This is a genomic window from Echinicola pacifica DSM 19836 (genome assembly GCF_000373245.1).
Lineage (GTDB): Bacteria > Bacteroidota > Bacteroidia > Cytophagales > Cyclobacteriaceae > Echinicola > Echinicola pacifica.
This window is the reverse complement of sequence record NZ_KB890759.1, coordinates 124555-179100: the sequence shown is the minus strand read 5'-3', so window position 1 is coordinate 179100 and position 54546 is coordinate 124555. Positions and strand designations below refer to the sequence as shown.

The 54546-nt window shown below is 37.9% G+C and carries 48 protein-coding genes and 2 tRNA genes (1 of these 50 only partly in view); 37 read left to right on the top strand and 13 right to left on the bottom strand.

What is annotated here, in order from left to right:
- The first annotated feature begins 478 nt into the window (after nt 1–478).
- The 16 genes from B050_RS0121235 (at nt 479) to B050_RS0121155 (ending at nt 16121) form a co-directional block, all read left to right on the top strand.
- On the top strand, nt 479–1102 hold the full coding sequence (locus tag B050_RS0121235; protein WP_018475980.1) for a DMP19 family protein: 624 nt from the start codon (nt 479–481) through the stop codon (nt 1100–1102).
- Between the two features lie 267 nt (nt 1103–1369).
- A complete protein-coding gene (locus B050_RS0121230) occupies nt 1370–2371 on the top strand; it encodes an alpha/beta hydrolase (protein ID WP_018475979.1) in 1002 nt (333 codons plus the stop codon).
- Between the two features lie 876 nt (nt 2372–3247).
- Nucleotides 3248–3802: a hypothetical protein gene (locus B050_RS0121225; protein ID WP_018475978.1), complete on the top strand. Its 555-nt coding sequence runs from the start codon at nt 3248–3250 to the stop codon at nt 3800–3802.
- Between the two features lie 185 nt (nt 3803–3987).
- The gene (locus B050_RS0121220) at nt 3988–4551 is read left to right on the top strand and encodes a hypothetical protein (protein ID WP_018475977.1); all 564 of its coding nucleotides are present in this window, start codon (nt 3988–3990) and stop codon (nt 4549–4551) included.
- Between the two features lie 105 nt (nt 4552–4656).
- A complete protein-coding gene (locus tag B050_RS22770; protein WP_018475976.1) occupies nt 4657–5205 on the top strand; it encodes an energy transducer TonB in 549 nt (182 codons plus the stop codon).
- A gap of 615 nt (nt 5206–5820) precedes the next feature.
- Nucleotides 5821–6915 carry a DUF695 domain-containing protein gene (locus B050_RS0121205; protein ID WP_018475974.1) on the top strand — a complete coding sequence of 365 codons (1095 nt, stop codon included), beginning with the start codon at nt 5821–5823 and terminating at the stop codon, nt 6913–6915.
- 167 nt (nt 6916–7082) lie between these two features.
- Complete coding sequence (locus tag B050_RS0121200) at nt 7083–7559, top strand: GyrI-like domain-containing protein (protein WP_018475973.1); 477 nt, start codon at nt 7083–7085, stop codon at nt 7557–7559.
- Nucleotides 7560–7643: 84 nt separating this feature from the next.
- Nucleotides 7644–7805: a hypothetical protein gene (locus B050_RS23530; protein WP_018475972.1), complete on the top strand. Its 162-nt coding sequence runs from the start codon at nt 7644–7646 to the stop codon at nt 7803–7805.
- A gap of 654 nt (nt 7806–8459) precedes the next feature.
- Nucleotides 8460–9488 carry a serine hydrolase domain-containing protein gene (locus B050_RS0121190; protein WP_018475970.1) on the top strand — a complete coding sequence of 343 codons (1029 nt, stop codon included), beginning with the start codon at nt 8460–8462 and terminating at the stop codon, nt 9486–9488.
- Between the two features lie 231 nt (nt 9489–9719).
- Nucleotides 9720–10286 (top strand): Crp/Fnr family transcriptional regulator, encoded by a 567-nt coding sequence (locus tag B050_RS0121185; protein ID WP_026236074.1) that lies wholly within the window; start codon nt 9720–9722, stop codon nt 10284–10286.
- Between the two features lie 16 nt (nt 10287–10302).
- The gene (locus tag B050_RS0121180) at nt 10303–11292 is read left to right on the top strand and encodes an SDR family NAD(P)-dependent oxidoreductase (protein WP_018475968.1); all 990 of its coding nucleotides are present in this window, start codon (nt 10303–10305) and stop codon (nt 11290–11292) included.
- A gap of 329 nt (nt 11293–11621) precedes the next feature.
- Entirely contained in the window at nt 11622–12416 is a 795-nt protein-coding gene (locus tag B050_RS0121175; protein WP_018475967.1) for an alpha/beta hydrolase, read from the top strand.
- Nucleotides 12400–12990 carry a hypothetical protein gene (locus B050_RS0121170; protein ID WP_018475966.1) on the top strand — a complete coding sequence of 197 codons (591 nt, stop codon included), beginning with the start codon at nt 12400–12402 and terminating at the stop codon, nt 12988–12990. Before B050_RS0121175 ends, B050_RS0121170 begins: the two co-directional genes overlap by 17 nt.
- 217 nt (nt 12991–13207) lie before the next feature.
- Nucleotides 13208–14293 carry a helix-turn-helix domain-containing protein gene (locus B050_RS0121165; RefSeq protein ID WP_205745013.1) on the top strand — a complete coding sequence of 362 codons (1086 nt, stop codon included), beginning with the start codon at nt 13208–13210 and terminating at the stop codon, nt 14291–14293.
- A 164-nt stretch (nt 14294–14457) separates the two neighbouring features.
- Complete coding sequence (locus B050_RS0121160; RefSeq protein WP_018475964.1) at nt 14458–15441, top strand: alpha/beta fold hydrolase; 984 nt, start codon at nt 14458–14460, stop codon at nt 15439–15441.
- 5 nt (nt 15442–15446) lie between these two features.
- Complete coding sequence (locus tag B050_RS0121155; protein WP_018475963.1) at nt 15447–16121, top strand: hypothetical protein; 675 nt, start codon at nt 15447–15449, stop codon at nt 16119–16121.
- Nucleotides 16122–16279: 158 nt separating this feature from the next.
- Here the strand turns inward: B050_RS0121155 and B050_RS0121150 are convergent, their stop codons facing one another.
- Nucleotides 16280–17119: an alpha/beta hydrolase fold domain-containing protein gene (locus tag B050_RS0121150; RefSeq protein ID WP_018475962.1), complete on the bottom strand. Its 840-nt coding sequence runs from the start codon at nt 17117–17119 to the stop codon at nt 16280–16282.
- Between the two features lie 177 nt (nt 17120–17296).
- On the opposite strand from B050_RS0121150, the gene B050_RS0121145 reads away from it, so the two are divergent.
- The 11 genes from B050_RS0121145 (at nt 17297) to B050_RS0121085 (ending at nt 27063) form a co-directional block, all read left to right on the top strand.
- Nucleotides 17297–17620, top strand: a complete 324-nt coding sequence (locus tag B050_RS0121145) for a winged helix-turn-helix transcriptional regulator (protein ID WP_018475961.1) — start codon at nt 17297–17299, stop codon at nt 17618–17620.
- Nucleotides 17621–17752: 132 nt separating this feature from the next.
- The gene (locus B050_RS0121140; protein ID WP_018475960.1) at nt 17753–18907 is read left to right on the top strand and encodes a hypothetical protein; all 1155 of its coding nucleotides are present in this window, start codon (nt 17753–17755) and stop codon (nt 18905–18907) included.
- Nucleotides 18908–19046: 139 nt separating this feature from the next.
- Nucleotides 19047–19610: a Crp/Fnr family transcriptional regulator gene (locus B050_RS0121135; RefSeq protein WP_018475959.1), complete on the top strand. Its 564-nt coding sequence runs from the start codon at nt 19047–19049 to the stop codon at nt 19608–19610.
- Between the two features lie 60 nt (nt 19611–19670).
- Nucleotides 19671–20249 carry an NAD(P)H-dependent oxidoreductase gene (locus B050_RS0121130; protein WP_018475958.1) on the top strand — a complete coding sequence of 193 codons (579 nt, stop codon included), beginning with the start codon at nt 19671–19673 and terminating at the stop codon, nt 20247–20249.
- A gap of 746 nt (nt 20250–20995) precedes the next feature.
- A complete protein-coding gene (locus B050_RS0121125; RefSeq protein WP_018475957.1) occupies nt 20996–21514 on the top strand; it encodes a hypothetical protein in 519 nt (172 codons plus the stop codon).
- A 386-nt stretch (nt 21515–21900) separates the two neighbouring features.
- A complete protein-coding gene (gene map, locus B050_RS0121115) occupies nt 21901–22665 on the top strand; it encodes a type I methionyl aminopeptidase (protein WP_018475956.1) in 765 nt (254 codons plus the stop codon).
- A 270-nt stretch (nt 22666–22935) separates the two neighbouring features.
- The gene (locus B050_RS0121110) at nt 22936–23889 is read left to right on the top strand and encodes an alpha/beta hydrolase (protein ID WP_018475955.1); all 954 of its coding nucleotides are present in this window, start codon (nt 22936–22938) and stop codon (nt 23887–23889) included.
- A gap of 186 nt (nt 23890–24075) precedes the next feature.
- Complete coding sequence (locus B050_RS0121100) at nt 24076–24882, top strand: hypothetical protein (protein WP_018475953.1); 807 nt, start codon at nt 24076–24078, stop codon at nt 24880–24882.
- 149 nt (nt 24883–25031) lie between these two features.
- Nucleotides 25032–25517, top strand: coding sequence for a GNAT family N-acetyltransferase (locus B050_RS0121095; RefSeq protein ID WP_018475952.1), 486 nt, complete (start codon nt 25032–25034; stop codon nt 25515–25517).
- Between the two features lie 262 nt (nt 25518–25779).
- A complete protein-coding gene (locus B050_RS0121090; protein WP_018475951.1) occupies nt 25780–26349 on the top strand; it encodes a Crp/Fnr family transcriptional regulator in 570 nt (189 codons plus the stop codon).
- 69 nt (nt 26350–26418) lie between these two features.
- Nucleotides 26419–27063 (top strand): FMN-dependent NADH-azoreductase, encoded by a 645-nt coding sequence (locus B050_RS0121085; RefSeq protein WP_018475950.1) that lies wholly within the window; start codon nt 26419–26421, stop codon nt 27061–27063.
- Nucleotides 27064–27220: 157 nt separating this feature from the next.
- Here B050_RS0121085 and B050_RS0121080 read toward each other — a convergent pair whose 3' ends face one another.
- Nucleotides 27221–27559: a zinc ribbon domain-containing protein YjdM gene (locus B050_RS0121080; protein WP_026236072.1), complete on the bottom strand. Its 339-nt coding sequence runs from the start codon at nt 27557–27559 to the stop codon at nt 27221–27223.
- 2 nt (nt 27560–27561) lie between these two features.
- On the bottom strand, nt 27562–28365 hold the full coding sequence (locus tag B050_RS0121075) for a tetratricopeptide repeat protein (RefSeq protein ID WP_229802459.1): 804 nt from the start codon (nt 28363–28365) through the stop codon (nt 27562–27564).
- Between the two features lie 434 nt (nt 28366–28799).
- Here B050_RS0121075 and B050_RS0121065 point away from each other — a divergent pair, with 434 nt between their 5' ends.
- The 7 genes from B050_RS0121065 to B050_RS0121035 all read left to right on the top strand — a co-directional run bounded on the left by B050_RS0121065 (nt 28800) and on the right by B050_RS0121035 (nt 36427).
- The gene (locus B050_RS0121065) at nt 28800–29249 is read left to right on the top strand and encodes a DUF937 domain-containing protein (RefSeq protein ID WP_018475946.1); all 450 of its coding nucleotides are present in this window, start codon (nt 28800–28802) and stop codon (nt 29247–29249) included.
- Between the two features lie 80 nt (nt 29250–29329).
- Nucleotides 29330–29737 carry a DUF4332 domain-containing protein gene (locus tag B050_RS0121060; protein WP_018475945.1) on the top strand — a complete coding sequence of 136 codons (408 nt, stop codon included), beginning with the start codon at nt 29330–29332 and terminating at the stop codon, nt 29735–29737.
- A 285-nt stretch (nt 29738–30022) separates the two neighbouring features.
- On the top strand, nt 30023–31561 hold the full coding sequence (locus B050_RS0121055) for a helicase HerA-like domain-containing protein (RefSeq protein WP_018475944.1): 1539 nt from the start codon (nt 30023–30025) through the stop codon (nt 31559–31561).
- A 292-nt stretch (nt 31562–31853) separates the two neighbouring features.
- Entirely contained in the window at nt 31854–33071 is a 1218-nt protein-coding gene (locus tag B050_RS0121050; RefSeq protein ID WP_018475943.1) for a BaiN/RdsA family NAD(P)/FAD-dependent oxidoreductase, read from the top strand.
- 41 nt (nt 33072–33112) lie between these two features.
- On the top strand, nt 33113–33430 hold the full coding sequence (locus B050_RS0121045; protein WP_229802460.1) for a hypothetical protein: 318 nt from the start codon (nt 33113–33115) through the stop codon (nt 33428–33430).
- 211 nt (nt 33431–33641) lie between these two features.
- The gene (locus B050_RS0121040; protein ID WP_018475941.1) at nt 33642–34616 is read left to right on the top strand and encodes a YheT family hydrolase; all 975 of its coding nucleotides are present in this window, start codon (nt 33642–33644) and stop codon (nt 34614–34616) included.
- Between the two features lie 302 nt (nt 34617–34918).
- Nucleotides 34919–36427, top strand: coding sequence for an FMN-binding glutamate synthase family protein (locus B050_RS0121035; protein WP_018475940.1), 1509 nt, complete (start codon nt 34919–34921; stop codon nt 36425–36427).
- Nucleotides 36428–36458: 31 nt separating this feature from the next.
- Here the strand turns inward: B050_RS0121035 and B050_RS0121030 are convergent, their stop codons facing one another.
- The 5 genes from B050_RS0121030 to lhgO form a co-directional block, all read right to left on the bottom strand.
- On the bottom strand, nt 36459–36905 hold the full coding sequence (locus B050_RS0121030; RefSeq protein ID WP_018475939.1) for a MarR family winged helix-turn-helix transcriptional regulator: 447 nt from the start codon (nt 36903–36905) through the stop codon (nt 36459–36461).
- 40 nt (nt 36906–36945) lie between these two features.
- Nucleotides 36946–37365: a DoxX family protein gene (locus B050_RS0121025; RefSeq protein ID WP_026236071.1), complete on the bottom strand. Its 420-nt coding sequence runs from the start codon at nt 37363–37365 to the stop codon at nt 36946–36948.
- Between the two features lie 285 nt (nt 37366–37650).
- Nucleotides 37651–38070 carry an organic hydroperoxide resistance protein gene (locus B050_RS0121020; RefSeq protein WP_018475936.1) on the bottom strand — a complete coding sequence of 140 codons (420 nt, stop codon included), beginning with the start codon at nt 38068–38070 and terminating at the stop codon, nt 37651–37653.
- Nucleotides 38071–38305: 235 nt separating this feature from the next.
- Nucleotides 38306–38854: a hypothetical protein gene (locus tag B050_RS0121015; RefSeq protein WP_018475935.1), complete on the bottom strand. Its 549-nt coding sequence runs from the start codon at nt 38852–38854 to the stop codon at nt 38306–38308.
- Nucleotides 38855–39644: 790 nt separating this feature from the next.
- Nucleotides 39645–40844: an L-2-hydroxyglutarate oxidase gene (gene lhgO / locus B050_RS0121005; protein WP_018475934.1), complete on the bottom strand. Its 1200-nt coding sequence runs from the start codon at nt 40842–40844 to the stop codon at nt 39645–39647.
- A gap of 369 nt (nt 40845–41213) precedes the next feature.
- Here lhgO and B050_RS0121000 point away from each other — a divergent pair, with 369 nt between their 5' ends.
- Entirely contained in the window at nt 41214–42083 is an 870-nt protein-coding gene (locus B050_RS0121000; RefSeq protein ID WP_018475933.1) for a formate/nitrite transporter family protein, read from the top strand.
- A 41-nt stretch (nt 42084–42124) separates the two neighbouring features.
- On the opposite strand, the gene B050_RS0120995 is transcribed toward B050_RS0121000, so the two are convergent.
- The 5 genes from B050_RS0120995 to B050_RS0120975 all read right to left on the bottom strand — a co-directional run bounded on the left by B050_RS0120995 (nt 42125) and on the right by B050_RS0120975 (nt 47095).
- Complete coding sequence (locus tag B050_RS0120995; RefSeq protein WP_018475932.1) at nt 42125–43306, bottom strand: class I SAM-dependent rRNA methyltransferase; 1182 nt, start codon at nt 43304–43306, stop codon at nt 42125–42127.
- Between the two features lie 82 nt (nt 43307–43388).
- Nucleotides 43389–45008 carry an ABC-F family ATP-binding cassette domain-containing protein gene (locus tag B050_RS0120990; protein WP_018475931.1) on the bottom strand — a complete coding sequence of 540 codons (1620 nt, stop codon included), beginning with the start codon at nt 45006–45008 and terminating at the stop codon, nt 43389–43391.
- A 147-nt stretch (nt 45009–45155) separates the two neighbouring features.
- Entirely contained in the window at nt 45156–46376 is a 1221-nt protein-coding gene (locus B050_RS0120985; protein ID WP_026236070.1) for a multidrug effflux MFS transporter, read from the bottom strand.
- Nucleotides 46377–46843: 467 nt separating this feature from the next.
- A tRNA-Asp gene (locus B050_RS0120980) sits at nt 46844–46917 on the bottom strand.
- Nucleotides 46918–47021: 104 nt separating this feature from the next.
- A tRNA-Asp gene (locus tag B050_RS0120975) sits at nt 47022–47095 on the bottom strand.
- A gap of 384 nt (nt 47096–47479) precedes the next feature.
- Here B050_RS0120975 and B050_RS0120970 point away from each other — a divergent pair.
- Both B050_RS0120970 and B050_RS0120965 read left to right on the top strand, forming a co-directional pair.
- A complete protein-coding gene (locus B050_RS0120970; RefSeq protein WP_018475929.1) occupies nt 47480–49126 on the top strand; it encodes a tetratricopeptide repeat protein in 1647 nt (548 codons plus the stop codon).
- 627 nt (nt 49127–49753) lie between these two features.
- Nucleotides 49754–54546 carry the 5' portion of a M4 family metallopeptidase gene (locus B050_RS0120965; protein ID WP_083923316.1) on the top strand. The gene runs 1315 nt beyond the window's last position, so the window shows 4793 of its 6108 coding nt (coding positions 1–4793); the start codon lies at nt 49754–49756; the stop codon falls past the right edge of the window.

Here is a 54546-nt window from a genome sequence, read left to right as displayed (position 1 = left end):
TTCTTACTGATATCCAGCATACGGGCGATTGTCTTGACTCCCTTTCCCTGCCTGTTAAGTATGATCATTTGTTTTATCTGACTCATAGGTTTAGGTTTTCCAGCCATTGGATTATTGTTAGCGGTTATCGAAAATGTTCGCTAAAAAACCAAAACCATCAATCAGAGAGGTCAATATTCTCCGGAATCTCAACCTTAGGGGGTCAACATGCTCCGGAATATCACCGAAAATCTATCGTAAAGGGGTCANCATACGCCGGAATGTCAGTCGAATCCTGCCTGTAAAGGCACTTTCACTTCTTGAAAACATTCCGGATTGGAGGGGTCAGCATGCTCCGTTATATCCACCCAGATTTGATGAAGAATTTAAATTCTTCATCAAATCTAATTTAAATAATAATTATTTGTCGAATTTTAAAGTGTCCTAGAATAGGGAAGGCTACAAAAAGACAACATAACTGACAAGGATATTAATAGCGATGGGAATAATATCAACTATTCTAAACTTCTTTGGCTCTTCAGGAAAGTCAAAAAATGATCACGGAAAATTAACGCCAGAAATGGAAGAAATACTCGCCAGTTCAGTTGAAGCTTTTAAGAACAGACCTATTTACAAGGAATTGACAGAACAGATTATTGACTCAACTTCGGACGAAAATTTACTACAAGTTATTTTTGACAATCTTTCCGAGAAGCAACCAACTGACTATGAAAAGGAATATGAGACGGTAATGTCTTGGAACAAATCAAGAAAATCAATTTATATGATTTGGGTATTGGAAGCAGAAGTCAATAATGGCGGTTACAATCAATTCTACCTCAATCCAGACGGACAATTTTACAAACATCTTCCCGAAGCATTAAAACTTGTTGGAGCATCCAAATTTGCCAATCTGACGGAAAAAGCAAATAAGACGTTTGAAAGTGAATATGAAAAAATCACCAAGCACCAAGATGGAACACTCGAAGGGTTTAGTAAATCCTATGACGAAAATCCATTAAACGACTTTGACACGGAGTTTTATGAACTTTATAAGACAGAAAACTTGCAACAAATTCAGGTTGACTTTATAAGAAAAAACAAAAAAGAATTCATAGACTGACAATTGAAACGAAAAAGAAAAAGCCCGAACCGCTAACATCGGCTATAGCAAATGTGGGTTGACTGCTTAAAAATGAAGATATTACATCTAAAGGACATTCAGTCTTGAGGACAAAGATTCGGTTTCAAAATCCCGCACTTGCCATAGCCACGGCCGTTGGCAACAATTTGACAGCTCAAGGTTAAAAATCAACAATTCAAAATTTATTTTTTTCTTTAATTCATTTTAAATTTGACTTTTACTGATAAATTAATTATTTAGAAAACTATGAAAAACAAGATTTTAAAATGGGGTATAAAGACCTTTTTGATAACTGTTGGTATTTATGCTTCAATATGTTTTACTCTTATTTACTGGCCTATTAAACTTGAAAAAAATATTGAGAATTATGATTTTAGCTCTGTTAAAAAACATTCAGAAATAAATTCAGGTACTGAACAATGGCTGAAAATGAGAGATGGTCAAGAGATTTTTAGTCGTATTTATAAAAGTAAAAGTAATGATGTTATGATTCTTATTCATGGGTCAGGGTCAGAAAGTAGGTATTTATCAGAAATTGCGAATGAAATTGCAAGTAGAAATATTGCTACAGTAATAACTCCCGATGTAAGGGGACATGGTAGAAATAAAGGTAAACGAGGTGATATTGATTTTATTGGACAGCTTGAAAACGATATCGAAGACTTAATCCACTTTAGCAATAAAAAACTTTATGCTAATAAAATTATTTTAGCTGGTCATTCATCAGGCGGTGGATTCATTTTGAGATATATTGGTAACCCAAATAATCGTAAAGTAGATAAAGCTATATTGATAGCACCTTATTTAGGATATAAAGCTCCAACAGTAAAACCAAATAGCGGTGGATGGGTGATAGTAGCCTTAAAAAGAATCATAGGACTTTCGATGCTCAATAACCTAGGAATAAAAAAATTAAACACGTTACCTGTTTTGTTTTTTAATCGCCCTAAAAATATTAATGACAGCCTACAAGTTCCTTCATACTCTTATAATATGGTTATGAATTTTGATTCTAAAAACTATGAACAAGAAATAAAGAATATAGAAATACCTTGTCTAGTTTTAGTTGGTAAAAAAGACGAAAGCTTTTATCCAGAAAAATTCCCAATAGTTTTTAAACCATCTAAAAAATTTACTGAAGTAGAAATTATGGAAAATGTAAAACATTTAGATATTGTAAAGAATAAGTTAACATTTAAGTTAATTGAAGAATGGAACGAAAAAAATAAAACTGTTGCCAATAACTAAGTATTCGTTTCGCCGATAGGCAAGAAATGAATGCAGTGTTGACGAATCCGGGGATCCTTATGGGGAATCCGATTTTGGGAAGGGTTTATTTTAAGAAGTGTTTGGAAGAATTATGAATATTGGGCTGACTTAGCAGTCTCATTTTGTAGCCTAACCATTTGTTGTTGGTTTTCTTTGGGTGTTTTAAGCAGCGTTTTTCGTTTTTGGGCATAGGATTACAGTCCGCTGTGGCAGCTTTTCTTTCTTCCAGCTACTGCTCAAAACACCGTAATGCCATATCCTTGTAAAGCTTTTGGGTAAAATTGTAGGCTTCCATTTGACTTCTTGAAAAAGAAAAGTATGAGTAATTCTGAATTAGGAAACTTCTTGATTTTCATTCTGTACTTTAACGACCTTGAAACTAGATTAGAGAATGTCTGATGAAAATGTTTATATTGAATTAACTAAATAAGAAGCAATTGTCCTTTTTGAATTTCTCAGTAGATTTAATGAGCGTGATGACTTAAGCAGATTTGAAGACCAATCAGAGCAAAGAGTTCTTTGGGACGTAGAATGTATTTTAGAAAATAAATTAAGTGAACCATTTCAAGTGGACTATCAAGAAATTGTAAAGAAAGCGAGAGAAGCCGTTAGAGATGAAAAAGAATAAAAAACGCACCACAACTCGGCATATGGCTTATGGCGAGTGAACGGCTATCAGCAAGATTTTCGCTTCGTAACAAGCTTTAGTTTCGGTGGACAGGAAAGTGCTTCGAAACCGCCACAAGTCATATGCAAACCGTTACCTGTAATTTGAAAAAAACTCCGAGAATATTAATAACGCTTCTGATTTTAACGAGTTTTTCGTGTAAATATCAAACCAAATCTGAAAATAAAATGACTGAATTCTCTAAAGAAACGACTGAAAAGGCAACATACTATCGCTTTGTTTTAGTTAAAGGAAAAGGTTTAAAAGATATACAACCAAAAATTCAAGAATGGGCGGAAATATTTGGAGCAGGAGAACCTATAAAATTGACAATTAATAAAACGGATTTTGGTTCTTGGACTTTAATAAAATTACCTGAAAATGAATTATTAACTGCTTATAATTATCACAACCTTGTTTATTGGTTTTTAGGAACACCACCAGAAGACCAAAATTATGCTGATTACTCAATCGGAATATCAATTGACAAAAGCGGAGAATCAACATATCTTATTTACAACGATTATGATTTACGAGAAAAAATAGCAACTAATGACGATGTTTTCGGAATATCGGAAAAAAATCAGAAATTCATTTTAAGCATTCCATTTGACGAATTAAAAGCTAGTAATAATAAAGAAATTCCGGATTTTGACAAGTTTTTAAGCGACACTGGAATTAATTTAAATGAAATAAATACCAAAAAACTAAATTGGACTGAATTACAAATCAAAGTGGAATAAAAAATATTGTGGCCAACAAGGTATAAAAATAATAGCCGAGATAGTTGTAAATTAAAGGTTCATAGCCCGCATCCACTTTCATGCAACTTGCCAGGAAAGTGCCACGCAGTCACCTACTTTTCATATACAAGACCGTTGTAAAACAATTGACGAAAAATTAAATTTTAGAACAAAAATTAAACAAAATGAAAAAAACCATTTTAACGATTGTTTTATGTGGATTGACTTTTATTGCTAAATCTCAAAACGCAAGTGTAGAAGAATCTACATACGGAATTCAAACTGGAATATTAGGAGTTTGGTTTCATAACGAAGCAAAATTATCCGAACAAATAGTATTACGAAGTGAATTGGGACTTGATAGCGAAATTTTTGGTGGAAGTTTCTACGATGGAGTTGGTTTTTTAATGACACCTGTTATTACTTTAGAACCAAGATGGTATTATAATTTAAATAAACGAGTTTCTAAATCGAGAAATATTGCTGGAAATAGTGGGAATTTTGTTTCTTTAAAAACAAGTTATTATCCTGACTGGTTTGTAATTTCAAATTATGACAATTTAAGAGTCGTTAATCAAATTTCAATAATTCCAACTTGGGGAATAAAAAGAAATATCGGAAATCATTTTACTTACGAAACTGGAATTGGAATTGGCTACAGATATTATTTTGCGGAAAGTGCTGGTTATTTGGAAAATGAAGGAGAAGCAGCTGTGAATTTACATTTGAGAATTGGCTATCGATTTTAAACTTAATAAAAAAACGTTTTACAACACCGTGTTTAATTAATGGCTAGTTCTCGACTACTTACGATCCTCGCGAATTTTCTATTTGGTATGTATTTACTAAATTAGATGCTTAAACACGCAAAATATCATATACAATCACGTTGGGGTACAATCCAAAAAAAAGAAACCGAAAAATTTAAGTTGAATTCAAATCAAATAGAAATCAAAAAACGAATTATGAAAAGTACGCTGATTTTAATTATTGCCATGCTCATTTCATCATGGTCCTACGCTCAAAACCAAACTTCCAATGACTTGGATGTTGACAAAAACTATGAAGAAGTAGTAGCAGTAAAAAATCAAGGCGGATTTTCTCTAGTGGAGAGTTGGGCAAAGTATCCAAATGGAGAAAAAGGAATAACTGAACTAATTACCGACAACTTGAAATATCCCGAAAAAGCAGTCAAAAAGAAAATTGAAGGGATTGTCACAATTAAGTATGTGGTTCAGGTCGACGGAACGGTTGGTGAAATCGAAGTGACAAAAAGTGTTCACCCGCTGCTTGATAATGAAGCTATAAGGGTAATTCGTTTAATGGAAAAATGGGAACCATCTATACAACGTGGAAAAGCAGTTAAAACAGCTTACAATCAAGACTTTAAATTTGAATTGTAACTGAACCTATTGACTACAACAGAACAGAAAAACACGATGCCCCAACATGGGCTATAGCAAATTCGGGCTGACTGCTTAAACATGAAGATAATACAACTAAATAACATTCGGTATGGCGGACAAAGATTCGGTTTCAAAATCCCGCACTTGCCATAGCCACGGCCGTTACCAGGAATGTTAATAGACCCCTCAAACATAAAGATTGAGGCTAAAATTTTTAAGGAAAAAGTAAATACAAGTACCTGATAACTATAAAAATCTGATTAGTCAGTCAGATTATGAAATATTTGTTAATCAATGCTAAAGGTATTAAAGGACTTTGGTGTCGATGTGATTAGTTACGAAAATGGCTGTATTACCTACAAAGAAAAAAATGAGGACTCACATTATTTTTTGGATAAATTGGTTTGTAAATAGGTAATAGAATCAACTAACCGAAATAAAAGACCATTTTAAAAAATTACAAGAAAGACCATACGCTTACGATTATTTATTCATAGATATTTATTCATAGACTTTGATTACTCAATACAATTCCTAAAAGTATTATTAAAACCGACTGACATTAATCCAAAAATTGATGATTTTGTAACTGAACATAAAAAAATTAATTGAATGGGAATATTTAGAAACTTATTAGGAGCAAAGGATACACCGATAAAATCCAATGAAGACTTTTGGATTTGGTTTCAGAATAATGAAAAGAATTTCTTAAAAGTCATAAAGAATCAAGGAAATATTGAACGTGATTTCTTTAATAAATTGTCATCAAAACTAAATCAACTTAGAGACGGATATTGGTTTTTAGCCGGTATGTGCGACAATAATACTGCGGAATTAATTTTAACTGCCGATGGGGTTTACAAAAACATTGTATTTGTTGAGGATTTGGTTAACTCTGCACCCAAGATTGATAATTGGAAATTTTCAGCATTAAAACCAGCACTCGATATAAAAGATGTTAATATCAGTATGGGCGATTTGAAATTTAGCCAGGAGAATTTATCATTTTATTCTAATGATAATTCTGGACTTCCTGATGAAATAGATATTACCATTACTTATGCAGATTACACAGAAGATTTAAAAGAACCAATAACAAACGGGGTATATATCTTCATGGATAATTATTTAGGAGAGTTAAACTCTGTCACAACTATCGATAATATGAAGGTTATTGGACAAGTTGAGGCAGAAAAAGAGTTGATTCCAATTGAAAAATTAAAGGATTATCTTAACTGGAGACAGAAAGAATTTATAGAAAAATATGAAGGAACAAGGTATAACACCGAAAATGATAGTTATAACTCTCTAGAAGCAACTTTAAATAATGGAAAGCCTTTATTGGCAATTGTAAACTCTACCTTACTTGATTGGGATAGTAAAGCATCACACCCATGGATTTTGACAATTGAGATTAAATATAAAGGCAATGAGAATGGAATGCCTGATAAAGAGACTTATGAATTAATGAATATTTTTGAGGACAATATAATGCTTGAACTTAAAGATTCAGAAGGTTATTTAAGTATTGGTAGACAGACCGCTGATGGTTCCAGAGAAATATATTTTGCCTGTAAAGATTTCAGATTACCATCAAAAGTTTTAACTAAAAATCAATTGGATTACAGAAATAGACTAAATATTGATTATGATATTTACAAAGACAAATATTGGAAATCATTTGATAGATTTAAACCTGATATTTAATAAAGCCCAGCCTCTAACACACAATATAAAACAATTGGTTTTTAGTGATTTGTGAGTGTTTGGCTCTTGCTTCAATATTCTTGTAAGTGGCAAGAATGCAGCCCGAAAACTCAACCGTTTCATATTATAAACAGGTATGGCTAAGCTGAAAAATCAAAAGGAAGAGAATGCAACCAAAAATTGAAATAATAGATGACAAGAAGTTAATCGGTCAACGATTAAACATGAGCTTTGCTGACTATAAGATTGGCGAACTTTGGAGAAGATTTGGCCCGAAGCGGAAAGAAATCACAAATAATCTGAATAACGATTTGATTTCTTTGGTTGTGTACGAACCAACTCATTTTACAGACTTTAAATCAACAAATGAATTTGAACGATGGGCAACTGTTGAGGTGGAGAATTACAATAAGGTGCCGCCCGAAATGGAAACTTTCGATTTACAAGGCGGACTTTATGCAGTCTTTGAATACAAAGGATTGAATACAGACCATTCAATATTTCAGTACATTTTAGGAACTTGGTTGCCTAAGTCGGATTTCGAATTGGACAATAGACCACATTTTGAAATTTTAGGTGAAAGATATAAAAATAATGACCCAGAATCCGAAGAAGAAATCTGGATACCAATAAAGAAAAAATAAATGTCAGCACCTAAAAAAGGCTATACGCAATGCCCTTCGGGACACTGCGCATAGCCAAATAGTTTTCTATAAGCCAAAGCCCAAATGAATTTGACAGAATGCAAAATTTGTAAAACAGAGATTAATGATGATATAGCAGTATGCAACGTCTGTAAATACCCATTAAAAGGAACTGATAAAGAACAAGCATCATTTGTTGCTAAACAAGTAATTCAAAAAAGCGATGTAGAAGAATCTATAGAGTGATTGGAAAAATCAAGAATAATACTTTTCATATTAGGTGTATTTTATATCATTGTTCCGTTTACATCACTTATGAGTACACCATCAGTGGTCACTCTGATATTTAGTATTGTCTTAGGACTAATGTTTGTTGGATTTTGTTTCCTGACTTTTAAAAACCAAAAATTGCCCTTTTTCTTCCACTAAGCTTGACTGTATTATATTATCTAATTCTCCTAGTCATTAATCCGCTTTACTTATGGACAGGAATATTATGGAAGGTGATTGTGTTGATGGGGCTTGGGTATGGTTATTATAGTGTCCGAAAGTCGGATAAGATTCTAAAAGAAAACGAATATTTAGCTTCTGTCTTTGGTTTTGGAGAAATAAAGAACAAATAAGGTATATAGCTAAAACTGTATATAGCAAATAGGGCGTTCGGTGGTTTACGAAAGATCAGTGCTGTATACAAACACCGCCAAATCGTTGATTTGGCTTTTAAAATGAATAAATTAAAAACAAAATACAACGGTTTGGCTCAGTGCAAACCTGAAAGTTCATCGCTTTCAACTGCCCTACTTGCCATATACTAAACGTTGTGGCTAATTTGAGAAATGATACTATAAGAATTGGCTACTTCTAACGCCAATTTCAAAAAGAGAAAACCGAAAAGTAAATATGATAAAAAACAAAAGAGCCAAATGGATTGTAAGAGTATTATTGTTTGTTGGGACCGCAGTTTCATTGTTTTTCGTGCCTTGGGTATTGGTAAAAGCTTGGATTTTACCGCTGCCAGATACCGTTCAGAAGCAAGTAGATGAAGCAATAGGTTATGGTTTTGATGGTATGATTGTTTACGTAGACCAAGCTGGAAAACCACCCGCATTTTACAAAGGCGGTTGGAAAGATAGAGAAATGAAAATACCAGCCGACCCAAAATCATTATTCAAAATTGCTAGTATTAGTAAGTTATATACAGCTGTAGCAGCTACTAAATTGGTCAAAGAGAAGCGATTGTCTTTTGATAAATCATTATCCTATTATCTTCCCGAACTAAAAGGAAGAATAGAAAATGCCGATAAAATCACATTGAAAATGATGATTCAGCACCGTTCCGGTATTCCAAATTTCACAGATAATCCAGCGTTTTGGAAAAACGAGGAAGAAAATGGCAAAAATGCCTTAGATTTTGCTTTAGACTTACCTGCTAGCTTTAAACCAGACAAAGGATATGAATATTCTAACACGAATTATTTGTTGCTTCGAAGAGTTTTGGATAAGGTTTTAGGATACAATCATAATGATTATATCAAAGAAAAAATATTAATTCCTCTAGAATTGAAAAACACCTACTTTTCAATAACAGAAGTGGATTTGGAAGATGTGATGAGCGGATATTATGTAGGAATTGAAGAAGATTTTAAAGCCCGAGAATATGGAATGTTAGCAACCGCAGAGGATGTAGGAACATTCCTAAGAGCCTTGAATGATGGGTCTGTATTTGAAGAGGGTGAACAGGAAATATATCCTTACGAATATAATCACGGAGGTTTAGTGGTTGGTTACCAAAGCTTGGCAGAATACCATAAAGATATAGATGCAATTGTTGTTCAGTTTATCAACACGACGGATTTTGAAGGTTATGAGTGGAATTTGTCGGAAATCATAATAAATCGAATTGTGAAAATTATAAAAAAGAAAAACTAGCCACAAAATGGTATAAACGTAATGCGGAGAAAAGTGCCACATTTAAATGAATGGAATATAAACAAACATAGCAGCAAATGGAAAGTTAAGTGCCATGAATTCCCGCATTTCACTTATATATACCGTTACCTGCAACCAGAAAAACCGTACAAATGACATAATACGAAAATCAATTTAGCTTTTTGCCATTTGACAAATTCCGAATAAAATGCAATGACAACCTTTGTGACTATGGACAAATTAATAAACTATCTGTTGGAATTTGGGCAGCTAAATCAACAGCAAATTGACTTGATACAAAGAAAAGCACAGGTATTGGAGTTAAAAAAAGGCGAATATTTTTCGGAAGCAGGAAAAATACCAAAACAAGTAGCATTTATTAAAGAAGGTATTTTCCGGGTATGTTACTATAACAGCAAAGGTGATGAAATCACTAAATACTTTATTGATGAAAACAATTTTGCAGTAGACATAAAAAGCTTCAATCAAAAAATCCCCTCTTCCGAATATGTTCAGGCTGTAATAGATTGTTCACTACTTGTATTTTCTACAGAATCACTCAACGATTTATCAGCTACTATCATTCAGTGGGACGGCATTATCAATAAAATAACCGAAAAAGCATTGATTGAAAAGGTAAATAAACTAAGTCCAATGTTAGCCGAAGATGCTACAACAAGGTATCTAAAATTTCTTGAAAAATTCCCGAATTTAGCCAACAGAATTCCGCTTTCCTATCTCGCTTCTTATTTAGGAATCACTCAATCATCGTTAAGTAGGATTCGAAAAAGCATCTGAATTCATTATTTGCCAAATGGCAAATATTTTTGCTTTTGAAGTGCTGAGCTTTGCTTCATCATTTAATAAAAAACAAAAAAATATGGATTCAATAATTATTACAGGAGCAACCAGTGGAATTGGCTTTGAGTGTGCTTTAAATATGGCTCAATTTGCCAAAAACGAACAAATTATCATTCCTGCCAGAAATATTGAAGCAGGAAAAGACATAATAGAAAAAATAAAAGACAAGACAGGTCATAAAAACCTAAAATGCTTGGAACTGGATTTGGCTTCTTTAGAATCTATAAGAAAGTTCTCTGAATCATTTGCCAAAGAAAAAAACAATTCCATTTCTATCTTGATAAATAATGCAGGAGTACAGAATATCGGCGAAACACAATATACGGCAGATGGATTTGAGCAAACATTTGGTGTAAATCATCTCGGTTCCTTTGCCTTGACTATGCATTTGCTACCCTTATTGAAAGATGAAGGTCATATAATATTCACATCTAGCGAAACACACGACCCAGCACTTAAAACACCAATAGAACCACCAATTTATACCAGTGTTCAAGAGCTTGCTTTCTCAAAAGAAACTTCCGAAAAACCCAACATAGTTGGACAAAGAAGGTATTCTACTTCAAAATTGTGTAATATAATGACCACTTATGAATTACAAGAGCAATTAAAAAAAACAAACATTAGGGTAAATGCCTATGACCCAGGAATGACACCAGGAACAGGACTTGCCAAAACTTATTCACCTGTTATGCGATTTTTATGGAAAAACGTATTCCCTGTTTTGACCTTATTAAAAAGCAATATACATACGCCAGCGCAAGCAGGAAGAAATTTAGCAAAACTTGCTTATTCTGAAGAGTACAAAGACTTGATGGGAATTTATTTCTCGGATGGGAAAGTTGTTAAAACCTCTGTTGATTCTTATAACAAGATTTTTCAAAAAAGCCTGTGGAATGGTAGCCTCGAACTGACAAAAACCACATTTAACAAAATAACATAAAGAAACTTTTGAAAAAAATGGCAGCAGGTAACAATGTATAAAAATAATAGCGGCTTTGGTGCTTAATCAAAGTCGCTTTTTTATATTTACAATCGGTTCTAGAGCAGAAGGTTAGCATTTTTAAATTCGCTATTATTCTTATACTAAACGTAGGCGTTCAGCTTAAAAAATATAAATGCACCGTATATAATTTAATGCTTGTTCTTGCCTACATCTGAAAATCCTTGCGGATTTTCAGTTTGATGATTACTTGCCAAGTTAGGTGCTTAATCACGCCAATAATCATGTTTAAATACGTTAGAGAAAATTAATAACTTAAATTAAACGAAATGAGAGTATTTTATTTAATAATAATTTATTCTTTTTTACTTTTTAGCTGTGAGAAAGAAGAATTAGATATTTCAGGTAAAACAGAAGAATTTACAATGAAATCATTAATTATAAATGATGATTATCCAATTTTTGTTTTTTTACCCTCGAATTATGATCCCTACAAGCCTAATGAACTAATAATAGGGCTTGATGGTGAGTTTAGGTTTGACGATATAGCAAATATTATTTCTGAAAAATCACAGAATGGAAGTATTCCTCCCTGTATTTTTGTAGCTGTTGGAAATTCAGAAGAAAGAAATCGGGACTATACGCCTACAAAATATGAACATGGAGAAGGAGGGGCAGAAAATTTTTATGATTTTTTAAAAGACGAACTAATACCAGAGCTTGAGTCCAGATACAGTATAGAAACATTAAACACAAAAACCTTAATTGGAAATTCCTTTGGAGGGCTTTTTACCAATTATGTGATGTTTCAAAACAGAATTGACAATCCTTTCAATAAATTCATTTCTGTTGGTTGTTCCTTTTGGTTTGATTCAGGAGTTATTTTTGAATATGAAGAGAATTATTCTCTAAATCATTCTGACTTAGATGTAAAATACTATTCAGGAATGGGAACGTTGGAAGGTGGCATTAACCTGGGCTCATTTGATGAATTGAAGGATAGATTAAAAAACAGGTCATATTCTCATCTTCTAATGGATATGGAATTTATAGAAAAACATGGTCACTCGGGTACCGCTACAATTGGGTTTAAAAATGGATTAAATTATGTTTTTACCAATTAAAACATACGGTATATTTTTAGGATTATGCACATTAGTATTGACTAATGTGTATGCACAAAAAGAAATTCAAAATTCTAATTCAATGGAAATAGGATTTACTGTTGCAGGTATTGAATCTGTTTATTATGGTGGTTATGGTAAATTTACAGTGCCTTTGTCACAAAAAAGACACTATTTCACTTTAGGAGCTTCTCTAACCAGTTATTTTGACTTCAAAGGGGAGTCAACTAGTGAAGCTTATCTTAAAAATGATGTTGATATGCGAATATTACCAAACTTAGTTGCAGGATATTCCTTAAATTTTAAAAAGTTTCAGTTTAATCTTGAAATACCCATTGGCCTGAGCATTGCTATAACAAAGGGAACGATAGTCAATGAAAAAATAGGATTTGAACGTGAATATTCAAACCAGGAAATATTTTTTAATTACGGCATTACATTTTCTCCTAAATATAGAATTAACAATACTAATCAAATTGGTTTATATGTATTTCAGCCCTTAGTTCAAGACAAGGCACAATCGGGTTATCAATTTGGTATTAATTGGACAAAAAATATTTTGAAAAATCAATAATTTATAATCACAAAGAATAACATTTCCTAACAATGGATACAAACAATAGCCGGTTCAGCAGTAAATTCGAAGGTTGTAGTTTGCTTCAATTTTCATGTATCTTGATAGGAATGAGAACGAAATCGACTACTATTCTTATACAAACCCGAAGTGCGTCACCTAAAAAGGGGAGCTTAAAAAAATGATATACATAATCGGAATAATCATTACGTCCTTCTTGGCAATCATTTTATCAACGAAAAAAGAAAAAAGCATCGCGGATAAGATACTTTTCGTATGGCTTTGTGTGATTTTGGTCCAATTAATTTTGTTTTCGATTATCTCTTCCGACGAATATTTAAAGTTTCCATATATATTGGGACTTGAAATACCATTCCCTCTTTTGCATGGCCCTTTGCTTTTTCTTTACATTTTGGCACTCACATCAGTACAGTTTTACAGACCAAAATTATTATTCCATTTTCTACCTTTTGCGATTGGTATTCTCTCGATAATTCCCTTTTTGATGCTTAGTCTAGAAGAAAAAATCCTTGTTTACCAAAATGAGGGTGAGGGTTTTGAAATCTTATCAACTGTCATTTTTGTTGGTATTATCTTATCTGGCATTACTTACTCCGTTTTATCACTGCGTGCTTTAGCCATCTATAAAAAGCGGATTAAAGACAATTTTTCTTCTATTGAAAAAATAAATCTGCAATGGCTCCTCAGGTTAGTCTTCGGCTTATCAATTATATGGGTACTTGTCTTTTTTGCTGATGATAAAATTATTTTTTCATCAGTTGTCCTGTTCGTGGTTTTTATTGGGTATTATGGAATTAAGCAAGTAGGTATTTTCACTAATAAACATGCTTTGGAACTTTCTCTCACTACTGAATCAAAAGAGATTATTGAACAATGCATTGCTGAACCGCAAATTACCAAATATGAAAAGTCAGCACTTACGGACAGTCAACTGAAAGCTATCCATGGTGAACTGGTACATCTGATGAAGCAAAAGAAATTATTCCTTACACCCGAACTGACCTTAACTATGGTTGCGGAAGAACTTGAAATACATCCAAATATCCTTTCTCAAGTTATCAATACGGTAGAGCAAAAAAACTTTTTTGATTATGTCAATACACTGAGAATTGAAGAATTTAAGGATCGTATTGCCAAATACGATTATCAAAAATATACACTCCTGTCCCTTGCTTACGAATGCGGGTTTAACTCAAAAACATCTTTCAATAGGAATTTCAAAAACCTGATGGGCAAATCCCCATCTGAGTACCTAAAAGAATGTAAAGCAATGCTTGATTAAGGGTTTCATCTCTCATGTATATAGGTTCAATTCTCATAAGTGATTGATTATATACGCATTATATTTTGAGAATATACATTAACAAACAAGTTCCACTTTTCATTTTGGGGCGATTGACAAAAATCAAACGCTGACTTTTATACCGAATTTTAAACTTGAAAAGTATGAACTTAAAAACTCTGACAGCCTTAGGTTTGGCATGTGTCGTGCTCTTTTCTTGCGAAGAGATAGACATTCTTGAATCGGGAAACCTAGTACCAAAAACTGTGGCAGAAGACCCCAGGTTACCTTCCATATCAGTGAATGGAACCGTCCTTCATGCTGAAGCCTTCGGAAATCCTGATAGCTCACTAGTTATATTTCTACATGGTGGTCCAGGTGCTGATTACCAAAACGGACTAAACGCAAGACAATTAGCAGATGATGGCTATCGCTTAGTATTTTACGACCAGCGTGGGACTGGTTTGTCGCAAAGGCATGATAAAAGCACTTATTCTATCCAACTCTACTTAGATGACCTCACAGCTGTAATTGAACATTACAGGACTTCTCCTACTCAAAAAATATTCCTTTTTGGTCACTCATGGGGAGCTATGCTTGCAGCAGCATATATCAATGCGTACCCTAATAGAGTCACTGGGGCGATATTCGCTGAGGCAGGGGGATTCAACAAACAACTACTTGACGAGTATGGAGAAGCAAGTCGAAAACTGAACCTGTTTTCAGAAATAACGAATGATGTTCTTTATTATGACCAGTTTCTGACTGGTCGAGAAAATGAACACCAAATTCTGGATTACAAGTTAAGCATAGCTTCAAGTTTTTCTTATGCAGAAGGCAATGACGAGGGAATTGAGGGGCCTTCTCCTTTTTGGAGAAATGGAGCTACAGTTTTACAAGCCTTTGTGGACATTTCAGAAAATGATGGTTTCGACTTTACAACCAACTTAAATCAATATCAAACCAATGTCCTATTTATTTATGGCGAAAACAACAAGTCCTATGGACTGAGTTTTGCTCAAATAGAAGCGGCCTTTTTTCCGAATTCAGATATTGTACAGATAGATGATACAGGGCATGAAATGATTTATTTCAAATGGAATTCGGTATATCCTGTGGTGCTTGATTATTTAAACTCATTAAACTAAAAACAATGAAAGCAATAAGAATATTGATAGCCTTTATTGTGCCATTTTTCATTTATCAAAAAGGCATGGCACAAACGGTCAATTGGATTGAGTTGAAGGATACAAAGCACATCATGACAGCTGGAATAGGATGGGATTATAGTGTTTCATATTACCTGGGTTATGCTTATCAACTCAACACTAAAGTACCAATAATGCTAACTACTAATTTTTCAATTCCTTCAGGCGAAAGGCTATTAGATGATTATAAAACTAAAATTGGAGGCCAGATTTTACTCTTGAATAAATCTAACTTAAAGGGAAGTATTGCTTTTAATGGAATCTATCGTAGATATGAAAATCCATTAGCCAAACTGCAAAATTTTGGAAGTGAGTTAAAAGGCACATTTGGATATTATAAACCGAAATGGTTTGTGGCTGGAGAAGTTGGGTTTGATATAGCCATTGTAACGCATTTTAACCATTCCGAAACCTTTAAAGAAACAATCTTTGCAGATGTAAGAGATGGTTGGTATGAACCTTTTACAGGAGGAAATTTCCAGTATGGTATTCAAATTGGCTATTCCTTTAACCAGTCTGATATAACATTCAATATTGGCATGGTAACGACTCAGGACTTCAAAACAAGTCCTTTGATACCCTACTATCTTATGTTAGGATATAATCTCAGGTTAAACTGATTCCATCCATTATTAAAAAATCAGAAAGTGAAAAGGCTAATCTGCAACTAAGTATTTGGAAATCCATAGAACCATCCCTTTTCTAAAAAAATCATCCTATAACTCATACAGACAATATGGTTTAGACAGCAAGGTTAAAACAAAATTAGCCTTGACGTTCAGTTAGTTTCATTATCTAAAAAATTAGATATTTCTGCAAACAAACTCTTTGTAGGTTCTGAATTAATATCGGTCAGAGACCAAACGTGCGTGACATTTTCAAATTCCATTAGAAAAGATTTTGACTGTATAGTTTTTACTTTTTTATTAAAATCTTTACTGTCTTGTAATAAAACTTCACTTTTCCCAACCGCAACTAAATTTGGCGGAAAACTTAAAAAAACTAAATTTGATGGACTTGAGACTTTTAAATCTATATTTCCTCTATATAAGTTGGCAAATTTAACCAACTCTTCTTTCTTTATAATTGGATCATTTTCTTTGTTTAACAAGTAGCTTTCCGAATTACAATAAAGATTCAACCAAGGTGAAATAAAAATCACACCATTTGGCAACTGAATTGGCTCGTATTGTAGTTTTGCCATGGAAGAAAGAATAATACCGCATCCAGCACTATCTCCACCAACAAATATTTTTTTATTTTCATTTTTAGATACAAGAGCCTTATAAACTTCAAGGAAATCATTAATACCTTTTGGAAAAGGGTTTTCAGGAGCTAATCCATATTCAACGAAGATAATTTTAGTTTGGGTAGTTGTAGCTAAATGTGTCATCATTGCTTTGTGAGATTCAATTCCGCCAAGAGCAAAGGATCCACCGTGAGCATATAACATTATTCTATTATTATTAATATTCTGGGGAGTGAAATTATAACATACTATTCCAGAAATGGTTTCTTGAATTTGTTGAACATTATCATCAGGTTTATAAATTTCACCCAATCCATTAAAAAATTCACGTGTTCTTTTAAGTTCTTCAGCAGAAATAATTCTATCCATTTTCTTTATGTTCTTAACTGCACAACTGGCAGTTGTTAGGATTAATATTAATAAAATTGATTTTTTTCATATTTGTGTTTGCAAAATAAATCTACATACTACACTTTTGCAAGTAGTTATAATTTAGTGAGTTAGTAAATTTGTATGTAGTTTTATTGATTATCAATTATATACGTAATGAAAAAAAATATAAAAATTTGCCCAGTTGATTATTCCATTGACTTATTGTCTAAAAAATGGACATTACCAATCATCTACGCTTTGGTACAAAAAAGCCCTAAAAGGTTCAAAGAATTGGAACGTGAAATAGTCGGAATTTCGCCTACTATACTTTCAACAAGGCTTAAAGAATTGGAACACAATTATCTTGTAACAAGAGTAGTTTTTCCAACTATTCCACCGACAGTTGAATATGGACTGACTAAACACGCAAATGGATTAAAATCTGTAATTAACGAACTTGAAAATTTTGGACTGTACCACCAGAAAATAAAAAAATAATTATTGCCAATACCGTTTATTATTAGTTCTAGCGTGCTTACGATAATCCTCTCGGATTTTATATTCGGTTTTTATTTACTAAATTCTGTGCTTGAAAGATGCCAATAATCATATACATAAACGCTAGCGGCAATGATGAAGAAACACTTGTACCTTTTATTAATTTGGGGATTTTCGATTTCGGTTTCTGCTCAAAACAAGCAATTAAATTTTGAAAAGCAGCTCGTGGATCATTTTCAAAAACAAACTAGGGATGAAATTACAATTAGACGCGATAGTCTTTATACAAGTCCATTTAAAGGAAAATTCAATGTTTCTGTCAGCAAAAATTTTATAGATTTCGATACAACTCATATTGTGGTTAAAAATCCATATTTCGCAGAGAAATATGAAGATGCTGAAGAAGATAAAGATTACGTTAAAAATTTCCCCAAATCGTTTTCAGTTATCTATGAAAATTCACTGGTTTCCCTATTCGAGAATGGTAAGTTTGCTTGTTTTAAACTTGACAGTATTGAAAGAGATACAAAACTTGAGAATAAACTGAATACTAAAAAGTTTAAATATCATTGGCTTATCGACAATCAATTAGGAGCATTATCTGGTAATTCAATTTATAAATGGAATGGAAATAAATGGATAAAACATAAAGACTATTTTCCTTTAAGAAATCAACCTAAACTATTTGAAGATGATGAATTCATAGTTTATGGAGATTGTTATGGAGAATGGGGTGGAACCGTTTATTTCTACGAAAAAAAATCTTCAAAAACATTTTTTACCGAATCTACTTGTGCCAATTCAGTTATCAAGGACAAAAATGGATATAATGTATTGGCTCATTTGGGACATGGTGGTGGTTCAACTGAAATTAAAACTATAGCTAACCCAAGAAAATTGACTTTAGCAAAACCAAACGAAATCAGAAAAACAATAAATGGAGAGGCTTTAGGTTATACTGACCTATCGAATGCATACAAGAAAAAGGTTGATTTTTATGGAGTTCAAATATTCTCATCTTTCAAATACCAAAGCAAAGAGTTATTTATAGTTCATCTTGCTGACTTAACTTTTCTTGCAGAAATTAATGGCAACGAAATTGAGATTGTAAATCCTTTATTTTTTAGTGATTTATATACACACGACCCAATCACCAAACAATATGGGAATTATATTTTAATGAATTTAGACCATTATGGAATAGGGCTTAATAGAGAAGTATCTGTTTTGATAATAGACGGAAATAAAATAACAAAAGTGGATTGGAATGAAAATCATAGCCGCTAACAACAACGTATATGAAAAATAATGGTTTGCCCACTTAAGCAAAAGAAAATAAGTAAATTAAAGGTTATTAAAAAACTAAAAAATGGCACATCCAAATCTGCTATTTTTCTTATACGAGACCCTTAGCAGTATTTAAAAAATGAGGAACTACTTACAAAAATTTGACATTTTAACCGAAAATGAAATTGACCTTTTTGAAAGTAAGGTTCGGCATAAGAAATTGAAAAAAGGTGATTTTTTTATCAAAGAAAATCGAATATCCAAAGAAGTTGCTTTTGTGGTTTCTGGTTTGTTTAGGTCATTCTATTATTCGTCATCCGAAGAGGAAGTTACCTATTGTTTTACCTTTTCAAATTCATTTGTTAGTGCTTACTCTTCTTTCTTATCTCAAACAAAAACAGTTGAAAATATTCAAGCTTTAACAGATATAGAGTTATTAACTATATCAAGGGAAGAAATTTTAATTTTAGAGGAATCAAGTACAAATTGGCTGAGATTTTTCAAATTAATTGCTGAACAGGAATATATCAAGATGGAAAAAAGAGTTTTCTTGTTGCAGAAAGAATCCGCAGAAAAAAAATACAAGGATTTACTGATAAATCAACCTGAATATTTACAATCAATTCCCTTAAATTTTCTGTCTTCCTATTTAGGGATTACCCAAAGACATTTAAGTAGAATAAGAAAGACGATTACGAAATAGACAAATGTCCTTTTAAAAAGGCTATGAAGTATTGTTCTTTGCACAAAACAAAGAACAAATATGAAACAAGTATTAATAATTAACGGACATCCTGACAAAGAGAGCTTTAATTACGCATTATCGGAAGCTTATACAGAAGGAGCAAATAAAACAAACTCTATAATCTCTCAAATTAACATTACGGAGTTGGAATTTAATCCTAATCTGCAATTTGGCTATCGGAAAAGAATGGAATTGGAGCCTGATTTAGTTTTAGCCATAGAAAAAATTAAAAAGGCAGACCATATTGTATGGGTATTCCCAATGTGGTGGTATGGCTATCCAGCTCTAATGAAAGGATTTATAGACAGAACATTTTTACCGTCAATTACTTATCTACCTATCGAGGGAAAAGCATTTCCTGAAAAACTATTGAAAGGGAAATCGGCACGATTAATTATTACAGCTGATACGCCAAAATGGTATGATTTTCTGATAATGAAAAGCCCAACAATCAACCAATTCAAAAACGGAACATTAAAATTTTGCGGAATAAGCCCTGTAAAAACAACCTATATTGCTTCAATAAAAAATTCAAGTTTGGATTTTAGAGAAAAGTGGTTGAAAAAAGTAACATTGTTAGGTGAAAGCTTGAAATAACTACCACCATCACCGTATATAATGACACTAGCCCGATGAATACTCTGATGCATGCTAGGTTCTTCGGCAATTTTAGTAAAAATCTAGCCAGATTCAACTAGCCCCAATAGCTTTAATAGATTATATCGGTCCATCCATTCCTATTTCTTTTGTTTCCATCCCACCAAGCCCTTATAGTGCTGTTAAATACACGGCTAAAGTGGCAGGATGGAAAGACACATAATGAAGCATGGTATTTAGTGTTTTGTAAATATTAAGATTCGGGAAAGGGCAGGACGGCTTTTGCTGCTTCATAAGGCATTCCTAAGGTAAATGGCTATCATTTTGTGTCAAGAAATTTAATTCCAATGCTGCTCTTCTTGCTTCCCCCCGGAATAGACATAAAACTGTGTCAGATCAGGCCCTTCTTACTTTTCTTTGTAATATCCTTTTCAAATAAGGCCAAATTGATTTACATGAAAATTAGCTTCCCATTTAAAATAGCATTTTAAGACTCCCATCGAATTTCTTTGACAGCAATTGTTCATTGATATGTAATAGTTTATATGGCCATCATAGTCTTGAATCAGGTGGATGACTTAGGTGTTATTTGCCTGAAAATGGTTGAAATTAATCCTTTTTTAAACTTAAATACTAGTCATACAAGGGGGTGTTTTTATTATTTATTCTTTGGCTGAATAAATTCTTATTGGCCTAGTTAAATTCATTAATGTTTCGTATTATTAAACTGTTGATTTTAAAAAAATATGAAAAGGAATATTCTACTATTGAGTTTACTGGCAATCACTCTTTTCTCATGTACTAAAGAAGATGATAATCCAACTATTTATTTTGAAGGGGCCTATGTTTGTAATTTTGGAACTACCGAAGGGGAGTTTACATATTATGAGGTGATGACCTTCGCCAAAACTGGCAAGATATTGATTGAGAACTTTGTGAGTGGGCCGGACTTCAATGAACCCTGCTTGCTGGCTTATAAAGAAGGGTCTTATGAGTTGATTGGGGAGCTTTTTAAATTATCCCTCACCTCCTCATTTGCATCAAATGCTGATGGTTCCGAGCTACCTGGTAACTGTATAGCCAAAGAAGACTTTGAGAATAGGCTCAGTCCAGATAACTTAGTAAGTCACAGCGGTTTAATTTTTTCGGATTCTATGGATAGTTTCACATTGCTAAATGAATGCAATGGTCCAACAAGTGAGTTGGCTATTAGTTGTTTGGCATTTACGTATAAAAAAGTAGAAGGCTTGAAAATTTCTAGTTGATCTTGATTTTTCCTTTATACCTACCAATTTAATAAATCAGAGACAATTCAGTACTGACTTCGATGAGGCCAAGAGTTTATAAGGAAATTGGTAGTAATCTATTCGACCCCGACGGGGTCGTTTTTTTTTTTACCATCGTGTTTCTATAAACCTATGCTAATTTTGGGATCATTGGATGAAGCTTAGGTTCCTAACTGCTTCAATATCTGGACTGGTTGTGTATCATACACCTGGGGCAACTATATATGCTTAAGTGGAATATAAGTTTTTTAATTAGGGAAGTAATCATAATTTTGTACTAAAGCAATGTTTAGAGGAGGATTGGGCTTAGCACTTTCAGCGCTCCCACCTTCTGAACCTTTTGCCGCACTATAAATTCTACGAATATGTCCATTACCAGAGAATCAGAGCTAATCGGAATGAAAGAAATCAGTGAGGTGGTGGGAGCCACTCTTAAGCTGATGAGGGAATACGCCACAGTTGGTATGTCCACAAAGGAATTAGATGAGTACGGTGGAGCTATTCTACGGAAATATGGTGCTAAATCAGCCCCTTATGAAACTTATGGTTTTCCTGGATATACCTGCATTAGCGTCAATGAGGAGGCTGCCCATGGCATTCCAAATCCAAAGAAAATCCTGAAGGAGGGTGATTTGATTAATATTGATGTTTCGGCGGAATTAAATGGGTTCTGGTCAGACAATGGTGGCTCATTCATTTTGGGAGAGGATATCCATGGCCACCAAGCTCTTGTAGATGCTTCTAAGGACATTTTACATAAGGCCATTAGCAGTATAAAGGGCGGGGTGAAAATTTCCGATGTGGGCTTTTTAATAGAAACTGAAGCAAAAAGGTTAGGCTTTAAAGTTATCAAAAATTTGGCTGGCCACGGTGTAGGAAGAAGCTTGCACGAGAAGCCTGATAATATCCTGAACTATAGGGTTAAAGGAAATAAGGAACGGTTTAAGAAAAATTCTACCGTGGCAATAGAGACTTTTATCTCCACCAATTCTACCGTTGCAGTGGAGCTAGAAGACGGTTGGACTCTAGTGGGGAACAAGGGAGGCTATGTGACTCAGCATGAACAAACCATACTGATTACTGATAAGGACCCCATAATTCTAACTGCCTCCAATGAAATCTGGAATTGATCATGGGGTAATTGCCTTTTTAATTCAATCAAAATCGCTGTATTTCTACTTAAAATGGGGGGAGCTGTCATTAAATTACCCTTCAGTATTTATTTTAATTCACCTCTCAGCCTGAATGGAATTAGTTGGTGAAAGCCTACAGCATAGGACCTTTTGTGATCCAGATATCTGGGGCTGGGATCATAATAATACATTGGGGATAGTTTATTTTTCAGGAAGGAAATCAAATTGAAAAAACCATTTTTAATAGTTGGAATTATTATTTCAATCGTGGCTGTATCACTTTATATAGCTTTTAAAGTTTCACCATGGCCTGCGGCGCTATTAATTAGATATGCCTTCGAACAGGAGGCGGAGAAAGTCAATGATTCATTGGAGAAGCATGTTCCTCAGGGAATAAGCCAAAATTTGGATATAGTCTATGACCCTACAGATCCTGATGCATTGCTGGATATATATTACCCTGCAGTGGCTCCAGCGATTTACCAATCCATGGCTGTGATCGTTTGGGTCCATGGGGGTGGCTGGATTTCAGGAAAAAAGGAGCATTTGAGGAATTATTCTAAGCTATTAGCCTCCAAAGGATATGTGGTCGTAGCTATTGATTATTCTATTGCTCCAGAAGAAAAATATCCAAGGCCTGTTATTCAAACCAACGAAGCTTTAAAATTTCTTAATGATAATTCAGAAGAATTAAAGCTCAACTTCAGTTCTGTTTTCCTTGCGGGGGATTCGGGAGGGGCGCAGATTGTCGCGCAGAATGCAGCAATAATAAGCGATGCTACATATGCAAAACTTATGGGAATCACACCAGCCATCCACACGGAACAACTTTCTGGAATGATTCTCTATTGTGGAGCTTATGATATCGGTCAAGCGGACTTTAGTGGAGACTTTGGAGGATTTTTGAGAACGGTCTTATGGGCTTATAGTGGCACCAAGGATATTGAAGCTAACGCAAGCTTAAAGGGGGCTTCGATTATCGATTTTGTGGGGCCTGAATTTCCACCGAGTTTTATCTCCGCAGGGAATGGTGATCCCTTGCTTTCTCATTCCAGGGCCTTTGCTAAGAAGCTGGGGCCCTATGGGGTGACTATTGATTCCTTATTCTTCCCAATGGATTATAAGCCAGAATTACCACATGAATACCAGTTTAATTTGGATACTGATGCTGCGAAAATAGCGCTGGATAAGTCCCTTGATTTTCTTCAAAACAACAAATAATAGGCCTTTTCTTGGTGATATTTGATTAAGATAGTTTGCTTCAGATAATCGGAAAATACATGGATTTGGTTAATTTGCCTAGTATTCAGTTCAAGGTTGCATTCTGGTTGATTAGCCATTTTTGTGCAAAAAATAGAATGAGCCCTTGCTCTATAATGGTATAAATGGCCTGATAATTAAATCTTAATGAAAAAAATAGCCTTTTTTTTCCTATCAATTTTAATATTAGGATGTAATCCTGATATAGAAAATAGTACTGATCCGGAATATGCTCAATACATCACCGGAGGCTCCATCGATCAGGAGATTCTCTTCATGCCTCAGGAGGTATATAGTACCAATGAAGCACAAGAGCCTGAACTCAAATTGAGCTTGATAAGCTCAGAAAACTTCCCCTGTTTTAATTACGGTATAGCAAGTTCTCAATTCATGAAGGGGGATGAACTAATAGTTAGGTTCGACCAGATTATTAAATATGACTTATGCCTGACGGCATTTGGGCCAGCCACTTCAATTATTGATTTACCGCCAATGATCAAAAAGCTCACCTTTATTAATGGAAATAGAATTGATCAATATTCTATAGATATCACGGAAAAATCAATTGCTATTTCAAGTCTAAATCATGAGTTTACCAGCTCTTTATATGAAAATACCTTTAGACTTCCCGAAAATTCCTTTGCCTTTGTATGCGGAACCAATACGGACAATGGTCATATTTATACTGATTTTATGGCCCTACTAGAGCAAAACCCGGCATTTACGGAGTTTGAATTTGAGGGTGAAGGAAGAATTCCCTATCCAGTGAGTTCTTCAGGAAACTGGCTTAACTTTCCCTCTAGGTACTTTATTTATGACGATATAGAGGCCTTTTATGATCTCGCGACGGTCCTCAATGACTTTACCGCTACAAATATTGAAGAGAATTCCGGCGTTACAATTTCCCTCAACAGTTGGAATAATATTCACTACTACAGCTGGATCGATAATTAATTATGGGATTCAAGACGATGTCGGATTAAGTTTAGTTTTAGCAAATCACCTTACTTATTAATTTAGTGTAAAATAGTGCAGAGGGAAATCCCTTTATGAGCTTTGTATGGGGTAATTGGAGAGGTTTAGAATTAGAAAATGGGCTTTAGATGTTAAAATTAAGAGCTGCAAGTATTCTTGATCTTAAGCTATTGAGACTTTGGGATACTAAGCAACATATTATTGATTGTGACCCTGATAGTGATTGGAATTGGGAGATCGAACTCAAGCGTCAGCCTGTCTGGCGTGAGCAGCTGATGATTGTCCTAAATGGTAATGCAATTGGGATGATCCAAATAATCGACCCATATGAGGAAGAGACGCATTATTGGGGAGAGATAGCTCAGTCCAAAAGGGCAATTGACATTTGGATAGGGGAGGAAGAGTATTTGAGTCAAGGATACGGAACTATTGCCATGGGTTTGGCGATAGCGCGTTGTTTTCAGCAACCCGAAATCACTGGGATTCTGGTTGATCCCTTGAAAAATAATATCAATGCCCATCGATTTTATGAAAGGTTAGGTTTTGAATTTTTGGAAGAGCGGATATTTGAAGGCCTGGAATGCTATGTATATGAATTAAAAAAGCCATTGTAGGAAAGCCAATCAATTTTCTGGAAGAATCCACTTTGGATCATACTTTTCTCTTTTTATCCACTCATAGAAAATCGAAATTGGGGCGATAGTTTTGATTAGATAATGACATAGGATAAATCTAAGATGGTTTGAAAGTTTCTCATTTCGTTCTATTTCAATAGAGATTATATAATTTTAGGCCCTCGGATTAGGAGAAAGCAATTCCTTTCATCTCCCCACTTTCATCCATCTCAAAAATGATCATAAGTCAATAAAAGCATCCATGCACTTAAAACTTCACCAGAATATATTGCAGCATATCAAAATGACTGAGGAGGAGATGATATTGTTTGATTCTTACTGGACAGAAAGGGTTCTCCAAAAAGGGGAATATTTGCTGAGAAATGGAGAACTGAGTATCACTGACAATTATGTGGTTTCGGGTGCTTTGAAGGCCTTCTATATCAATCCTACCCGTGGGACAGAGGAAATACTATTCTTTGCCATTGAGGATTGGTGGGCCACGGATTTATTAAGCTTCAATAAACAGAAACCCTCAAATTATACAATTCAGGCCTTGGAAACCACCCATATTATCCAAATTCATCGTCAGGCTTTTCAGGATATGCTGGCATCTTTGCCTCAATTGGAGCGGTACTTCCGGATTATCCTAGAAAGTTACTTGGGGAGCTTGCAGCGAAGGATAATTGTGCAAAATACCATGGCAGCGGAGGAGAGGTATCATGATTTTATTGCACACTATCCATTGATCGCACAGAAAGTCCCTCAATACCTGATAGCATCCTACTTGGGCATCTCTCCAGAATTTATCAGCCGAATTAAGAATAAATAATATCCATTGACCTAGATCAATTTTTCCCCCTTTTTTCCTTTCCAATTTTGCTTTATAACCAGAAAGCAAATGAAAAAAATACTTATTATCAACGCCAGCGTAAGAAACGAACGATCACATAGCAGAAAACTCACCAAATTATTTCAGGAAAATTGGCAGGAAAGGTTTCCTTTGGATTCCTTTTCCTTCAGAGAAATAGGCTTAGACTGTATCCCCGCCATTGATGAAAACTGGATCGCTAGCGCATTTATAGCCCCAGAACTTAGAACTGAGAAAAACCAGGAAGGACTGAGGCTTAGTAATGTGTTGGTGAAAGAGCTCAGGGAACATGATATTTTTGTCTTGGGCACGCCTATGTATAATTGGTCGATTCCAAGTGGACTAAAGGCCTATATCGATCAGGTGATGCGTATAAATGAAACCTGGAAATTCCGATCAGGAAAACCAGATGGAGATTATATCGGCTTATTGAGTAATAAAAAATTATACCTTTTATCTAGCCGTGGAGATACAGGCTATGGGAAAGATGAAAAAAATGAACATATGAACTTCCAAACTACTTACTTGAAATTTGTTTTTTCGATGATGGGTGTCAAGGATACAATCATTCTATCCCTTGATAATGAGGAGTTTGGCGGGGATTTATTTGAAAAATCAATTCAAGAAATCCATAAGAAAATAAACTCAATAGATGGAGAAAGTCAGCCTATGTAACGGCCCTGAAAAAGAGCAGGCTGGACTCTAAGCTTAAATGATAGTGAACTGGCAATCCATAGGGATTATGTGTTTTAGCCAAATAGCATAAATGCAATAAAGCCTGTGAACGATCAGGTTCGCAGGCTTTATTGTACCTCAAAATGAGCTTGTGGATTTATGCTTTTTTTACAAATTCAGATTTTAGAGCCATTGCTCCGAAGCCATCAATCTTGCAATCAATATTATGGTCGCCATCAGTAAGTCGGATGTTTTTCACTTTAGTGCCCGCTTTTATGGGACCTGCACCACCTTTTACGGGCAGGTTTTTGGTCACCACTACCGAGTCGCCATCTTGGAGGATGTTGCCATTGGCATCTTTTACCACCAATCCACTTTCTTCTTCTTTTACCTCCTCCGGATTCCACTCATGGCCACATTCCGGGCACATCATGCTGGTCCCCGTGGGGTAGGCGTAGGGGGATTTACACTGTGGGCAAGTTGTTGATTTTTCCATGATTACTGATTGTTAAATATACTTTCGGTTCCAATGACCTTTTCTTCAGATTCTGTTTTGGACTCATGCGCCTGATGCTCTTGGTGATCACATATCTGGTCTGACTTTATCTTGCCAAAGCCAGAGCAGGTTCTGCAGGGGCTTATTTCACTGAGTGAGCCCTCACATACTGGACAGGTAAGTTTTCCGTGGCCTTCGCAGCGACTGCACTGATAGTATTCAGTGATATCAAAGACATTCTTTTTAGTTACTATTCCTGTTCCCTTACATCTGCTACAGCCTACGATCCCATGGCCCTTGCAATAATGACATTCCTGCTCAATTTGTTTGCTACCATGACAAGTAGGGCAGACCTCATAGCGGTAACCTTTATAGTCGCATAACTCACAGCTGGCGATAGCCTGTAATGGCTCTTCCAACTGGGATTCCAGTTCTTTGGCTTGTTTGTAATTCTCCGCAGTATGTCCATTAATCTGTAGGTATTTCTGCAGGAAATTGGCGCTATTATCGTACTGTCCAAGTTCATATAATGTTTCAGCAAAATAATAGGGCATTTCTGATGGGATGGCCGCATTACTTTCAATTATCTGCCTAAAATAATAATTGGCTTGCTCATATTCACTGTCAGCGATGGCGGACTTTGCCGCCTCCATGAGCTGGGAAGTTTTGCCAAGATTGGGGCTGTTTTGAGCTGATGAAAGGCTTGGAAATAAGCAGGAAATCAATAATGCTAGTACTATGGAAAGAAATGGTAATCGTCCATTCTTCTCTGTTCTATACATTGGCTTAAGGTAGGTTGTGAGCATAGTCAATTTGGATAAACAAATCGTAAAGAAGCAAATTTTGAAGCAAATCTCCTTAATTTTTACAAATTTTAACCGTCATCTAAGACCTTAATGGCGATAGAAGGAGATGGAATAAGAAATGATCCCTGCTTCCAAATACTTTTATCAAAGGATTCCCAAGGAGGTCGGTTTTTTAGAGTTAAGGCTGATAACCTTTGGATAATGTTGGCCAGGACATATAGAGTAAATGTCGGCAATCTATAATTTTGGCAAGGTCATTGGTCTGGCATCAAGTGCAAATCGTATTAAGTTAATGATAATTTTTTGCCAGTTATTTATAAGAAATATAATTTGTTGCTATATTAAGCATCGAATGCTGATAGAATTAGCAAGAAACGGAAAAAAGACATCAACCAAATAGCTGAATAAAGTTCCTCAGCAAAAAACAATTTATTATGATAAATGACATTATAAAAAGCATTGGACCACAAGTGGTATCACAGATTACCAGCCAATTTGGGCTGAGCGAAGACCAGGCATCCAAGGCGGTGGAGACCACCAAGGAATCCCTAACTTCCTCAGCGACCAAAGAAGCGGCCAGCGGCAACCTTGATGGCTTATTAGCCATGATCAATCAGGGCAGTGGCGCAAGTGGTTCTGGCATGTTTCAGAAGTTCGCAGGAAATTTAGCTGGCGATTATATTTCTAAGCTGGGCGTTCCTGAGGGAGTGGCAAAGCAGATTACAGCCTTTGTCTTACCGATGGTGCTGGATAAAATCGCTGGTGCCACGGGTGGCAATGCCGGTAAAGCTGACTTGATGAAATTGATCGGCGGTGGAGCTGGAGACCTGCTCAAAGGCAAAGCGGGTGATCTCCTTGGCGGACTAGGTGGCATGTTCAAATAAGACGTACCAAAAAGAATTAACCTGGGTTTTCGATGAGCGGAAAACCCTTCATATTTAATTTAACATTAACAAAAATACGCATGTCAAAAAAAATCACAACTATTGAAGGTATTGGTCCTGTAAATGAGGAGAAATTCGCTCAGGCAGGAGTAAAGACTGTGGAGTCCTTATTGGAAAAAGGGGCTTCAAAAAAAGGCAGAAAAGAACTTGCTGACGCAACAGGAATAGCCGAAGGTAAAATATTGGATTTTGTAAATATGGCCGATCTCTTCCGTATCAATGGAATTGCTAGCCAATTTGCAGAACTATTGAAAGCCTCCGGGGTGGATACTGTGAAGGAATTGAGAACGCGTAACGCCGAGAACCTTCATAAATCCCTTGTGGAAACCAACGAGGCCAAAAGCTTGACCAGAGTAGTTCCTGCCCTGAGCAAAGTAGAGGATTTTATAGCCCAAGCCAAAGACTTGGAACCAGTAGTTACTCACTAAAATCCATAAGAAATTTCGATTTCTAACTTAGTATTGTGAATCCCTCAGTAGTTAAACGGGCTGGGGGATTTTTTTTGTCCAAGCGCCCTGTAGCTTGCTGTTTATATAAAAAAAGTAGCTAAAGCCCGGCAATCCCTTTGCTCCATACACCTCAAAAAATCCTATATGAGCATTAGTCAAAGGTATTTTTTCGTATAATTGGATTATAAAGCAGCGAAATATTCGAATTACCAAAAAACTTTCAGAGCTTATTTGCCAAATAATAATTACCCAAATTGAGGAAATATGGATTCAAAAGAGGATTTTAAAGCATTAATCCAAAAAGGATATACCACCAAAAATGATTTTTTCATCTTAGGAACAGGGATGTTGGACAAGGAAGCGGTGTCTGAAGCCACCGTCAAAATCCCGCTGAAAACCCTCAATCGCCACGGGCTAATTGCTGGGGCCACAGGGACCGGTAAAACCAAAACCCTGCAAGTAATCGCTGAGCAATTGTCACTAAAAGGAATCCCTAGCGTCTTGATGGACCTAAAGGGCGACTTATCCGGGCTAGCCATGGCGGGCGCAAACAACGACCATATAGTATGGAGAAGTAAGACAATCGGGGTAGATTTTGAGCCTACGGCTTTGCCAGTGGAGCTGATGAGTATCAGCAAGGAAAAGGGGGTACGCCTACGTGCCACCGTCACGGAGTTCGGACCAGTGCTCATGTCGCAGATATTAGAACTAAATAGTACCCAGCAGGGGATTATGGCTTTAATATTTCGCTATTGTGACCTGAATCAGCTGCCTTTGGTGGATCTTAAAGACCTCAAAAAAGTCCTTCAATTTGTTATTAATGAAGGAAAAGAAGAAATCAAACAGGAATATGGTGCAGTATCCTCTGCCTCTGTCAATACCATCATGCGTAAGATCATTGAGCTGGAGCAGGAAGGTGCAGAAACCTTCTTTGGCGAGCGATCCTTTGATGTTAATGATTTGGTACGGCAGCGAGATGGCAAGGGTGTAGTGTCTGTGATTCGTCTTACCGATATCCAAAACCGCCCAAAGCTGTTCTCAACTTTTATGCTGAGCCTTCTATCGGAGATTTATGACACCTTCCCCGAGCAGGGCGATCAGGATAAGCCTAAGCTTTGCTTGTTTATTGATGAGGCGCATTTGGTCTTCGATAATGCCAGTAAGGACTTGGTGGAGAAAATAGAGGCGATCGTAAAACTTATCCGTTCCAAAGGAGTAGGGGTGTACTTCTGCACCCAAAGCCCAACGGATATTCCAGAAAGCGTATTGGGTCAGCTAGGGCTGAAAGTTCAGCATGCCCTCCGAGCATTTACTGCTAAGGACAGAAAGGCAATTGGGAAAACTGCCGAAAATTACCCTGTATCACCTTTTTATGAAACCAAGGATGTACTGACCGCCATGGGCATAGGCGAGGCTTTGGTGACGGCATTGAATGAAAAGGGGATTCCTACACCCTTAGCGCATACCCTGGTGAGAGCGCCTATTAGCCGGATGGATATTCTGACCGATAGCGAGATCGATACGGTGGTAAGCCAATCTAGCTTGGTAAGCCTTTATAACCAAACAGTGGATCGCGATAGCGCCCATGAAATCCTCACCAAAAAGCTTCAGCAGGCAGAAAAATCCGCTGAGCAGAAGGTGGAAGAAATATCCAAAAGAAAATCTTCAGGTACGAAAGCGAAGGAAGAGGATAGTTTTTTTGAGGAAATTTCTAAAAATACGATGGTTCGTCAGATCGGCAGGACCATTTTCAGGGAACTCACCAGAACACTAATGGGGACTTTATCAGGAAAGAGAAGATAATATTGAATTCCTGCATATCCTTGTTTATTAGCTGGAGTACGATCGATATAAAATATGGAAAATATAGAAGCAGGCAATAGTCTGTTTTTATATTTTTATTATTAAACCGTGATAAAATTGTAAAAGTCAGAATAAGATATTATTTTACCAATAAGAAACTATAATCTACTACTTTTCAGAACCAGGATTCTATATTGTTTGTTTTTGTCATTTCATTGATGTTTTTACGAAAAACTTAGACATAGTGTAAGATTAAGTTTAATAAGTCAGACCTGCTGGATATTTTTACAGAATGGTAACAGTAGGAATAATAGGGGGTGGAGCTGCAGGATTTTTTGCTGCGATTCATGCCGCCCATCAAGGGGCTAAAGTAATAATCTTCGAAAAATCAGGCAAAACACTTTCAAAGGTAAAAGTGTCTGGTGGTGGCAGATGTAATGTCACTCACCATGCATTAAAATTAAGTGAGCTAATTAAAAACTATCCTCGCGGGGAGAAGTTTATGAAGAAGGCCTTTAGCTTATTCCAAGTGAAGGACACGATAGACTGGTTCGAAAGGCATGATGTGACCTTGAAGGTAGAGTCGGATGGAAGGATGTTTCCTGAAAGTGACAGTTCTTTGACGATCATTTGGGCGCTGGAAAATGCGGCAAAGAAACTGGGTGTTCAGGTGAATTTGTACCAAGCCATTGTAAAAATCACGAAGCAAGAGACAGGATTTTTACTAGAATCAAACAAAGGGGATCATTTTATTGTGGACAAGGTCATAGGGACCACGGGCGGCTCACCAAAACAGGATAGTTATCAGGTATTTGCTGAGCTGGGGCATAGTATCGTGCCACCTATTCCTTCCTTATTTACCTTTAATACGCCCACGGAGCCATTGAAGAGGATGCCGGGCTTATCTGTTCCTGAGGCATTGGTAAAGCTTGAGGGAACTAAGCTCTCCTATTCAGGGCCGGTTTTGATTACCCATTGGGGATTGAGCGGTCCAGCGGTACTGAAGCTTTCGGCTTTTGGGGCGCAGTGGCTCCATGAGCAGGGCTATGAAGGAGTAGCGCAGATCAGGTGGCTTGCCGATTTATCAGAGCAGAAAATTCGGGATACTTTTGCAGAATATATTGCGAAGCATCCACAGAAGAAAATATTAACTAATCCACTGTTCAACTTGCCGAAAAGATTGTGGGAACACTTGGTTTCTCAGTCGGGAATTTCCGATGAACAACGTTGGGTGGAGTGTGGTAAAAAACAAAAAAATATTTTGGAACAGCATATTTTTTGTTATAAATTACAAATCAAAGGAAAAACGACCTTCAAAGAGGAGTTTGTAACGGCGGGAGGAATCTCGCTAAATGAGATAAATCCGAGGACCATGGAGAGCACTTTGGTACCGGATTTGTTCTTCGCCGGAGAAGTTTTGAATATAGATGGGATTACAGGAGGCTTTAATTTTCAGGCCGCTTGGACAACTGGTTATTTAGCAGGGCTTTCAACCATTAAGAGAAAATGATCAACACGACATCACACATGATTACTAGTAGGAACATTAACATGGACAAGGTTCATGAGATGGCAGAAGGAGACCAGGAATTTGAAGTTGAATTGCTTGAAGCAATTGCAAGTTCTGTTCAGGAATTAAAGGAACGCTATGCAGAGGCGATTACCAATCGCGATGAAAAAATGATGCATCAGGCGCGTCATAAAGTGAGACCTACAGTGACTATTTTTGAACTGAGAAAACTGAGTAAAGTCTTAGAAAATGGCCGTCAGCTTATAGAAACAGACGCTTCGGATATGGCTTTTGAGGAGCATCGTAAGGAATTTATCCAGGTCAGCAATGATTTGCTAAGTGAAATCCGAGAGGCCTGATCCATATTTTTGGATCAGATGCGCCCCTTTAGCAGCAAAAGGTTAAGCGAAGGAGAAGGGATGTATTATTTTTATAATTGATATTGAAGGCAGTCTGGCTTCTTAGGCCACTTTATGTTTATGGCATAAACTGTACGATTCTAGAAGAAACGCTGGTTTTTTTTCTACCTAAATCATCGCTATTTTTGAATGGAATCTCATCAGTATAGCCATGCCAATTATCTATCCTTCCTCTTATAGACGTCCACCAAGGCACTATTTCAATGGGCACTTTGAAACAGTAATTCCTAGTATATTCAGGAAAATAGGAGACGTCAAGTACCTGCGGGAGAGAATCGCCACTCCGGATGGAGACTTCTTAGATATCGACTGGTCCACCATAGAGCATTCTAATAAATTGGTGATTATTTCCCATGGTCTGGAAGGGGATTCGCAGCGTCACTATGTCACTGCTCAGGTGAAACTACTCAATCAGCAAGGCTTTAATGTCCTGGCATGGAATAATCGATCATGCAGTGGTGAGATGAACCTCACCAAGGTGCTCTATCACCATGGAGCATCTCATGACCTAGCCGCGGTGGTGGACCATGTGATCCTGACCAAGCCTAATTATAATGAGATCTACCTTACCGGAATAAGTATGGGGGGTGCCCAAACCTTAAAATACTTAGGGGAACAAGGCGATAAATTACCCACACAGATCTGCGCAGCGGCGGTTTATAGCACTCCATGCAATCTCGCCGATAGTGCTGCCACGTTAAAATTACCAGCAAACTTTTTTTATAAGCGAAAATTTCTCTCCAAGCTGAAAGTGAAAATGCTTGCAAAAGCCAAGCAATTTCCCGGGCTTATCGATATAGAACTGCTAGGGAAGGTAAAAGACTTTGATGTGTTTGATGATCAGTTTACCGCCAAATTACACGGTTTCGAGGATGGTCAGGACTTTTATCAGTCGGTAAGTGCCGACAATTGGATGGAGCAGATTCAGGTACCCACCTTGATAATGAACGCCAAAAATGATCCGCTCTTAGCGGATCGCTGCTACCCCGTAGCCCTTGCCAATCAGCATCCACATATATTTCTGGAAGTACCCAAGAGAGGTGGACATACCGGCTTTGTTCTTGCTGGTGAGGAATTTACGTGGGCTGAAATCCGTATTTATCACTTTTTGAGAACTTTCGGGTAAATTTCTGAAAAAATTATTCTGAGTTGTATTGGTTTATTTTACCTTTTTTATGGGTGGCTACTTGATTTTTTAGGTTACTTCAGCAATTTCTTGGTATTAAATATCTGAGGGACAGAAAGGTCAAAAAACTTGTTGTCGATCCACCTTGTCTTTATTCCTTTTCCTGAAACTTTATCTTTATATTTAGAATAATAAATTCCCGCAAAAGGACATGAATGCATCATTTTCAGGAACAAATATACTTCTAGAGAGTTGTGTGTGGGAACGTGCTTTATCCGATTAATTAACCAAAAAATATAACCATGCGGCACCTTTTCTATAATATCACCATTATAGTGGTATTGGTTTTTTCCATATTAGCTTATTATTATCAACAGTGGATTTGGGCATTCCTTATCATCATCCCCTTGATTTTAATTGGAGTCTATAATCGATTTCAAAAAAGCCATACGATCTTAAGAAACTTTCCCATTCTCGGGTATTTTAGGTATTTCTTTGAGATGATTAGCCCGGAAATTCAGCAGTATTTTATCGAAACAAGTACCGATGGCAAACCTTTTAGCCGAAACCACCGAGCGTTGGTTTATCGTCGTGCCAAAAATGTGAATGATACCCATCCTTTTGGGACACAAATAGATATATCAGGGGAGAACTATGAGGCGATTCGCCACTCCATATACGCCACTCCTGCGGTGAAGAATTTCCCTCGGGTTATCGTTGGGACCAAAGATTGTAAAAAACCCTATAGTGCCTCTGTGCTTAATGTGTCGGCGATGAGCTTTGGCTCATTGAGCAAGAATGCCATCATGTCCCTCAATAAAGGGGCTAAAAAGGGGCACTTTTATCATAATACCGGCGAGGGTGGCATCAGCCCTTACCATCTCAAGGAAGGTGGGGATTTAGTTTGGCAGATAGGAACAGGGTATTTTGGATGTAGGACTGAAAATGGAGATTTTGACCCTGAAAAATTCAGAATTACCGCCGCAAATGAGCAGGTGAAGATGATAGAAATTAAGATTTCCCAGGGTGCCAAGCCAGGTCATGGAGGGGTGCTTCCTGGAGAAAAAAATACCGTGGAGATCTCCAAAATTCGTGGCGTTAAAGCCCATACTACCATTATCTCTCCCCCTAGTCACCGGAAATTCTCAAATGCTAATGGGCTGATTGATTTTATTGCAGAACTAAGAGAGTTGAGCGGCGGTAAGCCAATTGGCTTCAAACTGTGTCTTGGAAGAACAGAGGAATTCATAGATTTATGCGTGGCAATGCGTGAAACGGGAATCTTGCCGGACTTTATTACCGTGGATGGCGCAGAGGGCGGTACTGGTGCTGCCCCATTGGAGTTTTCGGACTCTGTGGGTATCCCATTGGAGCCTGCGCTTATTTTTGTCAATCGTACTTTGATCAAATATGAGCTACGCAAGGATATTAAAATCATCGCCAGTGGCAAAGTATTGACCGCATTCTCGGTGTTGAGAATGCGGGCCCTAGGAGCAGATATGTGTAATTCTGCCCGCGCTTTTATGTTTAGCATCGGATGTATCCAGGCCCTGAGATGTAATACTAACGATTGCCCAACAGGTGTGGCCACACAAAATGAGATGCTGGTTAAAGGTTTGGTGGTTGAGGATAAAGCCGAAAGAGTCTATAATTTCCATCACAATACCATGCATGCAGTACTTGAGCTTTTGGGAGCCTGTGGAGTAAAACATACCAATGAAATAAATATCAGTATGTTCGTGAAAGGAGATGAGATGGTGGCTTTGACAAATAAATACTTCCCCGATTCTGTGATTAACCATGTAGATTGAGGAATACCAAGCCTCAGCTCATTCTATAATATTAACGAAGATGATTGAGCACTTTTCCTAAATGGGAATACAGCTCTTTCATTTCTTCTATGCTCAGCACATCGACCTCTTTGAGAATGGCGGTCGGGATGCAAGCAGCATCTTGGCGCATGGCTCTGCCGTCAGTGCTGAGCATCACAAAAACTTTTCGCTCGTCCATAGTGTCACGCTGGCGGCTAATGAGCCCCTTTTCTTCCATTCTTTTTAGTAATGGGGTTAGTGTATTGGATTCTAAAAGTAATAGCTTAGAGATTTCTGTCACTGTGAGTTTGTCTTTTTCCCAAAGTACCAACATGACCAAATATTGGGGGTAAGTCAGATCTAGTTTGCTGAGGTGAGGCTGATAGGCTTTGATCATCAATCTCGACGCTGCATATAATGGAAAACACAGTTGATTTTCTAATAGCAGATTGGAAGGGGATTTTTCTTCTAGGCTCATAATTACTGGATTTGAGGTTCTAAACTAATTGAAAGAAATTCTATTTCCTTCTTTTCAAAGCCAAAAGTGCTCCCGAACTCCATAATGCCCATAGAATCAACAGCGGTTGGAAAAATAAGCGAATTAGCCTTTTGAGGTCTGTATCCAAACCGAAAGCGTCAATTCCATTGGTGTACTGAGCGATATTTCCGGGAAATACCAGGACATAGAAGACGGCTAAGGCCAAGCCCACATAAACTTTATATTTGGTGGCAAATACCATTGCTAAGCCTAAGGTAATTTCTACCAGCCCCGAGGCGAGCACCACAAAATCAGAGGAGAAGGGAATCCAATTCGGAACCTGAGCTTGAAATTCCTGCCTCAGAAACGTCATATGACCAATGCCAGCGTAAACCATGGCGAGGCCAAGCAAAACCCGAAGGACATTCTGTATGGTACTGGTGTGTATAGTGGCTTTCATTTTAACTATGAGTTTAAAGTTTTGAGTTTAGCAAATGAGTTTAATATTTAGCAAAAAACATACCGCTGGTGGATATCCCCACTGATCAAAGAGCGGCAGTTAAGTATTGATTTAGGTAGCTTAGATGGTCCTCGCTGTTCACCTAAAAAAGGAGCATATACGGTATTTAGTAAATAACTAACCCTCTATTTGGGCGAGCTTAGCCCATAGGAGGATCCCATGGGCTAGCCATTGCCCAAAATGGCAAAGTCATTATAAAGAAGAGCTAGCGCATAACCTTCTATTTTATTTCGCCTCTACGCTTAGTTTTACCTCTACATTGCCCTTTATTGCATTAGAATAGGGGCAAGTGGAGTGCGCTGCAGCGACCACCTGCTCAGCCGTGGCCTGATCCACACCTTCCATGGTAATGTGAAGGGCTGCGGTTATCTGATAGCTTTTGTCCTCCGTCATAGCTAATCCAATTTTTGCGGTGGTACTTGAACTCAGTTTGAGCTTTTTGGCTTGGGCCACGTGGATGATTGCATTGTCAAAACAAGCTGAATAGCCAGCTGCAAATAGTTGTTCAGGATTAGTGAATTCGCCCCCTTTACCGCCCATTTGGTTCGGGATACGCACATCCATGTCCAATACGCCATCTTCACTTCTTACATGCCCATTTCTACCACCTGTTGCTGTTGCACTTGTTTCAAATAAAGTTTTCATAAGTTCGTTATTTTATCGTTCGTGAATATATCGTAAACGATATAAAAAGGGGAATTGTTCATCTTATGTGCATTTATTATTAATTACTTAATCAACTTTCCTTATTTGAAGTAGGGTAGGAGGCAGGCCTGTTGATGTAAGGTGCTGATAAGTAAGGGGCTACGAGATCTAGGTAGTTAGCACATAAAAAACACTAGGTAAGATAGGGAGCTGCGCCATTAAGTGGTTTAAGGCTCTAAAAGCTGATACCAGCGGTAAACGGGCTGAAAGAACTTTCCTGATTTATCGTTATTCCTGATTGGATATAGATGGTCACTACATCTAATAATTGATAGCTAAAGCCAATATTAAATTCTGCCATGGCAGTACCTGTACCGGATTCATATTGGTTCCAAAGGTGAGAGCGACCCACTTTTATTCCTAAAATTGGGCTAAGCTTATAATCTAAAACCCTAAAATTAATGTCTGAATAAACCGACAGCCCATCATAGCCATCAATATTAAGATAACCAAGACCCAATCCAAAGTACCATTTATTTAAGGTCAGGCCATTAATTATAGAAAATTCCATTCCATCCCCATTCGATTTATAGCCCTCCCAATTTGCACCTGGGTCGATATCCACCAAATGATCAATATGGCTATAATAGCTCACCTCAGTTTTAATGGAATACCTCACCTGACTCCACGTGGAATTGCTCAGGCATATCAATAAGAAAAAGCAAAGGAGTGCTTTTGGGATTTTACTTTCCAAAATGGCTGATTTACCTCTAAAACGGAACATTGGGCAGGAATTGATGTTTAAAAATATACTTCAAAAAAATATGGTTTAAAAATTTAAATATATCAAATTATTAATTTCTGTCTTTTGCTGTTAATTATTAATTGTAATAAGAATATTTTACTAAATATTGGTCTGAAATACTAGCCCCGCATTAGCTGATCCCAGGAGGGTTTTCTTACCTACTTACGTCTGTAAGATAGGCCTCAGTGAAAAATATACAATAGTCGAATTTGTTTTTAATGAAGTATTATGGTTTGATTATCAGTGTACTTGACTTGTTGCTTCGGGGGAGAGTCCTGAAGGGGACTCAATAAGCGGTATTTTTTATTAAGATTTTTCGGACTTCAAATTGACAGATGTCTTTCCTTCCAAGGTTTACTTATGACAATGCTATATTAGAAAATATACCTTTGTATTTATGTGTGTTTTTCATTTTAGTTATTGATTTAAATAGATGTTGTTTTGTGTAAATTATTAATATATAATAGTTAATAATTGATTAAACTTGTTTTTAAAACCTGAGGTAAGAAGCTTATGGATTGAGCGAAAATGGTAATTAAGGAGTTAGCCTTGGAGGGGAAGATCAAGACCCTTGGGACTGGGGCTGAATTAGATAGAATAGGTAAGGATTTTTAATTTACTTCCAATAGACTAAATGGAAGGGTAAAAATGGAAAAGTGATTGGGAATAGGAGGGGCGAAATAAATGATAAATGGTGAAAAAGTAAAAGTACAATTCGCCCTCTCAAATATCTATTGAGAGGGCGGTAGACTGATATGCTTATAATTGCTTAAAAACGTTTTATTGCCAAATTGCTAATGGTTTCTCCAATGGCGAGCGAGGAAGTGGCTGCCGGGCTTGGGGCATTTAGCACATTGATAGCGTAGGGATTTTCGGTGATGGCAAAGTCATCCAAGAGTCCTCCAGTTCTATCGCAAGCTTGTGCGCGGACCCCTGCGCCTCCATCTACCAAATCATCCTCTTTGATATCCGGGATTAGCTCTTGAAGCGCAGCGGTAAAGGCAGCTTTGGAGAAGGATCGATAGTATTCGCCAATTCCTGTTTTCCAATATTTCGCGGCAACCTTCTGTAAGCCGGGCCAGGTAACGGCTTCCTTGAACTCTCTAAGGTTAAAATCTGTCCTTTTATACCCCTCTCTTTTAAAAGCCATGACCGCATTAGGCCCAGCTTCTACGCCGCCTTTCATCATGCGAGTATAGTGCACGCCCAGGAAGGGGAAATTAGGGTCTGGAACGGGATATATTAGGTTCTTGACCAGGTATTCCCGCTCTTTTTTGATTTTATAATATTCACCTCTGAAAGGAATTATTTTCACATCCAGGTCCATTTCACCATTCATATCCGCCACCTTGTCGGAATATAATCCAGCACAGTTGATCAATGTGCGGGTCATAAAAGTCCCTGAGGAAGTGATAATTTCGGAGAGCTTATTATTATGGTTGATCTTTTTTGCTTTATGATTAAGGAATATTTCTCCGCCAAGAGCCTTGAATTTTTCCCCATAAGCTAGCGCTACACGCTTATAGTCCACGATTCCCGTTTGAGGGACGTGCAATGCTCCCACGCCGGCACAATAGGGTTCGTATTCTTTAAGTTCATCCAGACTGATCTGCCGAGTGCCCTCCAATCCGTTTTCCAGCCCTCTTTTGAGAAGGGTTTGTAGCTGAGGCAGTTGCTCCTGCCGAGTGGCCACCACTACTTTTCCGGTGATTTCGAAAGGTATATTTTCCTCTTCGCAGAATCGTACCAGCTCATGATATCCACTTATGCAATTGATGGCCTTCAGAGAGCCAGGTTTATAATACAAGCCTGAGTGAATCACCCCGGAATTATTGCCGGTTTGGTGTTTTGCCAGTTCATTTTCCTTCTCCAATATCGCTACTGTCAAATCTGGCCTTTTCTGTTTTAGCTTTAGTCCGGTTGCTAATCCCACAATTCCCCCGCCTACAATTACAATATCATATGTCATGCTAGATGCAAATAGGTTTATTTAAATTAAAGATGCTGTTATATGAAGCTACGCAAATATACATCAGAATGATCAATACTTATAGCTCCCAAGGCTTACAATAAAGCCAATTTTAGGATAAACAATTATCCTTCAAAGAGAGTTTTACCAATCGACCTAGTTTATTATAAGGGAGTATGAGGAATAAAGGAATAAGGGAGGAATGATCCAAGGTAATGGGGTGATTTTGCCCAAGCTTTTCTATCTTTCACTAGCTGAGTGGCATAGGTCTGAGAATACCGATTATGTCTTAATATTAGGATATAAATCGCTTTATTGAGTAAATTAGGTATGACTTTTGACAAAATGTGATTTTTACGAAAAATAATTATGAGCGATACAGAAAGCGATAAGGAAGAAGCCAAACGTCAGAAAAATATTGATTCTGAGCTAAAAAAGTCTACTTCGAAATCCAGTGATGGTGCCAAATCTCATGGGGAGATTTTGAAGCAGCAGCTGACGGAGGGTTTGGAAACCTATGATAAGAAAGCCAGCAGTTTATTATTGAGCTCAGTGACCGCTGGCCTGGAGATTGGCTTTAGTTATTTACTTATCTGTACGGTATATTCTTATTTTTCGGATGAAATGTCAGAGGCGGACAGCTATAAGCTGACGGCTTTGGTGTATCCAGTGGGCTTTATTATGGTGATTCTTGGACAGTCTATTTTATTCACAGAGCAGACTTCCTTATTGACCTTGCCGGTGTTAAATAAGAAGAGAAGTCTTAGGAGTTTACTGAAAATCTGGGGGCTGGTGATTAGTGGAAACCTTATTGGTGGGTATACAATTGCTTTATTACTCCTCTGGATCGGTCCAAAACTCGGGATCTTTGACTATGCGGTGGTCGAAAAAATAGCCCTTCATGCCACCGAATACCCTAGCGAAGTCATTTTTACCAGTGCCATTCTTGCAGGATGGTTGATGGGCTTATTGTCCTGGTTGATGTCATCCTCCCGGGATACCTTAAGTAGGATCGTGATTATCTTTATTATTACCGCCATGATGGCCTTCACGGGTCTTCATCATAGCATTGTGGGGAATGTAGAGGTATTTGCAGGCCTGGTAAGCTCACCCAATATTCAATTTGCTCGTTACCTCAACTTTCAATTCTTTGCATTATTTGGAAATGCAGTAGGAGGGGCTGTCTTTGTCGCCTTATTGAAGTACAGAGCTTTTGTATATAATATTGATGTGAAATAATAAGAGGGGAAGGCGAGGAGATGTTGCCTTCCCCTATATTCTTATTCCACATATAGAATAAGTCCTTTCAAGTATTCGGACTCGGGATGGAAGACATTGACAGGGTGATCGGCAGGCTGTGAAAGCTGCTCGAGAATTTTGATGGACCGCCCCACTTGTATGGCTGCAGCAGTGATGGTGTTTGCAAATAGCTTCTTATCCACCACTTGAGAGCAGCTAAACGTAAATAGAATTCCTCCGGGTTTGATATGCTTTAAGGCTTCGGCATTTAGTCTTTTATAAGCCTGCACGGCGCTGTGACGTGCTTTGATGTTTTTGGCAAATGCTGGTGGATCTAAAATGATAAGATCATAATCCTGGTCGATTTCTCGGATATATTTTACCACATCAGCCACCTTAGACTCATGTTTTGCCGTCAAATTAGGGTTTAGCGCAAGATTTTTCTCGGTAAGCTCTATGGCGGCCGCTGATATATCCACTGAATGCACCTCAGTGGCTCCACCCTGAAGGGCTGCTATCGAGAAGCCTCCGGAATAACAAAAAGTATTGAGGACTTTTTTTCCTTTAGAATACTGGCCTACTAGCTTGCGGTTTTCTCGCTGATCGATGAAGAAGCCAGATTTTTGACCTTTTTCCCAGTCGATCTCGTATTTGCTACCACTTTCCAGTACCACCTGATTTTTCGGGCTTCCGTACAGCAACTGGTTTTCAGCTTTTATACTTCCTTTTAGGGTTTCTGAAGACTTATCATAAACCGCTTCCAGCTGGGCGCCATAGACGTTTTGTAAGGCCTTTACGATGGAGTCCCGCTGGGCATACATGCCCATGGTGTACGCCATGAGGACCAGGGTGCCTTGGTAATAGTCGATAATTAGGCCAGGTAACTGGTCTCCTTCTCCATGTACCAAACGATAAGTCGTGGTCTGCTCACTATCGGTAAGACCAATGGTTTTTCGCATTTGGTAGGCTTGGCTTAGCCGCTTGTTCCAGAAAGTATCATCAATCTGAACCTCCTCGAAACTAATGACCCTAACGGTGATAAAACCAGCTTGATAATGGCCAATGGCAAGAAACTCCCCCTTGCTGCAAAGGACTCTTACAATATCTCCATCCTGAATCTGAGGATCAGCTTGTGCGATGGCTCCGGAAAACACCCAGTGATGCCTTCTGCGGATGGATGCATCTTTTCCTTTTTTGAGGGTAATGGCTGGATAATTTTCCATAGTCTTATACTAAAAAAGTCCCTTCATACTGCTCCATCGGAGACGGTACAAAGGGACCTAATATTGTTATAAATTATAATGATTAGCCCTTTGGATACATGCTTTCGCGAAGCTCCTTGATCTCAGCGCTTTCCAGATAATGGTCATAGCTCATCCTTCTATCGATGGTACCATTCGGCGTGAATTCTACAATTCTATTTGCAGTAGATTCTACGAAGGCATGATCATAAGAAGACAGCAATACCGTCCCATTAAAATCAATTATGGCATTGTTGAAGGCAGTAATCGATTCCAAGTCAAGGTGATTTGTTGGCTCGTCCATGACCAGCAAGTTAGGGTTTTGGAGCATCATTTTAGAGATCATGCAACGTACCTTTTCTCCTCCGGAGAGAACCGAAGAGGACTTCAATGTTTCCTCACCTGTAAATAGCATTCGGCCTAGGAAGGTCCTTACATAAGCCTCCTCCTGATTAGAAGAAAACTGTCTTAACCAATCAATAAGATTTTGGTCAGTTTTGAAGTAATCTGAATTGTCATTGGGCAAATAAGCCTTATTGATGGTAACGCCCCATTTCAATTCTCCGGTTTGAATAGGGATTTCGCCCATAATCGTTTGGAAGAATTTATTTACAGCCTGCTTGGTTTTCGAGATAAAAGCAACCTTATCTCCCTTGTCCACCATGAGGTTGACATCTTTGAAATAAATCGTTCCATCATCTTTTAAGCTTAGGCCTTCTGTCATAAAGATCTGATCACCTGCTTCTCTTTCTGGCTTGAAGATGATGCCAGGGTACTTTCTAGTGGAAGGCTGGATTTCATCCACATTCAGCTTTTCTAGCATTTTTTTCCTGGCAGTGGCCTGCTTGGATTTGGCCACGTTTGCCGAGAATCGCTCGATAAACTGCTGGAGTTCTTTTCTTTTTTCTTCTACCTTCTTACCCTGATCGGTTTTCTGCTTTGCCGCGAGTTGGGAAGACTCATACCAGAAGGTATAGTTACCACTATAAATTTTTATTTTTCCAAAATCAATATCCACGATATGCGTGGAAACTGCATCCAGGAAGTGTCTATCGTGAGAAACAACGATCACTAGGTTCTTGAAATTCACCAGGAAGTCTTCTAACCAATTGATAGTATCAGAATCCAGGTCATTGGTAGGTTCATCAAGAATAAGGATATCAGGATTGCCAAATAGTGCCTGAGCAAGTAATACTCGTACCTTTTGGTTACCGGCGAGCTCCTTCATTTGCAGATGGTGAAGGGATTCATTAATGCCAAGTCCAGACAGCATAGAGGCTGCATCAGATTCCGCATTCCAACCATCCATTTCAGCAAAGTCAGCTTCAAGCTCTGAGGCTCTTAGTCCATCAGCTTCAGAGAAATCCTCTTTCATATAGATGGCATCCTTTTCTTCAAGAATAGAATAGAGCTTCTTATGGCCCATGATGACAGTTTTCAGTACTTCCACTTCATCAAAAGCAAAGTGATTTTGGGACAATACCGCCATCCGTTGACCGGGAGTGATATTGATCTGCCCAGAGGTGCTGTCTTGGTCACCTGATAGGATCTTTAGGAAAGTTGATTTTCCAGCACCATTGGCACCTATCACCCCATAGCAGTTGCCAGGCGTGAATTTTAAACTTACTTCATCAAAGAGTGTTCGTTTTCCGAACTTTAAGGATAAATTATCTACTGATATCATGAATTATGAAATTGCTGTTTTACCAAAGCGCAAAGATACAAATTAAATTTTGGCCTCAGAATATTATAAATGTAATAATGCTACAAACTGTCAATAGTTTGCGATTATTTTCCTACTTAACGTTTAGTGGTGATGGATAGGCTTTTATCAACAGTTGGACATTTCAAGGTCCCTTTTTCTGGCTGCCTTTCTTTTGGAGGTATCGATCACTAAGGTCAATAGTCCACCTAGAGCACAAAAGGTCATCATTATCACCATGGGATTTGCGGTGCCATTATGGAAAATACTCACCGCTGCGGATACCACACCCCCCATAGCCATACGGCTGGAGCCCATCAGCGCAGCCGCACTTCCGGCATTTCTAGAAAATGGAGCCAAGGTCAAGGCAGCCGCATTAGGATTGCAGAGTCCATGGCCAGATAGAAATACAAACATGGCCATCACTAAGGTATAGACATTAAACCAATCATTCCAAACCCCCAAAATCAAAAAGAAACCCACAATAGTTTGGTAGGTCAATGCGACTTTTATGATCTGCTGATTGGTGTATTTTTTAAGTAAAATATGGTTCAATTGAGTGGAGCCAATCATCGAAGAAGCTAACAGGGCAAATATCCACCCATATTGCTGCTCTGAAACGCCATAGATATTCATGAAAACATCTGCAGATCCCGAAATATACGCAAAGGGTGTAGCACCAGCGATAGCTCCAATAAGCATATAAACCAGGAATTGGCGGTTCTTAGAAACTTCTATATATTTCTTTACCACCTGAATCGGACGCAAGGAGACTTCCGTATCCGGCTGTGCTCCATCTGGCAAGTAGAAGAAACTGGCGATTAATATCAATGCAGTAATACTGGCTAAAATGGTAAATACCATATGCCAATCATAATGTGCAGTCACATACCCCCCCACTGTCGGGGCTATCATCGGCGAAATAGCGATCACCAGCATCAGCATCGCCATGGCTTGGGCAGTTTTGGTGACTGGGAAAATGTCCCTTACCATCGCCTGAGCAGCGACCATGCCTGCACATCCACCGATGGCCTGCAAAAACCTCATCAAAATGAGGTTTTCCACGCTAGTGCTCATCGCACATCCCAAGGAAGCAATAATATAAATTACCAAACCTACATATAAAGGCTTCTTGCGACCATATCGATCAAGTAAAGGGCCATAAAACAATTGCCCTACCGCGATGCCTACCAGATAACTGGTGAGTGAAAGCTGAACATTGGCAATGGTAGTATCCAGGTTTCTGGCGATCGCCGGAAATCCAGGTAAATACATGTCGATTGAGAAGGGGCTTATGGTACTCAATGCCCCCAAAATCAAAACTACTAATGTATATTGCTTCTTGCTCATGCCCATTTAATGATGGTTACTCTTTCTCAATTCTTCTTATAAATAATTCCAACACCCATTTTTTCTACTAAGTTCATAAAAATGACTAGATATAATTACTTTTTTAATAAGCAATTATGGTTTTTATTACCAACTGAATAATTGTTAAGAATTGGATTTAGTATATCTGAGTTATATGCTGATTATAAAATTGAGTTTTGGGAGGAGGGAAGTCTGGAAATTGACCGCGTTACGCTGGATTAAGTCCAAACTGGCAGGCTATCCCTATTAGGGTTTATTCGCAGCTATCCAATTTCCAAGTTAGCTTGGCTTAGGAAATAATGAATCATTAGTATTAAAACCTAGTGGAAGACGGCATAGGTTGATTCATCGAATCATATTAATCAGTCTATTGAAATTCGTAGGTCTTACTTTGGGGCCAAAGCTATAAAAACAAAAAAGCCTTACAAAATTTGTAAGGCTTTATGCGGAATGGACGGGACTCGAACCCGCGACCTCCTGCGTGACAGGCAGGCATTCTAACCAACTGAACTACCACTCCATTTTTTTTGTCTTTTAGAATTTACTAGCTTTCGCTAATTCTGAGAGACTCAACTTCCAATTCGGAAATCACAATGCTTGAGATTTTAAATCAAAAAAGCTAAGCGGAATGGACGGGACTCGAACCCGCGACCTCCTGCGTGACAGGCAGGCATTCTAACCAACTGAACTACCACTCCGTTACTATTTTGAACAACTTTCGTTGTGCTTTTTCTTTTTGTTTGTCTCAACTCCTCGTTTGAAGTGATGCAAAGGTACTAGTTCTCTTTATGAATGCAAAACATGGGCGAAAAAAAATCCCTCCTTATACCTTACCTGTCTCAATTTCAGTGAAATAAATTTCAATTTATTTTTGTGACAATGCAGAAATAACGACGATAGATTACTATTTCGCCATTTTGGGGAGTATATTTACTTACCATCAGGAGAAAAAAACAGGCTCTACTCCATTTTTTTTATTTTTTTCTAAATAATCATAGGAATATAAAAGGAGCTGAATCTCTGCTATTGCAAAGCATATATTTCAATTTGTTATATTTACAAACTTGGGAAAGAAGACAATTATGGTAAAAAGTAGGAAAGCGTGGGTATTTGCATGGATTTTTTTGAGCAATATTGGCCTTGTTTATTCCCAGACCTCTCCGGACAAACTAATTGATAGCCTTAACCTCACCGAGGGAAGAGAGGAGCGAATCGCTTTAAGTTTAGAGATTGCCTCCAGAATTATGCATACCGACTGGGATCGTACCATCTGGTACCTGGACTTGGCGGAGAAAGAGGCGCGCAAAACTCCCGATGAGGAGCTCAACCTTGCTAAGGTATATATGGGAGCTGCCAAAATATATCATTCTAAAGATGCCTTGGATATTGCTCTCGATTATTATCTCAAAGCCTATGAAATCTATAATTCCCATGATAAGGTATTGGAGGTAGCTAAAATAGAAAATAACCTTGCTATCATCTATGCCCAAGGGAATAACCCTGAAAATAGCCTTCAGTTTTTTGAGCATGTCTATCAAAATCAGGTAAACAATAAGGATACCATCAATCAGGTGAAGGTGTTGAATAATATGGGCACGCTTTACTTAAAGGAAAATGTGGATTCTTCTTTGTATTATTTTGGCAAAGCTCTCGATATCCTGCAATATATAAAGCGGAAAGACCTGGATATCTATGTATATACCAATTTTGGAAGAGCTTATGGTCTCAAGGGTGATTCTACCATGGCCACGATGTATTTTCAGAAAGCCAGCTCTCTACTGGACGAGGAACTTGACACCTCACTAAAAACTTTTGTGTTTCAGTCTTTAGCGGAATATCACCTTGGAAATGATAATCTGGAGGCTGCAATAGCTAATGGTCTCAAGGGAATAGGGCTTATCAAAGAAGATCTGTATAATTTTACTGGGCAGCGATTTAGCCAGATTCTTTACCACGCTTATTTAGGACAGGAAGATTACCCCTTAGCAGCGCGATATTTCCAATTATATGATGGCATCAGAGATAGTCTCAACGTAGAAGAAAAGGCCGTCAATCTGGAGCGATTGAGACTCGAACAAGATTATAAGAGCCGGGAGAAAATAGAGGAGTTGAGTGAAGATAAAAGGAAATCACAACTATATGTAGTGGGGCTTTTACTGGTTATAGGAATACTAATCCTGACGATCTTGCTGATTAGGTATAGGAATAGCAGCATCAAAAATCAATTGGAGAGAGAAATCCTTAATAGAAAGCAGGAAGATCTAAAACAAAGCCTAGATGCCAAAAATAAGATGTTGGTGGGCAAGGCTATGACCGAAATTCATCGGGCCGATATCATCAATGGAATCAGCGATGACCTGAAGGAATTAAAGCTGAATTCTGGTAAAAGGGAAACTCAGGAGGCTATCGATTATATTCAACGGCGTCTGCAGAAAAATGAAAACACTCAGATTTGGAAGGAATTTGAAATTAGTTTTGAGCAGGTGCATCAGTCTTTTTATGAAAACCTAAATAAGCAACACCCAAACCTGAGCCCCAAGGACAGGAGGCTTTGTGCCCTGCTTTCTTTGGACCTAAGTACCAAGGAAATTTCACAAATTACGGGTCAATCTTTCAAGTCCGTAGAGAATGCTCGCACTCGGTTGAGAAAAAAGCTGGAAATCACACATGAGAGGCTTAATATTTCCACTTATTTGAATACTTTTTCAGCAGATAGCCCTATTGAATAATATTTAATTAAAACACTGATAGTCTATACCTTATTGTTTTTTGAGTGCTAGGTGAGTGGTCACTTTTTACCACTTAGTGTTTTTACGGTAGTCCTTTTTTTTTCTACTCCATTTTTCCAAGGTAATTTAATGTTCATTATAGGAAAATGAGAGTTTCATAATCTATTTGCTGCTTTTTATATTCTTTAAGCCAAGCAATGATTTAAGCTGAAACGAAAAATAATCACACTAATTATTTATACCAACTGCTGAGTTTGATGAGTAGAAATTCAGAAGGCAAAGTGTACTCCTTTGTCTTTGGATATTTCTGGGAAATTACGAATTGACAAAAAATGAAAAGCACTCATCCAGATTGAAAATAGTAGCAAAGCATTAAAAGAGTTTGACGAAGATATATGGTTTCATGGCCAGGTTCAGGGAAGTCTATATCCCTGTGATGGTACTCTGTTATTTAGAGAAAAATATGGATATCATGACACCATGTTTAGGTAGTTATTTAGGACTACGGTTGAGAATAGAAATTAGGTAGAATTCATAAGTACCCATCACAAACCTTATTTGACCCAAGGGGCAGCAGCAATGTTTCCTCACATTTTAATAAAGTATTCAAATTAAACCAGTTACAGTATGAAACACAAATACTCCAGAGCACGATTAGTACTGCTTTTGCCAGTGTTTTTTGTTTGTTCCCTAAGTATGGCCCAATCTCCATTTGAGACTAAGCAGAATGGCAATGCTGCCACTGCTGTGAAGGGACCAGAAGAGGAATACAGCAAAAAAGCGAGTGCTGAAGTGGTGAAAAGCCTTAACCAAATCGATTCGGTTTTATTCGACGATCAGGCAGAGATTAAAGGAAAAGAATTCTCTGATGAGGAGAGGGCTGTTTTTTTGCAACAGATGCAGGAAAGCCAAAAGTTTTCGACTGGCAATCTTGGATACAGTTCGCGACTAATCAATGAAGCGGACACCTCGGGAACCAAATTATACACTTTCGCCAAAACGGCTAAACTGAGTTCACAAAATGTCTTTGAGGTGCATAGAGATGCATTTGTATTGGCAGAAGAGGACAGAATGGAGCTGAAGTCAAGTTCTTCCAATTATGGAAGGAATCTCGCTACCTATCAGCAATTGCATCATTCAATTCCTGTGGAAGGGGCTATCTATAAAGTTCGTGAAGGAAAGGAAAAAATAGAAGCCTTTGGATTTATAGCCAAAAATATAGAGGTCAATAACCGTTATAGCCTTACTGCTGAGCGAGCACTGGATCGGGCATTGGCTTCTGTAAATGCAGATACTTATGTTTGGGAAAGTGAAAAGCTTTCTTCCTTGGTACGCAGTGATTTGAGTAAAAAGCCCTCAGGTGAATTGGTCTACGTAGGACCTAATTTTTCTTCTGCTTTATCAGAATATCACCTTGCTTGGAAATTTGATATTCTTGCGATCAGCCCACAATCCAGCCAAACCATCTATATAGATGCCAGCTCGGGAGAGGTAATACTTTCATTGAACTTGCATATGGATGCTCAGGTACCTGGAAAAGGGAAGAGCCGTTACTCAGGCTCAGTAAATTTCAATACAGAGCAATATTCGGATGGATTTCGACTGGAAGCTATCCAAGGAAAGCATGGCGTTCCGATCTATACCCTGAATATGAACCATGCCACCTGGCCAGTAGATGAAGTGCTTACCGACTTCGTAGATGAGGATAATAACTGGGACGATCTATTCAATGAGAATCATGACGAAGCAGCGATTGATATCCACTGGGGTATGCAAAAGACGGTGGATTATTATTCAGAAAAATTCAATAGAAACAGTGTGGATGGCCAGGGAATGACTGTTTTTGGGCTAGCACATTATGGTGAAAATGTATCCAATGCTTCTTGGACGGGCGGTTGGGCTCAGTTTGGAGATGGCAATGGTACTCCCTATGTAGGCTTAGGAATCACCGCGCACGAACTTACCCATGCGGTCACCCAATTCACCGCCAATCTGACCTATTCTGGGGAATCTGGCGCCCTAAATGAATCCTTTAGTGATATTTTTGGTGTGTCCGTTGAGTTTTATGTGGGCAAAGACTCCAAAGAAGATATATGGTTGCTAGGAGATGAGCTGTACCGCTATGGAAGCTTAAGATCAATGAGTGATCCTAATTCTCAAAGCCAGCCAGATACCTATGGAGGGAAATATTGGGCCAATCCTGCGAATACGAATGTGGATAATGGTGGAGTCCATATCAATAGCGGGGTTTCCAATTTCTGGTTTTACCTTCTTAGTGAAGGTGGTGATGGAGTCAATGATAATGAAGAAAGCTACTCGGTCACTGCTATAGGCCTCGAAAAAGCGGAGAAAGTAGCTTATATAACCCTAAGCGAATACCTCTCTCCAGCTTCAAGCTTTGCTGATATGCGTCAGGCTACTCTCATGGTGGCAGAAGACCTATATGGCCTTGGCTCCGAAGAGTATATTCAAATAACCAATGCCTGGCATGCCGTAGGGGTGGGTCCTGCCTATGCTGACCGACAGATCCAATTAGTTTCTTATAAGGTGCCTCAGACCACCTGTGGTCCTCTTTCGGGTTTTGAGCCTTATTTTATCACGGTTAGAAACACTGGGACTAAGGAAATTAAGGCCTATGAGGTGTTGAATTATAAGTTGAGAGTGGTTTTACGTTCCGGGTTTAGGTTAATAGAGATCTATTCAAATGATGGAAAAACGGTCTTTCCAGTTGATGTCCCTGTGGGTGGCGAAGCTGTGATTTCGGTTCAGGATGATATTCCATATATTGTACATACTGTGGCCACGAATTTGGTGGAAGTGAATTTAGATTTTGATCCTATAGAGGAATTCACTGCCCTCAAAGGCGTCGGCTTTATCTCAGAACTGGCCGTATTACCAGCGGTTCCAGCCTTTGACCTTTCCTTGGTGTCGGTGAATCTTCCCCAAACCAAAGGAGAGGCCTTACCCTCCAATTATTCTCTTTCTTTTAATATTGCCAATAATGGCTGTGAAACTATCCCTTCCGGAGATACGATCGCGGTGGGTTACACTAGTCCTATGGCGGAGATGGATACCTTATGGACCAAGCATTTGCTTACTAGCGACTTCATAGGTAAGTCTGAGATGGTGATCACCTTCGATAGCCCATTGGATCTGTCCACTGCAGGCTTGCACACCATTAATGGTATGGTGGCTTATGATAAGGATCCGGTGAAATCAAATAATACGACCTCTGGGGCCATCTATAACGGAATGATCGCAGAATTTCCCTATGAGGAAAATTTTGAAGGGACGCCAGGCGGATGGACCACGTCCTCTTTGGCCACTACCCAGAAATGGACATGGCAACCTTTCTCTTCAAAATTCCGGGGAATTCCCTCTAAGTATATGTGGGGAACGATCAATTATGGTGTTAGCAATTTGATATTGCCTAATGCTGACTTCACTTTGGAGTCACCCTTATTAGACTTTACGAATATTGCCTCTCCGCTAATGGAGTTTGATATGCTATGGTTGTTTACCACTGGATATGATGGTTTGATCATTGAGTACTCTGATGACCTAGGCCAGACCTGGCATAAGGCCACAAATGTAGATTATTATAGCACCAGACATTTCAATGATCTTGCAGAGGGTCCTTGGTTTTCAGGCGTGCATACCATCACGAGTGAGCCTCCATTGGTAGCCCACCTGGAGGAGCTTGCTGGTAAGGTGGGGATGGTCCGTTTTAGAGTATTGATGGATGATAGTCCGGAAAACTTTATTGGTGCCTATGTTGATAATATTGTTATCCGTGAGGCGCCAATGGATATTGAGGTAATAGCGGCTGATTTTGATGCAGGAAATTGCACAGTAGATCAGGCAAATGGTAAAGTGAATTTGAGTTTTATCAATAATTTTATTACCTCCAAGGAAGAATTGGAAGTTACTGCGCAGGTAATTTATGCGGATAGCTTGAACTTGGGCACGCTTAGTGAAACCTTAAGTTTCGACTTTAAAGGATTTAAGGACACGGTGCATTATACCCTTCCTGGTGTATTAAATTTTGACGCAGCTGGGGAATATGAAATTATAGTTTCTGTACGGTCTACTGGTGAGGTAGAAGATTATTTGCCAGAAAACAATAGCTATATTTTCCATGTAGATATCTGGGAAAATGAAGATCTGAAGATAGCAGAGCTTCCTTATAGTATGGATTTTGAAGGAGAAGACGGCTATAAAGGCTGGAGAACTTTCGAAAATGAAATGGCTAACGGCTGGCAGATTGGGGATAGAAAAGCCCTTGGTTCACCAGGATGGTTTATAGCCGATCATACGCAGTTTATGGCAAGTAATGATGACGTCTGCAACTGTGATGCCTCAGAGGATATGTTGGTTTCCCCGATTTTTGACCTCAGCAAGTATTCTGAAGCTTATTTGGCTTTTGACGCTTATGCAGACGCTTTGAGGTTGTCTGATGGATATGTGAAAGTGAGCACCGATGGCGGACTAACGTGGGAGACCATCATGACCCTACCGTATATCAGTGCGTGGATAGAGTATGACTTGGATCTAAGTACCTATGCAGGCCAGTCTTGTGTGCAGATTGCTTTTCATCATGATGATAATGGCTTGTTTGCCAGTGGATTTGCGGTGGATAATATAGTGGTAAGAAGCACGAAATTTGATTTTACCGTGACTGATTTGGTGGCCCCAGAGTTTGTGTATCTGGATGCCCCTTCACATCAATTCTTCCTCTTAGCCAAAAACAACAGTTATGGCGATGTGCTCAACTCAAAAGTGGAGTTTACCATCCTCAGGAATGGAACGGCAATAGGAGAGGCGATCACGCAGGAGATAAATACAAGCCTTGCCCAAAATGAAAATGTGATATTAAACCTTGAAAGTATTCCGGAATTAGAAGTCGGTAAATATGAGTTGCAAGCCACTTTATTGGTAGATGGAGAGGTGGATATCACAGATAATATGGCTTCAGCTTTCTTTGAGGTGATAGCCAAGGCACCACTGCTTACAGAGATCACCTTCAGTGATTTTGAGCAAGGACCGGTATATGGAACGATGGGCTGGATCAGTAATGAAGGCTCGGAGAACTATCCGTTTAAAGTATTGACTCAGTTTGAGAATCCTAACCTGAGCATGCCGAAGACTGATCACACAGGTGATAAGCCGGCCACCTTATTATACAATCAATTGGAAGGGGTTAAGTTTTATGGAGAAGTAATCAGCTCTTTCTATACCCTTCCTAATAGTGCATCAATGGAATTCTATTATGCGATGCAATCCAATGTCCTCAATGCTCTAATGCTGGATGTGAAAGTCCCCGGAGGAGAATGGGAATTGGTTTGGGAAGTGAATAATAATGGCGTCTATGTAGATCGTGATTGGATAAAAGCCGTGGTTAATCTTACCGAATATAGCGG

Coding starts and splice junctions, on each gene's coding strand:
- B050_RS0121235 (WP_018475980.1), top strand. CDS start 479: ATGGGAATAATATCAACTATTCTAAACTTCTTTGGCTCTTCAGGAAAG.
- B050_RS0121230 (WP_018475979.1), top strand. CDS start 1,370: ATGAAAAACAAGATTTTAAAATGGGGTATAAAGACCTTTTTGATAACT.
- B050_RS0121225 (WP_018475978.1), top strand. CDS start 3,248: ATGACTGAATTCTCTAAAGAAACGACTGAAAAGGCAACATACTATCGC.
- B050_RS0121220 (WP_018475977.1), top strand. CDS start 3,988: ATGAAAAAAACCATTTTAACGATTGTTTTATGTGGATTGACTTTTATT.
- B050_RS22770 (WP_018475976.1), top strand. CDS start 4,657: ATGCTTAAACACGCAAAATATCATATACAATCACGTTGGGGTACAATC.
- B050_RS0121205 (WP_018475974.1), top strand. CDS start 5,821: ATGGGAATATTTAGAAACTTATTAGGAGCAAAGGATACACCGATAAAA.
- B050_RS0121200 (WP_018475973.1), top strand. CDS start 7,083: ATGCAACCAAAAATTGAAATAATAGATGACAAGAAGTTAATCGGTCAA.
- B050_RS23530 (WP_018475972.1), top strand. CDS start 7,644: ATGAATTTGACAGAATGCAAAATTTGTAAAACAGAGATTAATGATGAT.
- B050_RS0121190 (WP_018475970.1), top strand. CDS start 8,460: ATGATAAAAAACAAAAGAGCCAAATGGATTGTAAGAGTATTATTGTTT.
- B050_RS0121185 (WP_026236074.1), top strand. CDS start 9,720: ATGGACAAATTAATAAACTATCTGTTGGAATTTGGGCAGCTAAATCAA.
- B050_RS0121180 (WP_018475968.1), top strand. CDS start 10,303: ATGGCAAATATTTTTGCTTTTGAAGTGCTGAGCTTTGCTTCATCATTT.
- B050_RS0121175 (WP_018475967.1), top strand. CDS start 11,622: ATGAGAGTATTTTATTTAATAATAATTTATTCTTTTTTACTTTTTAGC.
- B050_RS0121170 (WP_018475966.1), top strand. CDS start 12,400: ATGTTTTTACCAATTAAAACATACGGTATATTTTTAGGATTATGCACA.
- B050_RS0121160 (WP_018475964.1), top strand. CDS start 14,458: ATGAACTTAAAAACTCTGACAGCCTTAGGTTTGGCATGTGTCGTGCTC.
- B050_RS0121155 (WP_018475963.1), top strand. CDS start 15,447: ATGAAAGCAATAAGAATATTGATAGCCTTTATTGTGCCATTTTTCATT.
- B050_RS0121150 (WP_018475962.1), bottom strand. CDS start 17,119: ATGGATAGAATTATTTCTGCTGAAGAACTTAAAAGAACACGTGAATTT.
- B050_RS0121145 (WP_018475961.1), top strand. CDS start 17,297: ATGAAAAAAAATATAAAAATTTGCCCAGTTGATTATTCCATTGACTTA.
- B050_RS0121140 (WP_018475960.1), top strand. CDS start 17,753: ATGATGAAGAAACACTTGTACCTTTTATTAATTTGGGGATTTTCGATT.
- B050_RS0121135 (WP_018475959.1), top strand. CDS start 19,047: ATGAGGAACTACTTACAAAAATTTGACATTTTAACCGAAAATGAAATT.
- B050_RS0121130 (WP_018475958.1), top strand. CDS start 19,671: ATGAAACAAGTATTAATAATTAACGGACATCCTGACAAAGAGAGCTTT.
- B050_RS0121125 (WP_018475957.1), top strand. CDS start 20,996: ATGAAAAGGAATATTCTACTATTGAGTTTACTGGCAATCACTCTTTTC.
- map (WP_018475956.1), top strand. CDS start 21,901: ATGTCCATTACCAGAGAATCAGAGCTAATCGGAATGAAAGAAATCAGT.
- B050_RS0121100 (WP_018475953.1), top strand. CDS start 24,076: ATGAAAAAAATAGCCTTTTTTTTCCTATCAATTTTAATATTAGGATGT.
- B050_RS0121095 (WP_018475952.1), top strand. CDS start 25,032: ATGTTAAAATTAAGAGCTGCAAGTATTCTTGATCTTAAGCTATTGAGA.
- B050_RS0121090 (WP_018475951.1), top strand. CDS start 25,780: ATGCACTTAAAACTTCACCAGAATATATTGCAGCATATCAAAATGACT.
- B050_RS0121085 (WP_018475950.1), top strand. CDS start 26,419: ATGAAAAAAATACTTATTATCAACGCCAGCGTAAGAAACGAACGATCA.
- B050_RS0121080 (WP_026236072.1), bottom strand. CDS start 27,559: ATGGAAAAATCAACAACTTGCCCACAGTGTAAATCCCCCTACGCCTAC.
- B050_RS0121075 (WP_229802459.1), bottom strand. CDS start 28,365: ATGCTCACAACCTACCTTAAGCCAATGTATAGAACAGAGAAGAATGGA.
- B050_RS0121065 (WP_018475946.1), top strand. CDS start 28,800: ATGATAAATGACATTATAAAAAGCATTGGACCACAAGTGGTATCACAG.
- B050_RS0121060 (WP_018475945.1), top strand. CDS start 29,330: ATGTCAAAAAAAATCACAACTATTGAAGGTATTGGTCCTGTAAATGAG.
- B050_RS0121055 (WP_018475944.1), top strand. CDS start 30,023: ATGGATTCAAAAGAGGATTTTAAAGCATTAATCCAAAAAGGATATACC.
- B050_RS0121050 (WP_018475943.1), top strand. CDS start 31,854: ATGGTAACAGTAGGAATAATAGGGGGTGGAGCTGCAGGATTTTTTGCT.
- B050_RS0121045 (WP_229802460.1), top strand. CDS start 33,113: ATGGACAAGGTTCATGAGATGGCAGAAGGAGACCAGGAATTTGAAGTT.
- B050_RS0121040 (WP_018475941.1), top strand. CDS start 33,642: ATGCCAATTATCTATCCTTCCTCTTATAGACGTCCACCAAGGCACTAT.
- B050_RS0121035 (WP_018475940.1), top strand. CDS start 34,919: ATGCGGCACCTTTTCTATAATATCACCATTATAGTGGTATTGGTTTTT.
- B050_RS0121030 (WP_018475939.1), bottom strand. CDS start 36,905: ATGAGCCTAGAAGAAAAATCCCCTTCCAATCTGCTATTAGAAAATCAA.
- B050_RS0121025 (WP_026236071.1), bottom strand. CDS start 37,365: ATGAAAGCCACTATACACACCAGTACCATACAGAATGTCCTTCGGGTT.
- B050_RS0121020 (WP_018475936.1), bottom strand. CDS start 38,070: ATGAAAACTTTATTTGAAACAAGTGCAACAGCAACAGGTGGTAGAAAT.
- B050_RS0121015 (WP_018475935.1), bottom strand. CDS start 38,854: ATGTTCCGTTTTAGAGGTAAATCAGCCATTTTGGAAAGTAAAATCCCA.
- lhgO (WP_018475934.1), bottom strand. CDS start 40,844: ATGACATATGATATTGTAATTGTAGGCGGGGGAATTGTGGGATTAGCA.
- B050_RS0121000 (WP_018475933.1), top strand. CDS start 41,214: ATGAGCGATACAGAAAGCGATAAGGAAGAAGCCAAACGTCAGAAAAAT.
- B050_RS0120995 (WP_018475932.1), bottom strand. CDS start 43,306: ATGGAAAATTATCCAGCCATTACCCTCAAAAAAGGAAAAGATGCATCC.
- B050_RS0120990 (WP_018475931.1), bottom strand. CDS start 45,008: ATGATATCAGTAGATAATTTATCCTTAAAGTTCGGAAAACGAACACTC.
- B050_RS0120985 (WP_026236070.1), bottom strand. CDS start 46,376: ATGAGCAAGAAGCAATATACATTAGTAGTTTTGATTTTGGGGGCATTG.
- B050_RS0120970 (WP_018475929.1), top strand. CDS start 47,480: ATGGTAAAAAGTAGGAAAGCGTGGGTATTTGCATGGATTTTTTTGAGC.